The 56,236-nt window shown below is 63.3% G+C and carries 57 protein-coding genes and 7 tRNA genes (2 of these 64 running past the window's edge); 13 read left to right on the forward strand and 51 right to left on the reverse strand.

The features are described from left to right. The 3 genes from dnaK to hrcA all read right to left on the reverse strand — a co-directional run. Positions 1-657 carry the start of a molecular chaperone DnaK gene (gene dnaK, locus ACLF6L_RS11230; RefSeq protein WP_238615896.1) on the reverse strand. 1,278 nt of this gene lie to the left of the window's left edge, so 657 of the gene's 1,935 nt are visible here — the first part of the coding sequence; its start codon is at positions 655-657; its stop codon lies off the left edge, out of view. 114 nt (positions 658-771) lie between these two features. After that, positions 772-1,335: a nucleotide exchange factor GrpE gene (gene grpE / locus ACLF6L_RS11235; RefSeq protein ID WP_008931981.1), complete on the reverse strand. Its 564-nt coding sequence runs from the start codon at positions 1,333-1,335 to the stop codon at positions 772-774. Positions 1,336-1,432: 97 nt separating this feature from the next. Further along, the gene (gene hrcA / locus ACLF6L_RS11240; protein WP_238615895.1) at positions 1,433-2,491 is read right to left on the reverse strand and encodes a heat-inducible transcriptional repressor HrcA; all 1,059 of its coding nucleotides are present in this window, start codon (positions 2,489-2,491) and stop codon (positions 1,433-1,435) included. Between the two features lie 120 nt (positions 2,492-2,611). Here hrcA and ACLF6L_RS11245 point away from each other — a divergent pair, with 120 nt between their 5' ends. Both ACLF6L_RS11245 and recN read left to right on the forward strand, forming a co-directional pair. Then, on the forward strand, positions 2,612-3,493 hold the full coding sequence (locus tag ACLF6L_RS11245) for an NAD(+) kinase (protein WP_412851692.1): 882 nt from the start codon (positions 2,612-2,614) through the stop codon (positions 3,491-3,493). A 129-nt stretch (positions 3,494-3,622) separates the two neighbouring features. Then, positions 3,623-5,293: a DNA repair protein RecN gene (recN, locus tag ACLF6L_RS11250; RefSeq protein ID WP_412851693.1), complete on the forward strand. Its 1,671-nt coding sequence runs from the start codon at positions 3,623-3,625 to the stop codon at positions 5,291-5,293. Here the strand turns inward: recN and fur are convergent, their stop codons facing one another. Further along, positions 5,294-5,734 carry a ferric iron uptake transcriptional regulator gene (gene fur, locus ACLF6L_RS11255; protein ID WP_238615892.1) on the reverse strand — a complete coding sequence of 147 codons (441 nt, stop codon included), beginning with the start codon at positions 5,732-5,734 and terminating at the stop codon, positions 5,294-5,296. 107 nt (positions 5,735-5,841) lie between these two features. On the opposite strand from fur, the gene ACLF6L_RS11260 reads away from it, so the two are divergent. Beyond that, positions 5,842-6,183, forward strand: coding sequence for an outer membrane protein assembly factor BamE (locus ACLF6L_RS11260; RefSeq protein ID WP_238615891.1), 342 nt, complete (start codon positions 5,842-5,844; stop codon positions 6,181-6,183). Between the two features lie 26 nt (positions 6,184-6,209). On the opposite strand, the gene ACLF6L_RS11265 is transcribed toward ACLF6L_RS11260, so the two are convergent. The 3 genes from ACLF6L_RS11265 to ACLF6L_RS11275 are packed head-to-tail and all read right to left on the reverse strand — an operon-like array spanning position 6,210 to position 8,359. Then, positions 6,210-6,524 carry an RnfH family protein gene (locus ACLF6L_RS11265; RefSeq protein WP_238615890.1) on the reverse strand — a complete coding sequence of 105 codons (315 nt, stop codon included), beginning with the start codon at positions 6,522-6,524 and terminating at the stop codon, positions 6,210-6,212. Beyond that, positions 6,514-6,951, reverse strand: coding sequence for a type II toxin-antitoxin system RatA family toxin (locus tag ACLF6L_RS11270; RefSeq protein WP_008931974.1), 438 nt, complete (start codon positions 6,949-6,951; stop codon positions 6,514-6,516). The genes ACLF6L_RS11265 and ACLF6L_RS11270 overlap by 11 nt, the downstream gene beginning before the upstream one ends. Positions 6,952-6,967: 16 nt before the next feature. After that, positions 6,968-8,359 (reverse strand): sodium-dependent transporter, encoded by a 1,392-nt coding sequence (locus tag ACLF6L_RS11275; RefSeq protein ID WP_238615889.1) that lies wholly within the window; start codon positions 8,357-8,359, stop codon positions 6,968-6,970. A gap of 167 nt (positions 8,360-8,526) precedes the next feature. Between ACLF6L_RS11275 and smpB the strand changes: the two genes are divergently transcribed. Further along, positions 8,527-9,009 carry an SsrA-binding protein SmpB gene (smpB, locus tag ACLF6L_RS11280; RefSeq protein WP_238615888.1) on the forward strand — a complete coding sequence of 161 codons (483 nt, stop codon included), beginning with the start codon at positions 8,527-8,529 and terminating at the stop codon, positions 9,007-9,009. Between the two features lie 18 nt (positions 9,010-9,027). On the opposite strand, the gene dnaQ is transcribed toward smpB, so the two are convergent. From dnaQ to ACLF6L_RS11295, 3 genes are read right to left on the reverse strand one after another with little or no spacing between them, the layout of a single operon-like run. After that, positions 9,028-9,747, reverse strand: coding sequence for a DNA polymerase III subunit epsilon (gene dnaQ / locus ACLF6L_RS11285; protein WP_238615887.1), 720 nt, complete (start codon positions 9,745-9,747; stop codon positions 9,028-9,030). Positions 9,748-9,756: 9 nt separating this feature from the next. After that, on the reverse strand, positions 9,757-10,200 hold the full coding sequence (gene rnhA, locus ACLF6L_RS11290; RefSeq protein ID WP_008931970.1) for a ribonuclease HI: 444 nt from the start codon (positions 10,198-10,200) through the stop codon (positions 9,757-9,759). Further along, a complete protein-coding gene (locus ACLF6L_RS11295) occupies positions 10,193-10,957 on the reverse strand; it encodes a class I SAM-dependent methyltransferase (RefSeq protein WP_238615886.1) in 765 nt (254 codons plus the stop codon). Before ACLF6L_RS11295 ends, rnhA begins: the two co-directional genes overlap by 8 nt. A gap of 98 nt (positions 10,958-11,055) precedes the next feature. Between ACLF6L_RS11295 and ACLF6L_RS11300 the strand changes: the two genes are divergently transcribed. From ACLF6L_RS11300 to ACLF6L_RS11315, 4 genes are all read left to right on the forward strand, one after another. Next, positions 11,056-12,681, forward strand: coding sequence for a LysM peptidoglycan-binding domain-containing protein (locus ACLF6L_RS11300; RefSeq protein ID WP_238615885.1), 1,626 nt, complete (start codon positions 11,056-11,058; stop codon positions 12,679-12,681). A gap of 128 nt (positions 12,682-12,809) precedes the next feature. Continuing rightward, a complete protein-coding gene (locus tag ACLF6L_RS11305; protein ID WP_238615884.1) occupies positions 12,810-13,634 on the forward strand; it encodes a Stp1/IreP family PP2C-type Ser/Thr phosphatase in 825 nt (274 codons plus the stop codon). A 24-nt stretch (positions 13,635-13,658) separates the two neighbouring features. Beyond that, positions 13,659-14,354 (forward strand): FHA domain-containing protein, encoded by a 696-nt coding sequence (locus tag ACLF6L_RS11310; RefSeq protein WP_238615883.1) that lies wholly within the window; start codon positions 13,659-13,661, stop codon positions 14,352-14,354. A gap of 21 nt (positions 14,355-14,375) precedes the next feature. Next, entirely contained in the window at positions 14,376-15,143 is a 768-nt protein-coding gene (locus tag ACLF6L_RS11315) for an FHA domain-containing protein (protein ID WP_238615882.1), read from the forward strand. Between the two features lie 21 nt (positions 15,144-15,164). Here ACLF6L_RS11315 and ACLF6L_RS11320 read toward each other — a convergent pair whose 3' ends face one another. The 40 genes from ACLF6L_RS11320 to ACLF6L_RS11515 all read right to left on the reverse strand — a co-directional run bounded on the left by ACLF6L_RS11320 (position 15,165) and on the right by ACLF6L_RS11515 (position 50,870). Next, positions 15,165-16,835, reverse strand: a complete 1,671-nt coding sequence (locus ACLF6L_RS11320) for an ABC transporter ATP-binding protein (protein ID WP_412851694.1) — start codon at positions 16,833-16,835, stop codon at positions 15,165-15,167. Between the two features lie 2 nt (positions 16,836-16,837). After that, on the reverse strand, positions 16,838-18,037 hold the full coding sequence (locus tag ACLF6L_RS11325) for an ABC transporter permease (protein ID WP_238615880.1): 1,200 nt from the start codon (positions 18,035-18,037) through the stop codon (positions 16,838-16,840). After that, positions 18,030-19,412, reverse strand: a complete 1,383-nt coding sequence (locus tag ACLF6L_RS11330) for an ABC transporter permease (protein ID WP_238615879.1) — start codon at positions 19,410-19,412, stop codon at positions 18,030-18,032. Before ACLF6L_RS11330 ends, ACLF6L_RS11325 begins: the two co-directional genes overlap by 8 nt. A gap of 40 nt (positions 19,413-19,452) precedes the next feature. Next, on the reverse strand, positions 19,453-21,324 hold the full coding sequence (locus tag ACLF6L_RS11335; protein WP_238615878.1) for a peptide-binding protein: 1,872 nt from the start codon (positions 21,322-21,324) through the stop codon (positions 19,453-19,455). Between the two features lie 141 nt (positions 21,325-21,465). Further along, on the reverse strand, positions 21,466-23,352 hold the full coding sequence (locus ACLF6L_RS11340; protein ID WP_412851695.1) for a SurA N-terminal domain-containing protein: 1,887 nt from the start codon (positions 23,350-23,352) through the stop codon (positions 21,466-21,468). Between the two features lie 117 nt (positions 23,353-23,469). Continuing rightward, positions 23,470-23,546: transfer RNA gene (locus ACLF6L_RS11345), tRNA-Asp, on the reverse strand. A 20-nt stretch (positions 23,547-23,566) separates the two neighbouring features. Beyond that, positions 23,567-23,642, reverse strand: a tRNA-Val gene (locus ACLF6L_RS11350). Between the two features lie 12 nt (positions 23,643-23,654). Further along, positions 23,655-23,927 carry an HU family DNA-binding protein gene (locus tag ACLF6L_RS11355; protein ID WP_200172678.1) on the reverse strand — a complete coding sequence of 91 codons (273 nt, stop codon included), beginning with the start codon at positions 23,925-23,927 and terminating at the stop codon, positions 23,655-23,657. A 351-nt stretch (positions 23,928-24,278) separates the two neighbouring features. After that, the gene (gene lon / locus ACLF6L_RS11360; RefSeq protein WP_412851696.1) at positions 24,279-26,720 is read right to left on the reverse strand and encodes an endopeptidase La; all 2,442 of its coding nucleotides are present in this window, start codon (positions 26,718-26,720) and stop codon (positions 24,279-24,281) included. 260 nt (positions 26,721-26,980) lie between these two features. Beyond that, a complete protein-coding gene (clpX, locus tag ACLF6L_RS11365) occupies positions 26,981-28,255 on the reverse strand; it encodes an ATP-dependent Clp protease ATP-binding subunit ClpX (protein ID WP_412851697.1) in 1,275 nt (424 codons plus the stop codon). A gap of 105 nt (positions 28,256-28,360) precedes the next feature. After that, positions 28,361-29,011 carry an ATP-dependent Clp endopeptidase proteolytic subunit ClpP gene (gene clpP / locus ACLF6L_RS11370; protein ID WP_200172684.1) on the reverse strand — a complete coding sequence of 217 codons (651 nt, stop codon included), beginning with the start codon at positions 29,009-29,011 and terminating at the stop codon, positions 28,361-28,363. After that, positions 29,012-30,322, reverse strand: coding sequence for a trigger factor (tig, locus tag ACLF6L_RS11375; RefSeq protein WP_200172686.1), 1,311 nt, complete (start codon positions 30,320-30,322; stop codon positions 29,012-29,014). Between the two features lie 163 nt (positions 30,323-30,485). After that, positions 30,486-30,570: transfer RNA gene (locus ACLF6L_RS11380), tRNA-Leu, on the reverse strand. Positions 30,571-30,691: 121 nt separating this feature from the next. Further along, positions 30,692-30,767: transfer RNA gene (locus tag ACLF6L_RS11385), tRNA-Lys, on the reverse strand. 74 nt (positions 30,768-30,841) lie between these two features. Beyond that, positions 30,842-30,917 (reverse strand) — tRNA-His (locus ACLF6L_RS11390). 37 nt (positions 30,918-30,954) lie between these two features. Next, positions 30,955-31,031 (reverse strand) — tRNA-Arg (locus ACLF6L_RS11395). 27 nt (positions 31,032-31,058) lie between these two features. Beyond that, positions 31,059-31,135: transfer RNA gene (locus ACLF6L_RS11400), tRNA-Pro, on the reverse strand. Between the two features lie 132 nt (positions 31,136-31,267). Further along, positions 31,268-32,032, reverse strand: a complete 765-nt coding sequence (pssA, locus tag ACLF6L_RS11405; protein WP_412851698.1) for a CDP-diacylglycerol--serine O-phosphatidyltransferase — start codon at positions 32,030-32,032, stop codon at positions 31,268-31,270. Beyond that, a complete protein-coding gene (locus ACLF6L_RS11410; protein ID WP_200172690.1) occupies positions 32,032-32,667 on the reverse strand; it encodes a phosphatidylserine decarboxylase in 636 nt (211 codons plus the stop codon). The genes pssA and ACLF6L_RS11410 overlap by 1 nt, the downstream gene beginning before the upstream one ends. A 111-nt stretch (positions 32,668-32,778) precedes the next feature. Further along, on the reverse strand, positions 32,779-33,795 hold the full coding sequence (ilvC, locus tag ACLF6L_RS11415; RefSeq protein WP_200172692.1) for a ketol-acid reductoisomerase: 1,017 nt from the start codon (positions 33,793-33,795) through the stop codon (positions 32,779-32,781). Between the two features lie 57 nt (positions 33,796-33,852). Beyond that, positions 33,853-34,347: an acetolactate synthase small subunit gene (ilvN, locus tag ACLF6L_RS11420; protein ID WP_200172700.1), complete on the reverse strand. Its 495-nt coding sequence runs from the start codon at positions 34,345-34,347 to the stop codon at positions 33,853-33,855. A gap of 7 nt (positions 34,348-34,354) precedes the next feature. Next, positions 34,355-36,070 carry an acetolactate synthase 3 large subunit gene (locus ACLF6L_RS11425; RefSeq protein ID WP_412851699.1) on the reverse strand — a complete coding sequence of 572 codons (1,716 nt, stop codon included), beginning with the start codon at positions 36,068-36,070 and terminating at the stop codon, positions 34,355-34,357. Between the two features lie 152 nt (positions 36,071-36,222). Continuing rightward, positions 36,223-37,383, reverse strand: a complete 1,161-nt coding sequence (locus tag ACLF6L_RS11430) for an aldo/keto reductase (RefSeq protein ID WP_412851700.1) — start codon at positions 37,381-37,383, stop codon at positions 36,223-36,225. Positions 37,384-37,435: 52 nt separating this feature from the next. Next, complete coding sequence (locus ACLF6L_RS11435) at positions 37,436-37,825, reverse strand: hypothetical protein (protein ID WP_238615865.1); 390 nt, start codon at positions 37,823-37,825, stop codon at positions 37,436-37,438. Between the two features lie 10 nt (positions 37,826-37,835). Then, on the reverse strand, positions 37,836-38,204 hold the full coding sequence (locus ACLF6L_RS11440; RefSeq protein WP_238615864.1) for a hypothetical protein: 369 nt from the start codon (positions 38,202-38,204) through the stop codon (positions 37,836-37,838). A gap of 32 nt (positions 38,205-38,236) precedes the next feature. Beyond that, a complete protein-coding gene (locus ACLF6L_RS11445) occupies positions 38,237-39,388 on the reverse strand; it encodes a radical SAM protein (protein ID WP_412851701.1) in 1,152 nt (383 codons plus the stop codon). Next, positions 39,385-40,497, reverse strand: coding sequence for a geranylgeranyl reductase family protein (locus ACLF6L_RS11450; RefSeq protein WP_412851702.1), 1,113 nt, complete (start codon positions 40,495-40,497; stop codon positions 39,385-39,387). The genes ACLF6L_RS11445 and ACLF6L_RS11450 overlap by 4 nt, the downstream gene beginning before the upstream one ends. Next, positions 40,484-41,590 (reverse strand): biotin/lipoate A/B protein ligase family protein, encoded by a 1,107-nt coding sequence (locus ACLF6L_RS11455; protein ID WP_412851703.1) that lies wholly within the window; start codon positions 41,588-41,590, stop codon positions 40,484-40,486. The genes ACLF6L_RS11450 and ACLF6L_RS11455 overlap by 14 nt, the downstream gene beginning before the upstream one ends. 62 nt (positions 41,591-41,652) lie before the next feature. Continuing rightward, positions 41,653-42,804, reverse strand: coding sequence for a radical SAM protein (locus ACLF6L_RS11460; RefSeq protein WP_412851704.1), 1,152 nt, complete (start codon positions 42,802-42,804; stop codon positions 41,653-41,655). A 78-nt stretch (positions 42,805-42,882) separates the two neighbouring features. Further along, positions 42,883-43,323 carry a glycine cleavage system protein GcvH gene (gene gcvH, locus ACLF6L_RS11465; RefSeq protein ID WP_008932752.1) on the reverse strand — a complete coding sequence of 147 codons (441 nt, stop codon included), beginning with the start codon at positions 43,321-43,323 and terminating at the stop codon, positions 42,883-42,885. Positions 43,324-43,426: 103 nt separating this feature from the next. Further along, complete coding sequence (locus ACLF6L_RS11470) at positions 43,427-43,837, reverse strand: DsrE family protein (RefSeq protein ID WP_238615860.1); 411 nt, start codon at positions 43,835-43,837, stop codon at positions 43,427-43,429. 5 nt (positions 43,838-43,842) lie between these two features. Then, positions 43,843-44,283, reverse strand: coding sequence for a glycine cleavage system protein H (locus ACLF6L_RS11475; protein WP_008932750.1), 441 nt, complete (start codon positions 44,281-44,283; stop codon positions 43,843-43,845). A gap of 5 nt (positions 44,284-44,288) precedes the next feature. Beyond that, on the reverse strand, positions 44,289-45,200 hold the full coding sequence (locus ACLF6L_RS11480; protein ID WP_238615859.1) for a CoB--CoM heterodisulfide reductase iron-sulfur subunit B family protein: 912 nt from the start codon (positions 45,198-45,200) through the stop codon (positions 44,289-44,291). Then, positions 45,193-45,909 (reverse strand): 4Fe-4S dicluster domain-containing protein, encoded by a 717-nt coding sequence (locus tag ACLF6L_RS11485; RefSeq protein WP_238615858.1) that lies wholly within the window; start codon positions 45,907-45,909, stop codon positions 45,193-45,195. Before ACLF6L_RS11485 ends, ACLF6L_RS11480 begins: the two co-directional genes overlap by 8 nt. 46 nt (positions 45,910-45,955) lie before the next feature. After that, positions 45,956-46,756: a hypothetical protein gene (locus ACLF6L_RS11490; protein ID WP_238615857.1), complete on the reverse strand. Its 801-nt coding sequence runs from the start codon at positions 46,754-46,756 to the stop codon at positions 45,956-45,958. Between the two features lie 7 nt (positions 46,757-46,763). Further along, positions 46,764-47,813: a CoB--CoM heterodisulfide reductase iron-sulfur subunit A family protein gene (locus ACLF6L_RS11495; RefSeq protein WP_238615856.1), complete on the reverse strand. Its 1,050-nt coding sequence runs from the start codon at positions 47,811-47,813 to the stop codon at positions 46,764-46,766. Then, entirely contained in the window at positions 47,813-49,231 is a 1,419-nt protein-coding gene (locus tag ACLF6L_RS11500) for a heterodisulfide reductase-related iron-sulfur binding cluster (protein ID WP_238615855.1), read from the reverse strand. The genes ACLF6L_RS11495 and ACLF6L_RS11500 overlap by 1 nt, the downstream gene beginning before the upstream one ends. Positions 49,232-49,283: 52 nt before the next feature. Further along, entirely contained in the window at positions 49,284-49,949 is a 666-nt protein-coding gene (locus ACLF6L_RS11505; protein WP_238616139.1) for a 4Fe-4S dicluster domain-containing protein, read from the reverse strand. Between the two features lie 133 nt (positions 49,950-50,082). Continuing rightward, the gene (gene dsrE2, locus ACLF6L_RS11510) at positions 50,083-50,550 is read right to left on the reverse strand and encodes a sulfur carrier protein DsrE2 (RefSeq protein ID WP_008932743.1); all 468 of its coding nucleotides are present in this window, start codon (positions 50,548-50,550) and stop codon (positions 50,083-50,085) included. Positions 50,551-50,639: 89 nt separating this feature from the next. Further along, the gene (locus ACLF6L_RS11515) at positions 50,640-50,870 is read right to left on the reverse strand and encodes a sulfurtransferase TusA family protein (RefSeq protein ID WP_008932742.1); all 231 of its coding nucleotides are present in this window, start codon (positions 50,868-50,870) and stop codon (positions 50,640-50,642) included. 498 nt (positions 50,871-51,368) lie between these two features. Between ACLF6L_RS11515 and ACLF6L_RS11520 the strand changes: the two genes are divergently transcribed. The 5 genes from ACLF6L_RS11520 to soxB all read left to right on the forward strand — a co-directional run bounded on the left by ACLF6L_RS11520 (position 51,369) and on the right by soxB (position 56,188). Continuing rightward, positions 51,369-51,680 (forward strand): hypothetical protein, encoded by a 312-nt coding sequence (locus ACLF6L_RS11520; RefSeq protein ID WP_008932740.1) that lies wholly within the window; start codon positions 51,369-51,371, stop codon positions 51,678-51,680. Between the two features lie 92 nt (positions 51,681-51,772). Further along, positions 51,773-53,161, forward strand: a complete 1,389-nt coding sequence (locus ACLF6L_RS11525; protein WP_238615854.1) for a M48 family metalloprotease — start codon at positions 51,773-51,775, stop codon at positions 53,159-53,161. 164 nt (positions 53,162-53,325) lie between these two features. After that, positions 53,326-53,793: a thiosulfate oxidation carrier protein SoxY gene (gene soxY, locus ACLF6L_RS11530; RefSeq protein ID WP_412851705.1), complete on the forward strand. Its 468-nt coding sequence runs from the start codon at positions 53,326-53,328 to the stop codon at positions 53,791-53,793. A gap of 56 nt (positions 53,794-53,849) precedes the next feature. Then, positions 53,850-54,158, forward strand: a complete 309-nt coding sequence (gene soxZ / locus ACLF6L_RS11535) for a thiosulfate oxidation carrier complex protein SoxZ (RefSeq protein ID WP_238615852.1) — start codon at positions 53,850-53,852, stop codon at positions 54,156-54,158. Positions 54,159-54,400: 242 nt separating this feature from the next. Continuing rightward, on the forward strand, positions 54,401-56,188 hold the full coding sequence (gene soxB / locus ACLF6L_RS11540; RefSeq protein WP_412851706.1) for a thiosulfohydrolase SoxB: 1,788 nt from the start codon (positions 54,401-54,403) through the stop codon (positions 56,186-56,188). Positions 56,189-56,192: 4 nt separating this feature from the next. Here soxB and ACLF6L_RS11545 read toward each other — a convergent pair whose 3' ends face one another. Next, positions 56,193-56,236: the 3' end of a methyl-accepting chemotaxis protein gene (locus ACLF6L_RS11545; RefSeq protein WP_412851707.1), read on the reverse strand. The gene runs 1,612 nt beyond the window's last position; only the last 44 of its 1,656 coding nucleotides appear in the window; its start codon lies off the right edge, out of view; its stop codon occupies positions 56,193-56,195.

The following is a 56,236-nucleotide window of genomic DNA, read 5'->3' on the forward strand; positions in this document are numbered from 1 at the left end:
CAGCACCTCGAACTGGTGCTCGCCGTCCACTTCGGCAATCTCGATGATGGAGATGTCGAAGGTGCCGCCGCCCAGGTCATAGACCGCCACCTTGCTGTCACCGCGCTTCTTGTCCAGGCCGTAGGCCAGGGCCGCGGCGGTGGGCTCGTTGATGATGCGGCGAACTTCCAGGCCGGCGATCTTGCCGGCGTCCTTGGTGGCCTGACGCTGGGAGTCGTTGAAGTAGGCCGGCACGGTGATCACCGCCTCGGTGACCGGCTCGCCCAGGTAGTCCTCGGCGGTCTTCTTCATCTTCTGCAGCACGCGGGCGGAGATTTCCGGAGCGGCCATCTTCTTGCCGCGCACGTCCACCCAGGCGTCGCCGTTATCCGCCTTGACGATCTTGTAGGGCACCAGCTTGATGTCCTTCTGCACTTCGGGTTCTTCGAAGCGGCGCCCAATCAGGCGCTTGACCGCAAACAGGGTGTTCTGGGGATTGGTCACCGCCTGGCGCTTGGCGGACTGGCCCACCAGCACCTCGCCGTCCTCGGCGAAGGCCACGATGGAGGGGGTGGTACGACCGCCCTCGGCGTTTTCAATGACCTTGGCATTGCCGCCTTCCATGATGGCGACGCAGGAATTGGTCGTGCCCAGGTCGATACCGATGATCTTGCCCATGTGTGTCTCCAAAAGTGTTCAGGTTTCTGTCAATGCCGTGAATCCGGGATTACCCGCTTGATGGGGGTGCCGCCGGGCCTTTTCAAGCCCCGGCGAAAAATCCGTCCCTCGGGGTCATTCGCTGCCGGCCGCCGGTGCCTTGCTGACGATCACCATGGCGGGGCGCAGCAGACGATCATTGAGGGCATACCCCTTCTGCAGCACGGTCATGACGGTGTTGGGTTCCAGTTCGGCATTTTCCTGCATGGACATGGCCTGATGGCGCTCCGGATCGAAGCGCTGGCCGGCGGGGTCCACCACTTCGATGCCCTGCTTGGCCATCACCTGCTCCAGCATCTTCAGGGTCAGCTCCGTACCCTCGCGAATCTTGTTCAGGTCGGCCTCGCCGCGCGCGGCATCCAGGCCCATTTCCAGGCTGTCCTTCACCGGCAGCAGCTCACCGGCGAAACGTTCCAGGGCATACTTGTGGGCATTTTCCACATCCCGGCTCATGCGCTTGCGCAGGTTTTCCAGCTCCGCCTGGGCGCGCACCAGCTTGTCCCAGTGGTCCTGGGCCTGTTTCTGTGCGTCTTCAAGCTGCTTGAGCAGTGCCCCGGGGCTGAATTCCGGCGTCGTCTCTTCAGGGGCCGCGGGCGCCTGTTCATGCTGGGGTTTATCGACTTGTTCCTCGTTCGCCATGGAAAACTCCGATCTGCTCATGTCTTTGGTGTATTCGGCAAAAAAGCCCCTCTCACCGCTGATGACCCGGTGAGGGCATGCCTTCGTATGTGGGACTTCAGTTACGGGAATTCAAGGCCGCGCCCAGCAGCCTGGCGGTGATGTCCACCGCCGGAATGATGCGTTCGTAGGCCATGCGGGTGGGGCCGATCACCCCCAGCACGCCCACGATCCGGCCGCCCACGCTGTAGGGAGCCGTCACCACGCTGCAGTCATCGAGCACCTGATGCCCCGACTCCTGGCCGATGAAGATCTGGACCCCCTCGGCACTGATGCAACTGTCCAGCAGGGTGAGCAACTGCCTTTTTTCGTTGAAGGCCTCGAACAGGTTGCGCAATTTCTCCACGCTGGAAAGTTCCGCGTAGTCCATGAGGTGGATCTGACCGGCAAAGACCAGATCATCGCCGCCCTCGTCGTCGCAAAAGGCCTTTTCGCCCAGCTCGATGGCGGCCAGCATGAGGGTGTTCATGTGCTCGCGGACAGCCTTCATCTCCTTGAGCACCTGCTCCCGGGCCTGTCGCAGGTCGCGCCCGGCCAGATGCTGATTGAGATAATTGGCCATCTGCTGCAGCTCGGCGTGGGAATACTCCCGCTCCAGCTCCAGGATGCGGTTCTGTACTTCCCGCTTGTTCATCACCAGGATCGCCAGCACCTGGCGCCCGGACAGTTTGAGAAACTCGATCTGACTGAGGGCGGCATGATCCCGCCGCGGCACCCTGACCATCCCGGCCATCTGGGTGATGGCCGAAAGCAGGTCCGAGGCGGACTCCACCAGGGCCTTGGTGTCCATGTCGGGGGTAAGGCGCTGCTTGAGCGCGCGCACCTCGGCACTGTCCAGGGGTTTGACTTCCAGCAGGCAATCCACGAACAGGCGATAACCCAGGGAGGTGGGAATCCGTCCCGCCGAGGTATGAGGAGAGCTGACCAGCCCGAGGTCTTCCAGATCCGCCATGACATTGCGGATGGAGGCGGGACTGAGATCCAGACCGGCGGTACGAGCCAGGGTACGGGAGCCCACCGGCTGTCCGTCGCGCACATAGCTCTCCACCAGCGCCCGCAGCAGCAGCCGGGCACGTTCGGAAAGAGCCTGAGATTGTGTTGTCGGGGATGTCTTCATGGTCCACCCTGGCACTCGTTGAGTGTGAGTGCCAGACACCGCATGTTACTCAAGGAAACGGCGGGTGGCTAGCCTGCCGGCACTCGCCACCCGCCACGCATTTCCACCATAATCCCCTGCATGAATCCTTCTTTCCACACCATCGGCATCATTGCCAAGACCCAGGAACAGCGCCTGGGACACATCCTGGAGGCCCTGATCGGGCATCTGCAGCACCATCAGCGCCGCATCCTCCTGGATGACAGCGTGCTGCCCTGGCTGGATGACACCTCCGCCGGTGAGCCGGTGACACGGGCACACATGGCCGCCGAAGCGGACCTGGCCATCGTGGTGGGTGGTGACGGCACCTTCCTGGGCGCGGCCCGTACCCTGGTGGATGCCGAGGTACCGCTGCTGGGTGTCAATGCGGGTCGCCTGGGCTTCCTGGTGGACGTCTCCCCCCACGAGATGCTGGGGCGGCTGGACGAGATCCTGTCCGGCCTTTATGTGGAGGACCGACGCAGCATGCTGCATGCCCGCCTGATGCGGGGGGATGACGTGGTGGCGGCCCAGGATGCCCTGAACGATGTGGTCATGCACATTCGTGACGCCGTGCGCATGATCGAGTTCGACACCTGGATCAACGGCCGTTTCGTCAACACCCAGCGGGCCGACGGCATGGTGGTGGCCACCCCCACCGGCTCCACCGCCTATGCCCTGTCGGGCGGCGGCCCCATTCTCTCTCCCTGCCTGGAGGCCGTGGTCATGGTGCCGATCTGCCCCCATGGACTGAGCAATCGCCCCCTGGTGGTCCCCGCCGGCAACCGCATCGAGATCGCCGTCAACGAGCATAGCCGCACCCTGGCCCAGGTGGCCTTCGATGGCCAGGACACCTTTGACATGGAGCCTCTGGACCGGATCGTGATCGAGCCCAAACCCCGCAAACTGCGTCTGATCCACCCCACCGGCTATGACTACCTGCAGATCCTGAGGGTGAAACTGGGCTGGGGGGAACAACCCTGAGCACTGTTCAAACATACAATAAAATCCCTGCTCCCCCCTTCCTTCGGGGAGATTTACTCTTTACCCTCTCACGGTGACCCGGGCCGTCACCCTCGACATGCCCATAACCCCCAACCGCGAATCCCGACCGTGCTGACCCACATCCAGATCCGAGATTTCGCCATCGTCGATGAACTGACCCTGGACCTGTCCACGGGCATGACCGCGCTGACCGGGGAAACCGGGGCGGGCAAATCCATCCTGGTGGATGCCCTGGGCCTGGTACTGGGCGACCGGGCCGACAGCACCACCGTGCGCCACGGCGCGGAACGGGCCGAGATCAGCGCCCGCTTCGACATCAGCCGGGAGGCGGAGGCCCGTGCCTGGCTGGAGTCACAGGACCTGGACACGGAAGAATGCCTGATCCGGCGGGTCATCGCCCGGGACGGCAAGAGCCGAGCCTGGATCAACGGTTCGGCGGTGACCCTCCAATCCCTCAAGTCCCTGGGCGAGATGCTGGTGGACATCCATGGGCAGCATGCCCATCAGTCCCTGCTGCGACGGGAAGTCCAGCGCCGCATCCTGGACGACTACGCCGACCACCCGGAGCGACTCGCCGCCATGGCCCGTGATCACGGCACCTGGCAGAAGGCCGCCCGACGCCTGGCGGAACTGAGCGAGGACGGCGAAGCCAGGGCGGCCCGCCGGGACCTGTTGCGATTCCAGACCGACGAACTCAGGGCCCTGGACCTGGCGGAGGGGGAACTGGAACGGATCGAGGAAGAACACGGCCGCCTGGCCCATGCCGGGCGCCTGCTGGAGATGGCCGAAACCGCCTACCAGGGCCTCTATGAAGCCGACGGCAGCGCCGAATCCGTGGTGGGACGGTTCTGCACCGACATCGAACATCTACAGTCCCTGGACAGCCGCCTGGCGGAACCCAGGGAACTGTTGGCGGCCGCCCAGATACAGATCCGCGAGGCCGCCGACTGGCTGCGCCGCTATGCCGACGGCATGGACATGGATCCGGCACGGCTGAATTTCCTCGAATCCCGCCTGGCCGCCGTCCAGGATCTGGCCCGCAAGCACCGGGTGGACCCCACGGCCCTGCCCCGCCTGCTGGAAACACTGGAAACGGAACTGGGCCGACTGGAGGAAGGCGGTGAAAACCTGGAGGCGCTCACCCGGGCGGTGGAACAGGCGCTGCAAACCTGCCTGCGTCAGGCAGCCGAACTCTCGGACGCCCGCCGCCGGGCGGCGGAAAGACTCTCGGAGGCCGTCACCCAGGCCATGCAGGCGCTGGGCATGGAAGGCGGACGGTTTGCCTGCAGCGTGGAGGATGACGGCAGGGGACAGCCATCGGCCCACGGCATGGATCGGGTGGAATTTCTGGTCAGCGCCAACCCGGGGCAACCCCTCCAACCCCTGGCCAAGGTGGCCTCCGGCGGTGAACTCTCCCGCATCAGCCTGGCCATCCAGATGATCGCGGCCCACGCCCTGCCCATCGCCACCCTGGTCTTCGACGAAGTGGATACGGGGATCGGCGGCGGCGTGGCCGAAGTGGTGGGACGTCAGCTGCGCAGCCTGGGCGGGCATCGGCAGGTGCTGTGCGTGACCCATCTGCCTCAGGTGGCGGCCCAGGCCCACCGGCACCTGCAGGTGAAGAAGCACAAAGGCAAGGATCATACCACCACGCGCATCCGCTCACTGGTGGACGAGCACCGGGTACAGGAGCTGGCCAGGATGCTCGGTGGCGTCGAGATCACCGAACAGAGCCTGGCCCATGCCCGGGAAATGATCACCCGGGCAGCAACCAGTTGATCAATCCGCGCCGTCGGCCGCCTGCTTTTTGGGGCAACCGCCCTGACTGCACTCACCGTAGATGATCAGGGCATGGTCCTGGATGGTGTACCCCAGCTTGTCGGCAATCGCCCTCTGGCGTTCTTCTATGATCGGGTCCACGAACTCATCCACGCGCCCGCATTTCACGCAGACGATGTGATCATGATGACGCCCGCGCTCCAGCTCGAACACGGCCTGATTGCCCTCGAAATGATGACGACTGACCAGGCCGGCCGCCTCGAACTGGGTCAGCACCCGGTAGACCGTTGCCAGACCGATCTCCTCGCCCGCCGACAACAGCTGGCGATAAATGGTCTCGGCGCTCATATGGTGGTCTTCCGCAGTCTCCAGGATCTGCAGGATCTTCACGCGGGGAAGCGTTACCTTGAGTCCGGCCTTCTTGAGCTCTTGGGTTTCCATGGGAGTTGATCTCCATGCGAGATGATCCGACACCTGGTGTAGAATCCCGCGCTATTGGTTTTCGGAACGTGGCCCATCTTGCAACTCACGGCCTACAGGACGCAATTATGGCAAGACTGATTCTTTATTCTATCCTCATTGGCGGATTACTGCAGGGTTGCGGCAGCGGACTGCTGTCCGTGCACCGGCCGGACGTGCAACAGGGCAATGCCATCGAGGAGAGCCGACTGGAACAGGTTCAGATCGGCATGACCCAACGACAGGTCCGATTTCTGCTGGGAGAGCCGCTGTTGAGGGACCCCTTCCAGGGCGATGGCCGATGGGATTACGTGTACTACCATCGTCCAGGGAACGGCACGGCGGTGCATCGACGGGTCATCATCTTCTTCGAGGACGGCCTGGTGTCGAGGATTGAGGACAGCGGCTTGCGGGAAGTGGCGCAAACATAGTCGATCCCGGCATGCCGGGGAGGCGATCAGGCCTCCCCGGCGCCCTTCTTCATGACCTTCCCTTCGGCGGCGCGCTTCTTGCGCACCTGCTTGGGATCCGCGATCAACGGCCGGTAGATCTCCACCCGGTCGCGATGATGGAGCGCGGCATTGAGCTTGGCGAGTTTGCCATAGACACCGACCTTGTTCACCGCCAGGTCGATCTCCGGCACCTTGTCCAGGATACCGGACTGACGGATGGCATCTTCCACCGTCGCCCCCTGGGGCAGGGACACTTCCAGCACCCACTGCTGGTCGGAGCGGGCGTAGGCCACCTCCACCCGGAGACGTTCATCGGACACCGTAGACCTCCCTCGCCCGCTTGACGAAGGAATCCACCAGGGTGTTGGCGATCTGGTGAAACACCGGGCCAAAGGCCATGCTCATGATCCGGTTGGAGAACTCGAATTCCAGGTCCAGGGAGACCCGGCTGGCGGTATCGCTCATGGCATCGAAGCGCCAGAAGCCTTCCAGATGCCGGAACGGCCCCTCCACCAGGCGCATCTCGATCATCTTGTTGCGCTGCAGGCGGTTGCGGGTGGTGAACGACTTGCGCACGGCACCCTTGGCCAGCTCGATGCTGGCCTTCACCTCATCCTCATTGGCGAACAGCACCGCGGAGCTGCGGCAACCCGGCAGAAAGCGCGGATAGGCCGCCACGTCGTTCACCAGATCAAACATCTCCTTGGGCGTGTAGGGCACCAGCGCATGACGACTTATGGAAGGCATGAAGCTCCCCTGGTTATCAGATGAGATTGACCGCCTTGAGGAAGACCAGCAGGATGCCGATCGGGGCGGCGAAGCGCAGCACATAATACCATGCCTTGAAAAGTACCCGGCTGTGCAGGCCCAGCTCATCCTCCACGGAACGCTGGGTCATCCGCCAGCCCACGAACAGGGCAATCAGCAGCCCCCCCAGGGGCAGCATGATGTTGGAAGTCAGGTAATCGGCCATCTCGAACAGAGTGCCGCCGATGAAGGTGGCCTCGCCGCCGATGGTCAGGCTGAAGCCGATGGGATTGGACCAGAGGCTGAATGACAGGATGGTCCCCAACCCCAGGAACCAGGCAATGCCGCCCACGATCACCGCTGCCATGGGCCGGTCAAAGCCCCGGTTCTCCACCAACCAGGCCACCGCCGGCTCCATCAGGGAAATGGACGAGGTCCAGGCCGCGGTGACCAGCAACAGGAAGAACAGGGTGCCGAAGATCAGCCCACCCGGCATCTCCGCAAAGGCCATGGGCAGGGTGATGAAGATCAGACCGGGACCTTCACCGGGCGCCAGACCGCTGGCAAAGACGATGGGGAAGATGGCCAGACCGGCCAGCAGGGCCACGGCGGTATCCGCCGACACCACCGTGGCGGACGTCTTGAGGATGGAAGCCTTGGAACTCAGATAGGAGCCGTAGATCATGATGGCGCCCATGCCCAGGCTCAGGGTGAAGAAGGCCTGCCCCATGGCCAGCAGGATGGTGTCACCGCTCACCTCACTCCAGTCCGGCTTGAACAGGAAACTGACCCCCTCCATGAAGTGACCCTGGCTCATGGAATAGCCCACCAGCAACAGCAGCAAGCCGAACAGTGCGGGCATGAGGAACTTGACCGCCTTCTCAAGCCCCGAACGCACCCCTCGGGCCACCACCAGGACATTCATGATCATGAACAGGGTATGCCAGGCCAGCAGCCGCTCCGGATCGCTCACCAGGGCGTTGAACATGCCCCTGACCCCGTCGGCATCCAGACCGGTGAAAGCGCCGCCCGCGGCCCTGAAGACGTAGGACAGGGACCAGCCCGCGATCACGCTGTAGTAGGAGAGGATGATGAAGCCCGCCGCCACGCCGAGCCAGCCGACGAACCCCCAGGCCCGATGCAGTCCTTCCTCCCGGGACAAGGTGGCCATGGTGTTGATGGGACTCTGCCGGCCCCGTCTGCCCAACGCGATCTCCGCCATCATGATGGGCAGGCCGATCAGCAGGATGCAGGCCAGATAGATGAGCACGAAGGCGCCGCCGCCGTTCTCTCCGGCGATGTAGGGAAAACGCCAGATGTTGCCCAGGCCGACGGCCGAACCGGTGGCCGCCAGGATGAAGACCAGCTTCGAGGACCACTGGCCATGAATCGAGCTTTCTCTTCTCATTGATGGTTTCCCCCACGCGATCGGCGCATTTTGCGGAATTTACCGCCACGGCTCAACGTCCGGCGGTTTCCGGTCGCACATCCCCGGGTATCGCACACGGCAAAAGGGCCACTGGAAAACGAATGTCGGCAGTCCATTGGATCAGACAGCTCGTTTATAATCGCCCGATGAGCAAAAAATCAAAAAATGCCCCGGGCGGCAGCACCATCGCCCTGAACAAGAAGGCCAAGCACGAATACTTCATCGAGGAGCGTTTCGAGGCCGGCCTGGCCCTGGAGGGCTGGGAAGCCAAGAGCCTTCGGGCCGGACGGGTGCAGCTCAGTGAGAGCTATGTCCTGATCAAGGCCGGAGAGGCCTGGCTGTTCGGTGCCCATCTCACCCCGCTGGCCACCGCCTCCACCCACATTCACCCGGACCCCATGCGCAGCCGCAAGCTGCTGCTGCACCGGGCCGAGCTCAACAAGCTCATCGGGCAGGTGGAGCGCAAGGGGTACACCCTGGTGCCGCTGGCCCTGTACTGGAAGCGGGGCCGCGCCAAGCTGGAAATCGGCCTGGCCAAGGGCAAGAAGGAACACGACAAGCGGGCGGTCTCGAAGGAGCGGGACTGGCAACGGGAGAAAGCCCGAGTGGTCAAGACCGTGACCCGCTAACCGCCGGCGCCAGGCCTGTTACCAGGCCTGAATCTCACCCGCCTTGGCCAGCACCTTGAGATAGGCCTCATGGGCCTCCTGCTCCGCCTCGGTGGGGCGGATGACCGCCAGCGGGGGTCGGTCGACCGGTAGCCGGCGGATGCGGGTATCCGCCGAGGCGCCCCCCTGCCCTTCCGACTCCATGCCCAGGGACAGGCTTTTCTGGCCGCCGGTCATGGCCAGGTAGACCTCCGCCAGGATGCGGGCGTCCAGCAATGCGCCGTGGAGCTCCCGGCCCGAATTGTCGATCTGGTAGCGCTTGCACAGAGCATCCAGGCTGTTGCGCTGCCCCGGGTGCATCTTGCGCGCCATCGCCAGGGAGTCGGTGATGGTGCAGTAATCCTCCAGCCGGCCCCAGTCCCCGTCCAACCGGGACAGCTCGTGGTTGATGAACCCCACGTCAAAGGGGGCGTTGTGGATGATCAGCTCCGAGCCGCGGACAAACTCGATGAAATCCTCCACCACATCGGCAAAGCGCGGCTTGTCGGCGAGGAATTCGTTGGTGATGCCGTGGACTTCCACCGCCCCGGCATCCACTTCCCGGTCCGGCTGCAGATACTGGTGGTAATGACGCGAGGTATGGCGACGTCGCACCATCTCCACGCAGCCGATTTCGATGATGCGGTGGCCGTCGGACGGCTCCAGGCCGGTGGTTTCCGTATCCAGGATCACGATCCGGTCATTGGCTTGCAGAGTCACGGTCGTTCCTCACTTCACTCGCAGGGCATCGATGGCTTCGTTGGCCAGACGATCGGCCAGTTCATTTTCGGGATGTCCGTTATGTCCCCGTACCCAGTGCCAGCGCACCTGATGCCGTGAAGCCGCCTCATCCAGGCGCTGCCACAGATCCTGGTTCTTCACCGGCTCACCCGCCGCGGTACGCCAGCCGCGACGCTTCCAGTTGGGTAACCATTGATTGATCCCGTTCTTGACGTACTGGGAATCGGTGGTCAGATCCACCACACAAGGGCGCTTGAGCAGTTCCAGCGCCGCAATGGCCGCCATCAGCTCCATCCGGTTGTTGGTGGTCTGGGACTCGCCCCCCTTGAGCTGTTTTTCATGGGGGCCGAAGCGCAGCAACGCCCCCCAGCCACCGGGCCCCGGGTTGCCCCGGCAGGCGCCATCGGTAAAGATTTCCACCACGTCAGTCACGATCCGTTCTCCGGCAAAAGGGGCTGGCCAGGCCGCCGGGCACCATGTTCCGGGACGGTCGCCAGCGTGTTCGCAGAGGCAGTACATTGGCCACGCGCTTGCGGGCCAGAATCACGTAGCCGGCCCCCAGATAGGGCAGATGACGCCCCCCCAGACACTCCACCACCCGCAGGCGGGCCTTGAATCCGGAACGGCCCTCCGGCGGGCGAAAGCCCGCGTAGGCACGCGCCAGGACCTCGAACCCCAGCAAGGCCAGCCAGTCCCGGACCCGACCCGTGGCGTGGCACTGACCGGACCAGGGCGCCCCCTTGCCGCCGAGGCGCCCGGGCAACATCCCCCGGAGTCCCGGCAGACTGAGGGGGTTGAAACCGATGATCAGGACATGGCCCTCGGGCACCAGGATGCGATCCGTCTCGCGCAGGACCTGGTAAGGATCTTCCACCTGTTCCAGACAATGTACCAGCGCCACCAGATCCATGCTGTCGGTGAGGATGGGGAGGGCATCGGCCAAGGCACTGACATCCCCGCGGCCGGGGTCGCATTCCAGGCGTACCCGATGGTTGATCCGGCTGGCGGCCAGCAGGTCATGGTTCGGATCCAGATGCCCGATCTGCAGGGCATGATAGCCGAACAGTTGCGGTACGAAACGGTCCAGATGGGACTGCAGGGCCGCCTGCATGGCTCGCCCCGGCGCAGACCCATACCAGGCTTGCAGGCATTCCCGGTGCCGGGCACATGAGGTTCTGGGTGACGACATCAGGTGAGCATAGAATCTTCCGGGGGGGCATGGCCAGCGATAATAAGTCTCCCGCCGGGGTTGAGGGCACGGGGATGCCCCGCTATCCTAGCGTCCCTATGAAAAAGAACAAGCCGAAAGGTCTTGGGGGCGTCCTGCTGGGGGCAACGTTGCTGCTATCCGCCTGCGCCAGCCTGGATGGAGGACACGCCGTTCAGGAGGCCCCGCTTCTTGCCGGAGCGGACCCTGTCGCCAAGAGCACCCGGCTCGCCTCTCAAGGGGAGACGGCGGCCAAGCCCAGGCCCCGGATCAACGTGGCAAAGCCACTGGCCGATACCTCGCCCTCGCCCACCACGGATGAAACCATCTGGGGACGGGTCCGCGAAGGGTTCGGCCTGCCGGATGAGCGGGATCACGAACGGGTCCAGCATTACATTCAGTGGCACCAGGCCAACTCCGATTATCTGGGCCAGGTCCTGGCCAGGGCGGAACCCTACCTGCACTATATCCTGGAAGAAATCGAAGCCCGGGACCTTCCCGCCGAACTGCTGCTGCTGCCGGTGGTGGAAAGCGCCTACCGTGCCGATGTCTATTCCTCGGGACAGGCGGCGGGCATCTGGCAGTTCATCCCTTCCACGGGCCGTCATTTCGGCCTCCATCAGAACTGGTGGTACGACGGCCGCAAGGACATTCACACCTCCACTCATGCGGCCCTGGACTACCTCACCCAACTGAATGAACGCTTCGACGGCGACTGGCTGCTGGCCCTGGCAGCCTACAATGCCGGACAAGGCACCGTCAGCCGGGCCATCGCCCGCAACGAATCACTGGGACAGCCCACCGACTACTGGAACCTGGACCTGCCCCGGGAAACCCAGCACTACGTCCCCAGGCTGCTGGCCCTGCAGGCCATCGTGGCCGATCCGGAGCACTACCAGGTCGGACTCTGGCCGGTGGCGGACGAGCCGCGCCTGGCCCTGGTGGATCTGGGCGGACAACTGGAACTGAGCGTCGCCGCGGAGCTGGCGGACCTGTCCCTGGACGAGATCATGCAACTCAATCCGGCCTTCCACCGCTGGGCCACGGACCCGGACGGCCCCCATCACCTGCTCCTGCCGCTGGACCGGGTGGAATCCTTCCAGATTGCCCTCGCCGCCCTGCCCCGCGAACAGCGGGTGTCCTGGCTGCGTCACCAGGTTCGGCCCGGCGAGACGCTGGGGCATATCGCGACCCGCTACAATACCAGTGTCGCACTCCTGCAACGGACCAATGAACTGAAAAGTCACCTGATCCGGGTTGGAGATCACCTTCTCATCCCCACCGCCGAGCCCTCCACCCAGGAGGTTGCCGCGGGGCGGCAGGACGAAAACCGGCAGGCGTCACGAAGCCGCACGCTCCATCACCGGGTACAACCGGGTGATACCCTCTGGGGCCTTGCCAGGACCTACGGCGTCACCCTTCAGGAACTGGCGGCCTGGAACCGCATCTCCAGCGATGCCACCCTGCGGCCGGGCCAGACCCTGCTGATACGCCAGGCGGAAACCGCCATGGCGGCAGCGGCCGGCAGTACCCGGGGGAATGTCCTGACCTATGCCGTTCGTCCCGGTGATTCCCTGTCCTCCATTTCCCGACGCTTCGGCGTGCGTATCAGCGACATACAGGACTGGAATCAGCTGGATGGCCATCTGATCCGCCCTGGCCAGCAGCTCAATCTCTACGTGGACGCCAACCCGCGGGAAAGCTGACCCCGATGTCGGCGCTTCGGCGGCATGGTGATACCTTTTGGACCAAGATCCATGGCGTCCCGGGTCGCTCCAGCCTATGATTCGTGGATACCGACTTCCACCGCTGCCCGATGGTCAAAGCCGCCTCCATGTCTTCTTCCGAAACGCTGCAGATATTCGGCCGCACCCATCCCGGCAAAATCCGCCCTCACAACGAGGACTGCATCGGCGAAGACCCTGAACTGGGCATCGTCGTGGTTGCCGACGGCATGGGAGGCCACTTGGCCGGCGAGGTCGCCAGCCGGCTGGCGGTGGATACCGTGTTGCAGAACCTCAGGCAGTGTCTCGCCGGCCACGGCATCCACCGCCGGAACGGAGGCACCGAGCCTCGGGATGACAGCCTCGCCGTGCGACGGGCCATCATCGACGCCAACACGGCCATCCAGCAGGCGGGCAGGAACAATGCCGGTCATGCCGGCATGGGCACCACCCTGGTGATGGCCCTGTTCAATCACCACCATGTGATCCTGGCCCACGTGGGCGATTCAAGAATCTATCGCTTTCGAGAGGATCATCTGGAACAGATGACCACGGATCACACCCTGATCCAGGAAATGGTGGATCGCGGCTTTTACTCCCATCAGGAAGCACTGGCATCGGTCAACCGCAATCTGGTCACCCGCGCATTGGGTATCGACACCACGGTGGCCGTGGATATCCGGAATGAAATGCTGCTCCCCGGAGACCTTTACCTGCTCTGCTCCGACGGTCTCAACGACATGCTCGACGATGCCCTCATCGAGGATATCCTGCGCAATCATCCCGGTGATCTGGAACAGGCAACCCATCTGCTGATCGACAAGGCCAACGAATACGGCGGCCGGGACAACATTTCCGTAGTCCTGGCAAGGCCGGCGCTGCCGCTGCCCCGCCGGATGCCCTGGTACCGACGCATGATCGATTTCTGGCGTTGATTTGCAGGAGGCGAACCGTCAACCATGCCCAGACTCTGCATTTCCTGTGGTGACACCTTCATCGCCGACTATCCCCTGGGGCACAAAACCATCACCCTCGGTCGTCGGCCGGACAACGACATACGGCTCAACAATCTGGCCGTCAGCGGCTACCATGCCCAGGTGATCAGCCTGCTGAACGCCGCCTTGGTGGAGGATCTGGGCAGCACCAACGGCACCGTGGTCAACGGTGCCCGGATTCGCAAGCGGGTGCTGCGGGAGGGAGACGTCATCGTCATCGGCAACTATCAGATCCGCTTCACCGAACTCGGCACCACCAGGGAGGACGGCCGACACGGTGTCGACGAAACCCTGATTCTTCCCGCGGGCGCCCCCCTCGTCCCGCCCCCCGTCGGCGGTGCCGTGCCCGAGGACCCGATGAGGGGGCAAAGGTCATCCACCGCCCTCGCCAGGGCCAGGGTGCAGATACTCAGCGGCGCCAACGCAGGCCGTGAACTTCCCATCACCAAGGCCGTGACCACACTCGGTCATCCGGGGGTGCAGGTGGCAGCGATCCTGCGGCGCGGCCCGGACTACTACATCACCCATGTGGAGGGTGGCTCCAGGGCCAGCCCGCCGCGGCTCAATGGCGAGGAACTCACCACCCAGGCCCGTCCGCTCAGAAACCATGACATCATCGATGTTGCCGGGGTACGGATGGAGTTCATGATGGTGCAATAGGCGATCCACGAGGAGCGTTCCATGGCATACCTACAGGCCTACCTCAACCGCCGGCCCGCCGGTGAATACCCGCTGCAGGAAGGCACCACGACCATCGGTCGCCGACGGGGCAACCTGATCCGTCTGGATGATCGCTCGGTCAGCGGACACCACGCCCGTCTACGCTTTTACCGGGGTACCGCCACCCTGCACGACCTCGACAGCACCAACGGAACCTTCATCAACGGCGAAAGGATCCAGGAAGCCACGCTCCATGACGGAGACTTCATCGTCATCGGGAAATTCCGGCTTCGTTTCTGGCTTGATCAACAGGTCTCACCGCCGCCCCCCGAACCGGACACCCCGGATGATGCAGGCACTTACATCCTGCGCTTGGCTACCCCCGGGATGCCGCCCATCCGGGCAAACCCGGAACTCACTCACCGGATTCGAGATACCCGGGCACAGGCGGAGGCCGCCCCGGTGCCCGACGCCGGCCACGGGGACAGGCCAGCGGCCCGTATCTCGCTGCGCATCCTCAGCGGACGCAACCAGGGCAGACACCTGGACCTGCTGTCTGCGGTGAACGCTCTGGGGGAGCCGGGACGGCAGGTGGTGGCCCTGATCCGGGATGAAGACAAGCTGTTCCTTCAGCCCCTGCAGTCCGAACTGGGCCCGCCCCTGATCAACCACCGGCCGATCGAGGACCACGACCGGCATCCACTGCAACAGGACGACCTGCTGGAGGTGGCCGGCGTACAGATGGTGGTCACCATCGACGCACCCATCCGGGAAGCGCCCGCCCCCTGAGAACGGGCGACACGGAACCCGTCAGTCCAGCACCACCCGCGGCACCGCCGACAGCAGTTTTCGGGTGTATTCATGCTCGGGCGCCCGACAGATCCGGCGTGCATCCCCCTGTTCAACCACCCGCCCCTGATACATCACCGCCATGGTGTCGGCCAGGTATTCCACCACCCCGATGTTATGGGTGATGAACAACAGGGTCAGCCCCCGCTCCCGGGTCAGGCGGCCGAGAATCTGCAGCACCTCCGCCTGCACCGAGACGTCCAGGGCGCTGGTTACCTCGTCACAGACAATGAAGGCCGGGTCCAGCACCAGCGCCCGGGCAATGCCGATACGCTGGCGCTGCCCCCCGGAGAACTCATGGGGATAACGCCACAGGCTTTCCGCCGGCAATTGCACCTGCTCCAGCACCCGGGCCGCCAGGGCCAACCGCTCATCCCGATCCTTGCCGATCCCGTGCACGGCCATGGGCTCGGTCAGGGTGGCCGCCACGGTCAGGCGGGGGTTCAGGGATGACATGGGGTCCTGGAAAATGATCTGCATGCGCCGACGGTAGGGCTTCATGCCCTTGGCCGGCAGGCGGGTGATGTCCTCGCCGGCAAACAGGATGCGTCCGCCGGTGGGCTCCAGCAACCGGATGATGGCCCGGCCCAGGGTAGTCTTGCCGCAACCGGACTCCCCCACCAGGGCCATGACCTGCCCCTTGGGGATATCCAGGCTCACCCCGTCCACCGCCCGCACATGGTCCACCACCCGGCGCATGAGTCCCTTGCGCACCGGGAAATGGATCTGCAGGTCCCGCAGACGGACCAGAGGCACCGCCTCCGGAGCCTGTTGTCCGGCAGCCCCGTCCGCCCCCCGGGCGGCCTCCCGGCGACGGCTGAGATTCTCCGGCAGGGCATCAATGAGCTGCCGGGTATAGGGATGCTCCGGACGCCGCAGTACCTGCCGCACGGTCCCCTCCTCCACCAGTTTCCCCAGACGCATCACCCCCAGGCGGTGCCCCATCCGGGCCACCACGCCGAAATCGTGGGTGATGAAGAGGATGGCCATGCCGTTACGGTCCTGCAGTTCCCGCATCAGACGCAGGATCTCCGCCTGTACCGTCACGTCCAGGGCCGTGGTGGGCTCGTCGGCGATCAGCAGGTCCGGTTCGCAGGCCATGGCCATGGCGATCATCACCCGCTGGCGTTGCCCGCCGGAGAGACGGTGCGGAAATTCGTCCGCCTGTTCGGCGGGATGGGGAATCTGCACCTGGGCCAGGGCCTCGATGGTCCGCTCCCGGATCTCCGCCTCCGACAATTCCGGACGGTGGAGCCTGAGCACTTCGCCGATCTGCTCCCCCACCGTGAACACCGGGTTGAGGGAGGTCATGGGCTCCTGGAAGATCATGCTCATGCGGGCGCCGCGGATGCGGCGGCGTTCCGTCTCCGGCAGATCCAGCATGTCCACGGTCCGGTGACTGCCGTCGGCGAGGCGTTCCTGGAACAGGATCTGTCCCCCGGGATGATCACTGATGCCCCGGGGCAGCAACTGGATCACCGACAGGGCCGTGACCGACTTGCCGCTGCCCGACTCCCCAACCAGACAGAAGGTTTCCCCCCGCTCGATACCGAAACTGACATCATCCACGGCCTTCACGGTGGCACCGCCGGCCTGGAGATGGGTCTGCAGGTTTCTGACCTCCAGCAGCATGTTCAGGCCTTCTTTTTCAGATAAGGGTCAAGGGCATCCCGCAGGGATTCCCCCACCAGGTTGTAGGCAAACACGGTGAGGAAAATGGCGCCACCGGGGAAGGCGGCCATCCACCAGTTGAAGGAGGAAGACTGTACCGCCTGATTGAGCATCTGCCCCCAGGAGGGATCATCCACCAGCCCCAGTCCGAGAAAGCTCAGGGTGGCCTCCGCCAGGATCGCCGAGGCCACGCCGAAGCTGGCCGCCACCAGGATCGGCGCCACGCCGTTGGGCAACATGTGGCGGAACAGCACGGAACGCAACGGCAAGCCGCAGGCCACCGCCGCCTGCACATAGTCCTGCTCCCGCAGCTTGAGGAACTCGGCGCGCACGTAGCGGGCATAACCGGACCAGGAGGTGATGCCGATGATGATCATCATCATGTAGAGACTGCGGCCGAAGAAGGCGACAAAGGTGAGCAGCAGGAACAGGGTGGGAATGGCCTCGAAGATCTCCACGATGCGCATGCCGATCATGTCCACGATGCCCGAGAAATACCCCATCAGCCCGCCGACGATGACCCCGATCACCAGGGCGATGCCGGTGGCGATGAAGCCGATGGCCAGGGCGATGCGGGAGGCATGGACCATCCGCGACAACACGTCGGCGCCGTTTTCCTCCGTGCCCAGCCAGTGCCGGCGCAGGTCATCGGCCAGGGGCGGCTCCATGCCCGTGTCGCCGAAGTCCCGCAGGTAATCCTTGGGGGAATACGGGATCGGGGCACGCAGCACCCAGTCGTACTGGCCGGCCGCTTCCGCCTCCCGATACTGTTCATGAATCACCAGCTTGGGGGGAGAGACGGTGACGGCACTGATCCCGCCGGCCACCACCAGCACCCCCAGCAGGATCAGCAGTTTCCTGGGCAGGGAGAGGCGCAGGAACAACAACACCAGACCGGTACAAAAACCCGCCATCAGGGTCACATCGGTGGGCGTCAGGTGACGCAGCACCGGACTGGACCAGTTGCCCTCCTCCAGGATCAGCCACGGATGGCTGCTGGCCAGGAAGGGGGCAAACACGGCCACCGCCGCCAGAATGCCGATCCAGGCCAACCCCACCCGCGCCCCCCAGCGCAGCAGTACCTCCCGGGCCACCTGGGCCGCATAGCCGCGGGAGCGCCGGGTGGGTGGGGTCAGTGTCGGCGCCTGTACCGTGTCAGTCATAACTCACCCGCGGGTCCGCAATCGCATAGCACAGGTCCGCCAGCAGGTAGCCCACCAGCGTCAGCACACCACTGATCAGGGTGACCGACAGCACCAGCTCCCGGTCACGGGTCTGCACCGCCTCCACCGCCAGCTTGCCCATGCCATCGATGGAAAAGATGGTCTCGACGATCACCGAACCCGCCAGCAGGCTGGGCAGCAGGGTGGCGGACACGGTGATCAGGGGCAGCAGGGAGTTGCGAAACACGTGTCGCCAGAGCACGTCGCTTTCCCCTACCCCCTTGGCCCTCGCGGTGCGGGCGTAGTCGGAGAGCAGATTTTCCAGCACCGCCGAACGGGTCAGCTTGGCCAGGAAGGCAAACCCGCCGTAGGACAGACACAACACCGGCAGGATCAGGTGCCAGGCCCGGTCCAGCACAAACCCCCGAATGAATTCACCCTGGGCCAGCCCCGCCGCCAGGGCGATGCCCACTCCCATGCCCAGCAGCCCGAGGATGCCGACCCGCAGGCCGGTGAACGTGGAGGCCGCCACCAGACCCACCACCCCGGCCACCAGCAGCATCAGGACCACGTGCAACGGACCGAAGGTGACCACCGACACCCCGTTGGCCATCAGCACCCCCAGCCCGCCGCCCAGGACCGCCCCAAGCAGGATGCGCCAGTGACGGGCCAGTTTCAGCGCGCCCCAGATCATCAACGCGGCACACAGCCCGGCCAGCAGGAACAGCAAAAGCAGGTCGGTGGCCACGGTCCAGTGGGGCAGGAACGGCATGTCCAGGGCCTCGCGCCGGTTAATGCCGCCGGTGGGGAACCAACGCCAGAACTGCTCCGAGGCAAAGAACCCGATCAGCAGCACACCGGCCAGCATGGTGGGCACGGACCACAACCCCAGCAGGACCATCCCCGAACCGGTATCGAAGCGGCTGCCGCGCCGGGTGGCCGCCTGCACCCCCACGGCAATGGCGATGACGTAGATGAGGGGAATGGACAGGATGTTGAGCAACAGGGTGATGGGCAGGCGCTCGGCGATCAGGTCCCCCACCGGTCGGCCGTAGCGGAAACTGGTGCCCAGTTCGGAGCCCTTGAACAGGGAAAAGCCGCTGATCGCACCGTCCTGGTCGAAGGTGAAACCCGCCGGGGAGACATTGTTGAGCCAGCGCAGATACTGCACCGGCGCCGGCTGATCCAGGCCGTACATGCGGTTGTAATACTCCTCCAGCGCCTTCTTGGCCTGGGGCTCCAGATTCATGCCGTCCACCAGGGACTGGGCACTGATGCCACCGGGGGCGGCGGCCATGACCACGAACACCACCACGGTGATCCCGATCAGGGTGGGAAACATGAGCAGCAGGCGACGGACGATATAGGTCAGCATGGCCGGGTCCCGGGGTCTGCGTGGATGCCGCCGGGCATGGTCAGCGCGCGTATTTCTGCTGGATCGCCGGCACGTAGACCTCCACCGGGATGCTGGTCAGGTTCAGGCCCAGCCGGGTCTCCTGCAGGTTGGTGATGCGCTCGTCGATGAAGGCCAGGGTCATGCGCCGCATGAGGAAGGTGTAGGGCTGGTCCTCGTGCAGGATACGCTCCGCCTCGTGCCAGATGGCCATCCGCTGCTCGTCGTCCACCGTGGCCCTGGCCCGCTCGATCACCGCATCCAGTTCCGGGTTGCGGTAGTTGATGAAATTGTCGCCCCCGGATACGGTCTGGCTGGAATGGAACATCTGGTAGATGTCCGTTTCCACCCCGCTGGTCCAACCCAGGGTGATGGCATCGAAGTCCTTGCGGTTGAGCAGGTCCAGCATCACCGACCATTCGGTGGGGCGGGGACGCATCAGGATACCGGCACGGGCATAGAGATCCCGCAGGAACAGCACCATTCGGCGGGTGTCCTCGTTGTCCTGGAAGAACACCAGGTCGAACTCGAAGGCGCGGCCTTCCGGATCCTGGAGGATGCCGTCGCCGTTGCGATCCTCGAAGCCCGCCTCCCGCAGCAGGGCGCGGGCCCGTTCCAGGTTGAAGTCATAGGGTTCAAGCGTGCTGTCATGCTGGGGACTACGGGGATTGAAGGGGCTCACCGCCGGCTCGGCATAACCCAGCATGATTTCGTCGATGACCCGCTGGATGTCCGTCAGATGACTCATGGCCTGGCGTACCCTGCGATCGGCGAACCGGGTGGGCCGGCCGTCCCGTTCCTGGTTCCAGCCGATATAGGAATACCCGGCGGTCGGGCTCATGTACTCGAAGTGATGGGTACGCTGGCGCAGGCGGGCATCATCAAGGAGCTGCCCGTATTCCCGCGGCCGGGCGCCATAGACGTCCAGTTCCTGGTTGCGGAAGGTGGTCAGGCGGGCGCTGTCGTTCTCGATCACCCGCCACAGCAGACGGTTGAAGGGGGGATCCACCGGCCCCCAGTAACGGGGATTGCGCTCCAGTTCCACCAGACCCTGGTCCGGGGTCCAGCCCCTGGGGTCCGCCAGACGATAGGGGCCGGACCCCATCAACAGGCCACGGGACTGGTTGAACTGCTGGGGATTCTCCAGGAAGGGCGCGTAGAAATGGCGGGGCATGATCTGCATGCCACCTGCCAGGGAGAGGCTGTTGAAGTAGGGCTCGGAAAAGGTGAAGGCCACCTCGTGGGTCCCCAGGGCTTCCACCTTCTCCAGTTTCTCCAGGAAGGCCCGCGCCCGGGGGGCGGCGATGGCATCGGTCATGATGAAGTCGTAGGTGAACACCACGTCCGCGGCGGTCAGCGGCTCACCATCGGAGAACTCGACCCCTTCCCGGAGCTGGAACGTGATGGTCAGGCCGTCCTCGCTGAAGGACCAGTCCCGGGCCAGCAGACCCTGCCACTCCAGGGTGTCCGGGTCACGGATCAGCAGGGACTCCAGCACATAGCTCTGCACCTCCGAGGAATAGGCGTCGGAAGACACCAGCGGTGTCAGCGTCGCCAGGCCGGTGCCGAAGGCCCTGACCAACCAGTCTCCCTGGGCATAGTCCGGCTGCCGGGTGGCGGCCCAGGCCCGCGCGAAGGCGGGCGGCACTTCCGCGTGGGCATCCGGACCGCCGTCCTGGGCGGCAATGGCCCCGGCCCTGAGCCGTGCATCCAGGGACTGCATCACCGCCCGCATGCGCCGCATGTCATCGGCCTGCTCCTGCATGGCCCGCTGCATCTCGGACAGCCGGTTCCATTGCCGGTCCACCTGGTACATGAGCAGTACCACCAGCAGGGCGATCCCCAGCAGGAAGACCATCAGGACGGCATCTTTGGACGTGAAGCGCTTTTCCATGGATCGCGGATTCTTCTCGGGGTGCGTGACGGGTCCAGAGTATAGAGATTGCACCGGGGCCCACAAGTTTCCCGAGCAGAACCGACGCGGGCGGGTCCGCTCCCACGAGGTCCCTTCCACAGGGACCTCGTCATTGAGGCATTACAGGTTGTCGCGATAAATCTTGATCTTGGCCGCGGCCTCCATGGCATTGAGCACGGCCTCGAAATCCAGCGCTCCATAGAGCCCTTCCAGGTGACTCCGGGCACGGGCCAGCTCGACACGGCTCGGCTCCACATCCCTCACCCCGTGCAGCTTCACCAGGGCATAATCCCCACTGTCCAGCGCCACACCCGCCGAGCCCGAGGCCGACAGGCCAAAGGCCGCCGTGATGACCCCGCCCGGCACCTCGGTGCTGTCCCGGGTAATGGTCCGCTGCTGCTCCAGACTGCCCGGCAACCCTGCCACCGCCGCGGCCAATGCCTCGCCGCCACGCAAGGCCTCCAGCACCGCCTCGCCGGCCTCCCGGGCCAGACGGCCGGACTGCTCTCGCCGGATCAGCGCGCGGATGTCATCCGCGACCTCGGCCAGGGCACGCGGGGCCGCCGGTTCATGCTCCAGGACCCGTACCACGGCGGAACGGCCATCGGGCAGATCGATCACATCACTGTTACGGCCTTCCTGCAGCACCTCCTGGCTGAAGGCGGCCCGACGCACCATGGGGAAGCTGCCCAGTCCCGGCCCCTGATCACGGGTGATCCAGTCGGAGCGGCGGATTTCAAGGCCCGTGGCATCAGCCGCGGCATCCAGACTACGGGGGTGCTCATAGCTTTCGGTCAGCAGGCGTTCCATCAACTCGATCTGACGGGATTCCACCTGACGGGCACGCAACTCCTCCGCCACCTGCTCCCGCACATTCTCGAACGGCTCCGCATAAGCCCGCTCGATATCGGTCAGCAGAATCAGATGAAAGCCTTCGCTGGTTCGCACGGGCTGACTCAGATCGCCGACGGACTGGGTGAACAGCACCCCGTCCAGGGCCGGCCCCAGGTCACCCCGCTGCACATACCCCAGATCCCCTCCCCGTTCCGCGGTCAGACGGTCCTCGGAGGCATCCGCCGCCACCTGGGCAAATTCCTCGCCACCGGTCACCCGGGCACGCAGGGCCTGGGCGCGAGCCCGGGCATCGGCCACCACATCGGCATCGGCGTCAGCGTCGACCCGGACCAGAATATGGGCGGCACGCCGCTCTTCCGGGGTGGTGAAACGGTCGATCTGCTGCTGATAGTGGCGACGCAGCTCAGACTCGGTGGGAGTGATACGGGACTCCAGCTGCTCCAGATCCAGCACCAGATACTCCAGGCGCACCCGCTCCGGCGTCCGGAAACGGTCACCATGGGCAGTGTAGTAGTCCTGGATGTCTGCGTCACCGATCTCCACACCCGCAGCATATTCCGCCGCAGGGATGACAAAATAGCTCAGTTCACGCTCCTGATCCCGCAGGCGCAGATACTCGCGCACCTCGGCGTCGGTCACAAAGGACGAGATCCTGACACCGCCCTCGAACTGTTCCATCACCAGCCCCATGGCCACATCCTGCTCAAAGGCACTGCGGCTGATGCGCTGGGCCTCCAGCAGCTGGGTATACCGGACCGGGTCAAAGACCCCATCCCGCTGAAAGGCCTCGAAGCTGGCCAGCTCACGGGCGACGGCCTGCTGACTGACCCGGAACCCCTGGGCATTCACCGCCTGCTGCATGAGTTCCCGGCGAATCAGGGTCTGCAGGGCATTTTCCCTGAAACGCTCGTCATCCACCAACTCCGGTGGCAGACGTCCGCCGAAGAACTGGGCCACCTGCTGTCTTTGCTGCTGGACCTCCCGCTGGAAGGCCCGGGTGGTGATCTCAACCCCATTCACTTCCACGGCCACCAGGCGGGCGCCGCCGCCAAAGTACTCATGCACACCCCAAAGGGCAAAGGGAATGGCGATCATGATGATGATCGCGTAGGCCAACCAGCCACTGGCTTTATCTCGAATTTTCAGGAGCATGGGAAGAAGCCATCAATCTGTCATTGGGAAAATGACCGACATCATACCGGATAAGCGGTGCGGACAGGCAAAGACGGGGAAATAAAAAAGGGTGCCCTGAGGCACCCTTTCGATGATTGGCGGAGCGGACGGGACTCGAACCCGCGACCCCCGGCGTGACAGGCCGGTATTCTAACCAACTGAACTACCGCTCCAGATACTGACTTTAAAACCTTGGTGGGTGCTGAGGGGATCGAACCCCCGACATTCGCCTTGTAAGGGCGACGCTCTACCAGCTGAGCTAAGCACCCATCTAAAGCACGCTAGTTTACAGCATCCTTCAGCGCTTTACCAGCCTTAAAACTGGGAACATTGGAAGCTGCGATCTCGATGGTCTCGCCGGTACGGGGATTACGACCGCTGCGGGCTTCGCGCTTGCGCACCAGGAAGGTCCCGAATCCGACGATCGTCACCTGATCACCCTGGCGGAGCGCACCAGAAATCACGTCGATCATGGAGTCCACCGCACGGGCAGCCGCTGCCTTCGGAAGATCGGCGGAGCTGGCTACGGCGTCAATCAGTTCGGATTTATTCATTCAATTTTCCTTCGCTTGGGCAGATTGGGTAAACGGGTGGTGTGAGGGTCGCACGAGTCGCGGAAAAAACGCATGTGAGTGCGCCTGACTCTCGCGGTCGGCGCCATGACTCGTGCCAATGAAGATTCTAGGTATCGTTATGGGTGCTGCGACAAGAACGCGGACTTTATACCAAGCGGATTTCAGGCCTGTCAACAAGCCTTCATGCTACGGCAAAAGGGCCGACGGAAGGCCTTCACTGCCCCATGACGGGACCAAGACGACCCATCGGAAGGGTGAATTCTCCGATGGGTCGTCCCTGCGGGTCAATACCCGCCAACGTCCGTGTCATCTTGTCTGCATCCAGCAGGCTCAGTGATGAGGTACGCTTCTTGGGGAAACCTCATCCCCGCCTTTTGCGGAGACCACCTCCGGCTTTTCCGGCTTCTCGCCTTTCACAGAGGCCGGACACTGATTGAGTGCGATGGCCAGCACCTCATCAATCCAGCGCACGGAGCGAATATTCAGCTTGCTCTTGATATTCTTTGGAATGTCCACAAGGTCCTTTTCGTTTTCCCTGGGGATGATGACCGTCTCGATCCCCCCCCGATGGGCCGCCAGCAACTTTTCCTTCAGTCCGCCGATGGGCAGAACCTCACCGCGCAGGGTGATCTCACCCGTCATCGCCACATCGGAGCGCACCGGACTACCCGACAGCGCCGAGACAATGGCCGTGCACATGCCGATGCCGGCACTGGGACCATCCTTGGGTGTCGCACCTTCCGGCACATGGATATGGATATCCTTCTTCTCGTAGAAATCCTCGGCAATACCCAGCGTGCTGCAGCGACTTCGCACCACGGTCATGGCGGCCTGAATGGACTCCTGCATCACATCCCCGAGCTTGCCCGTATGCAGACACTTGCCCTTGCCGGGAACCACGGCGGCCTCGATGGTCAGCAATTCGCCACCCACCTCGGTCCAGGCCAGTCCGGTCACCTGCCCCACCTGATCGTGCTCCTCCGCCAGACCGTAGCGGAAACGACGCACGCCCAGGTACTTGTCCAGATTCTTCGGCGTGACCTGGGTCTTGCGCTCGGTGCCCTTAAGCAGGTGCTCCTTGACCACCTTACGGCAGATCTTGGAGATCTCCCGCTCCAGATTACGCACCCCCGCCTCCCGGGTATAGAAGCGGATGATGTCCCGAATGCTGGCTTCGGTGACCACCAACTCGCCATCCTTGAGACCATTGTTCTGCATCTGCTTGGGCAGCAGGTAGCTCTGGGCAATGCTGGTCTTCTCGTCCTCGGTATATCCGGGCAACCGGATAACCTCCATTCGATCCAGCAGGGGGCCGGGGATATTCAGGCTGTTGGCCGTGGCCACGAACATGGTGTCCGACAGATCGAAGTCCACCTCCAGATAGTGATCGGCGAAGGTGCTGTTCTGCTCCGGGTCCAGCACCTCCAGCAGGGCCGAAGCCGGGTCACCCCGGAAATCCATGGCCATCTTGTCGATCTCGTCCAGCAGGAACAGGGGATTGCGCGCCCCCACCTTGGAAAGGTTCTGCACGATCTTGCCGGGCAGTGCCCCGATATAGGTGCGGCGATGGCCGCGGATCTCGGCCTCGTCACGCACCCCCCCCAGGGACATGCGGGTGAACTTGCGGTTGGTGGCGCGGGCTATGGAGCGCCCCAGCGAGGTTTTGCCCACGCCGGGAGGCCCCACCAGGCACAGGATCGGGCCCTTGAGCTTGCGTACCCGCTGCTGCACGGCAAGGTATTCCAGAATACGTTCCTTGACCTTTTCCAGGCCGTAATGGTCTTCGTCCAGCACCCGCTGGGCCTCGGCCAGGTCGTTGCGCACCTTGCTGCGCTTCTTCCAGGGCATGTTGGCCAGCCACTCCACGTAGTTGCGCACCACAGTGGCCTCGGCGGACATGGGAGACATCATCTTGAGCTTGTTGAGCTCGTTCTGCGCCTTCTGCCTGGCCTCCTTGGGCATGCCGGCATTGTCGATGCGCCGCTGCAGGTCTTCCAGTTCCGAGGGGGCATCCTCCATGTCGCCCAACTCTTTCTGGATCGCCTTCATCTGCTCATTGAGATAGTACTCCCGCTGGCTCTTCTCCATCTGTTGCTTCACGCGGCCGCGGATACGCTTCTCGATCTGCAGGATGTCGATTTCACCCTCGATCATGGACATGAGGTGTTCCAGCCGGGCACGCACGTCAACAATTTCGAGGATCTTCTGCTTCTCCTCGATTTTCAGTGACATGTGAGCGGCGATGGTATCCGCCAGCCGGGCGGCGTCATCAATGCCCGCCAGCGAGGTCAGGATTTCAGGCGGAATCTTCTTGTTGAGCTTCACGTACTGGTCAAACAGGTTCAGCACCGAGCGGGTCAGCACTTCCATCTCCCGCTCGTCCCCGCTCGGCGACTGCGCCACGCGGGTGACCTGGGCAGTGAAATGCTCCTCGGCGTCCACCAGTTCGATCACGCGGGCCCGTTCGGAACCCTCCACGAGCACCTTGATGGTGCCGTCAGGCAGCTTGAGCAGTTGCAGGATGGATGAAAGGGTGCCGACACGGTGAATCTCGTCAGCCGAAGGCTCATCCACTTCGGCACTGCGCTGGGCAACCAGAAGGATCTGCTTGTTGCCGGTCATCGCCGCATCAAGCGCCCGGATGGACTTCTCCCTACCGACGAACAGAGGGATGACCATGTGGGGATAAACCACCACATCACGCAGGGGCAGCACCGGGACGGTCTGAATCGGGTCATCCATGGCCGCCTGGGGTTTCTGATCATTATCCATGGTGTTCGTCTCTCATTTGGGATTTGGTGATAGATTTCACCAAAGCCGGGACCAGCCCGGGATTGGCAATCCGCCATGAACTATTTGATGGGTATGATCCCCGGGAAATCAAGGCGCCCTGAGGGAAAAAGAGTACAAATCGGACAAAGGGAGGGAGAAACAATCACGATTGGTCATGGCGGTTGCCGTCGTGACATGACGGCAACCGCCGGAAAACAGGAGATCCCGGCAATACGCCAGGATCCCGCTCACTGACTGTCTCAGTCAGAAGCCGCCTTCTGATAGTCAGAGTTCTCATAAATCAGGTAAAGGTTGGCATCACCCATGATCACCGCATCATCAATCACTACCTTCGAGACACCTTCCGCCGAAGGAATCTCGTACATGGTATCCAGCAACACCTGCTCCAGGATGGTCCGCAGACCACGGGCACCGGTCTTGCGCTCCATTGCCTTGCGGGCCACGGCGCGCAGGGAATCCTCGCGGAACTCGATCTCCACCCCTTCCATATCGAACAGCTTGCGATACTGCTTGGTCAGGGCATTCTTGGGCTCGGTGAGGATGCGCACCAGGGCGTCTTCATCCAGTTCCTCCAGGGTCGCAACCAGAGGCAGACGCCCCACGAACTCAGGAATCAGACCGAACTTGATCAGATCCTCAGGCTCCACCCCGAACAGCAGTTGAGTGGAGGACTGGGCATCGCTACGGCTCTTGACCTCGGCGGAGAAGCCGATGCCACCCTTTTCGGTACGATCGCGGATGACCTTTTCCAGCCCGGCAAAAGCACCACCCACGATGAAAAGGATATTGCGGGTGTCCACCTGCAGGAATTCCTGCTGGGGATGCTTGCGGCCACCCTGGGGCGGAACCGAAGCGACCGTACCCTCGATCAGCTTGAGCAGGGCCTGCTGCACGCCCTCACCGGAAACATCACGGGTGATGGACGGATTGTCGGACTTGCGGGAGATCTTGTCGATCTCGTCGATGTAGACGATACCGGTCTGGGCCTTTTCCACGTCATAGTCGCATTTCTGCAACAGCTTCTGAATGATGTTCTCCACATCCTCGCCCACGTAACCCGCCTCGGTGAGGGTGGTGGCGTCGGCGATGGTGAAGGGCACGTTCAGCAGGCGGGCAAGCGTTTCCGCCAACAGGGTCTTGCCGGAACCGGTGGGGCCGATGAGCAGGATGTTGCTCTTGGCCAGTTCCACGTCGTCCTTGCCCCCGCGGGCTTCCAGACGCTTGTAGTGGTTGTACACCGCCACGGAGAGGATCTTCTTGGCGCGCTCCTGCCCGATGACGTATTCATCCAGGATCTGCTTGATCTCATGAGGGCGAGGCAACTTGCTGCCCGCCACGGCGCCCTGTTCCTGCATCTCCTCGCGGATGATGTCGTTGCACAGTTCCACGCATTCATCACAGATGAACACCGACGGACCGGCGATCAGCTTGCGCACCTCATGCTGGCTCTTGCCGCAGAAGGAACAGTAAAGCAGTTTGCCGCTGTCCGAATCCTTGCCTTTCTTGTCGCTCATGAGCGGACCTCAAATAATACCATTCGGTTACACCTTGCCCCTTTTCGGGACAAGATGCAAGCCGCAGCCGGACGCGGTTTTTCCCGTCGTCCGGAACCTTCCGGATCAGGCCCCCTGGAGCAAACTCCGGCTCTCAAGGACCTTGTCGATGATGCCGTATTCCTGGGCGTCAGCGGCACTCAGGAAGCGGTCGCGCTCGGTATCCTGTTCAATGCGCTCCACCGGCTGGCCGGTGTGCGTGGAAAGGATGCCGTTGAGCTGGTCGCGGACCTTGAGGATCTCCCGGGCGTGGATGTCGATATCCGTTGCCTGGCCCTGGAAACCACCCAGGGGCTGGTGGATCATCACCCGGGAATGGGGCAGGCAGTAGCGCTTGCCCGCGGCACCGCCGGCCAGCAGCACGGCGCCCATGCTGGCGGCCTGACCGATGCACAGGGTGCTCACGTCGGGTTTGATGAACTGCATGGTATCGTAGATGGCCAGCCCGGCGGTGACCACACCGCCGGGGGAATTGATGTAGAGGCTGATGTCCTTGTCGGGGTTTTCAGACTCCAGGAACAGAAGCTGCGCCACAATCACGTTCGCCATGTAGTCCTCCACCGGACCCACGACGAAAATCACCCGTTCCTTGAGGAGCCGGGAATAGATGTCGTATGCACGCTCCCCCCGGGCGGTCTGCTCGACCACCATGGGGACCAGATTCAGTGCCCGGGTATCCAGGGCACCGCCCGCTGCTGCAAACCCACGATCGCTCATTTAGGCCTCGGTCTCCTGAGATGGGTTCATGAGACTATCGAAGCTGATGGACTCGTCCTTGACCTGGCACTGTTCCAGCACCCGGTCCACCACCTGCTGCTCAAGAACCATGGCTTCCAGGCCGCTCATGGCCTGCTTGTTATTACGATAGTACTTCATCACCTGTTCCGGGTCTTCATAACCGGCGGACATGGCTTCCAGCTCTGCCGTGACGCGGGCCTGATCCACGCGGATCTCATCGCGACGGATGATCTCGCGAATCACCAGTCCCAGGGCCACCCGGCGACGGGCCTCTTCCTCGAACAGTTCATCCGCCAGATCCGGCACACCCTGGGCGCTGCGACCGAAACGGGAGATGGCCTGTTCCCGCAGGCGGTCGATCTCGTCCTTGACCACGGCCTTGGGCAGATCCACCGCATTGCGATCGAACAGTGCCTGCATCACCTGGTCTTTGACCTTGGCCTTGACGGCCTGTTCCATCTCGCGCCCCATGTTCTTGCGCACTTCTTCGCGCAGCTTTTCAACGCCGCCTTCCTCGACGCCGAAGTCCTTGGCAAATTCGTCATTGACCTCGGGCAGCACGGATTCCTGCACGGCCTTGACCGTGACGGCGAACTCGGCCGGACGACCGGCCAGATGCTCGGCCGGATAATCTTCAGGGAAGGTCACGGAAATGGTCTTCTGGTCACCGGCCTTGAGCCCTTCCAGCTGCTCTTCGAAGCCGGGGATCATGCGGCCTTCGCCCAGCTCCAGGTTGGCCCCCTCGGCACTGCCGCCCTCAAAGACCTCCCCGTCCAGGGTGCCGGTGAAGTCGATGACGATACGGTCACCCTTGGCCGACTCGCGTTCCACGTCGGACCACTGGCGGCGCTGCTTGCGCAGGGACTCAACGACCTTGTCCACGTCAGCATCGGTGATGTCCACCTGGGGACGGGTGATCTCCACGCCGCCCATGTCGGCGGGCACCACCTCGGGGAAGACTTCGAAAACGGCCACATATTCCAGCGCCTGACCGGCTTCGACGGACTTGGGCTCGATATCGGGAGGACCGGCGGGAATCAGGTTTTCCTGAGTCAGGGCATCCTGATAGGAAGACTGCATCAGTTCACCCAGCACTTCCTGGTAGACCCCGTCGCCATAGCGCTGCTGGACCACCTTGAGCGGCACCTTGCCGGGGCGGAAGCCATCAATCTTCACCCGCTTCACCAGGGATTTGAGACGACGATCCACTTCTTCCTGAATCCGCTCGGCAGGCACCTGAACCGTCATACGCCGTTCCAGGCTGCTCAAGGACTCCACTGATACTTGCATGGACTGAAAACCTCTTCGCGTCGTTCGCGTCTATTTCAGAATTCTTGGACTTGGCAAGACCCGGGACCCGAGGGCACCGTGCGTGCGCCCTTCATGCCACCCGGCCAATCGCCGAATCCCTGAGGGTGTGTCTGCCGGACACGCATTGCCGATGGCTTGAACATGGTGCGAAAGGAGAGACTCGAACTCTCACGGGTTACCCCACTGGAACCTAAATCCAGCGCGTCTACCAGTTCCGCCACTTTCGCCAAACACCGTCACTACCGTGACGTAGCAGGGCATTATACAGGCACGCCCGCAGCTTCATAACCCTGCCCCACAATGCAAAAAGGCCCGACAATCGTCGGGCCTCCTGCATATCCGGACAAGTGGTGGGCCGTGTAGGAATCGAACCTACAACCAATGGATTAAGAGTCCACTGCTCTACCAATTGAGCTAACGGCCCAGGAACACGACTTTTCGTTTCACGCTTCCATGGTGCGGCATCCTGAGAATGCCTGCATGATCATCCCTGTCAAATGGGGTGGCCGACGGGGCTCGAACCCGCGACAACCGGAATCACAATCCGGGACTCTACCATCTGAGCTACGGCCACCATAAAACAGCACTGCTATCACATCAAACCAGACAATTGGCGCGCCCGGCAGGACTCGAACCTGCAACCCTCGGCTTAGAAGGCCGATGCTCTATCCGGTTGAGCTACAGGCGCCTGAACTGTACCGCCCGGCGGTTCAAATGGTCGGGGTAGAGGGATTCGAACCCCCGACATCCTGCTCCCAAAGCAGGCGCGCTACCAGACTGCGCTATACCCCGGATTTCCCGAGCACCGCAAGCAGTCAAGGGCGATGCCGAAGGCGCGTATAATACGCAGAACCCGGGACATCGTCAATCCCATCATGCATTCCGAAACACCCCCGGCCATCATGGACGCCCCACCGGGCGATATCAGCCCTCCCCGCCCTCGGACGACACGCGCTGCAGACGCCGGCGCCGCCAGCGAAACAGCATCAGCGCCGGCCCCGAGAGGGCATAAACCACAAATCCGAGCCAAAGCACCTTCGGCGGATCAATGGCCGTGAGCATCACCGCCAGCAGCACCGCGATGACCACGAAAAAGGGGACCCGGTGACGAAAGTCCACATCCTTGAAACTGAAATAGGTGAGACTGCTCACCATGGCCGCCCCGCACAGGACGGTGATCAACAGCGCGGGCAACATCATGCCGGCACCGGAAAACTCCAGGTCGTTCCAGACCCAGACCAGCCCCATCATGACGGCGGCGGAGGCCGGGCTGGGCAAACCCTGGAAAAACCGCTTGTCCGCCACCCCCAGCTTGGTGTTGAAACGGGCCAGGCGCAGGGCCGCGGCAGCGGTATAGAAGAAGGCGGCCACCAATCCCAGCTGGCCAAGCCCGTTCAGCACCCACAGGTACATGATCACCGCCGGCGCCACCCCGAAGGACACCATGTCTGCCAGGGAATCGTACTCGGCCCCGAAGGCACTCTGGGTGTGGGTCAGCCGCGCCACCCGCCCATCCACGCCATCCAGCACCATGGCGACGAAGACCGATATGGCCGCGGCGATGAAATCCCCGTTGATGGCCGCCATGATGGCAAAAAACCCGGCGAACAGCGCCGCCGTGGTGAACAGATTGGGCAGAAGGTAGATCCCCTTGCGCCCCTTGGGATGTTCGGGTTGCGACTCCATCATCACGCCCCTCCCGCCGATTCTTTTTTGTGCAACAAGGTGGCAATCACGTTGACCCCCGCCAGAACCGTCTGACCGGGCTTCACGTCCACTCTGGCATTATCGGGCAGATAGAGTTCCACCGGGCGCCAGAAACCCAGAAACCCGCAGCGCCTGCCCTGCCCCAGCCGCTCGCCGGCATGCGCCAGGATGCTCAGGCGATGGGGCCAGCGCCGACGATCCGTGGCCATGACCACGTCCTCCTTCTCGTCGGTCTGCAGCCAGATGGCAAAACGACCCTCGGCCTCCGCCACTTCCTGACCCTCGCCACCCGCCCAGTACTGCTGGAACTTGCCTTCTATCGGACTGTGGACATTGAACTCGCCGAAACGGCGCTGCTGCAGGGTGACACGGGTGGTCCGGCGATTCAGGAACGGGTCATGACATTCGCACACCTCGGCCACCACCGCATCCACGGGACTGACCACCGCCAGCGGATTGGGCGGGGTCTTGCGCGGCATGTCACGGAACATCACCAGCGCGGCGATCAGCAAAAACCAGGTCGGGAATGCCCACAGGCCCAGAAAAAAATGCGCCAGGGCCACCAGAACGGCGACCTGGGCCAGATAGGGGCGTCCTTCCGGAGCAATGGGAAGCATGGATGTACCCCGCACGAAAGGCCCGAAGGGCATGATCGCCTTCGAGCTGGATGACAGACATGACAGGGGCTGCGCCTGGCGCAGCCCCTGTCATCACAACACCACGAAAGATCAGTTCTTGGACTTGTCCACGATCTTGTTAGCCTTGATCCAGGGCATCATGTCACGCAGGCGGGAACCCACCACCTCGATGGGATGCTCGCGGGCGATGCGACGGCTGGCCTTGAGCTTGGCATTGCCGGAAGCACTTTCCAGGATGAATTCGCGGGCGAAGTCACCGGTCTGGATCTCGCGCAGGATCTTGCGCATCTCTTCCTTGGTCTGTTCGTTGACCACGCGGGGGCCGCGGGTGATGTCGCCGTACTCCGCCGTATTGGAGATGGAGTAGCGCATGTCGGCGATGCCGCCCTCGTACATCAGATCGACGATCAGCTTGAGTTCATGCAGACACTCGAAATAGGCCATTTCCGGCGGATAGCCGGCTTCCACCAGGGTTTCGAAACCGGCCTGGACCAAGGCGGAGGCACCACCGCAGAGCACGGCCTGCTCACCGAACAGGTCGGTTTCGGTCTCGTCCTTGAAGGTGGTCTCGATCACACCGGCGCGGCCACCGCCATTGGCGGAGGCATAGGACAGGGCGATGTCACGGGCACGACCGCTGGCGTCCTGATAGACAGCGATCAGGCTGGGCACGCCGCCGCCCTGCTTGTAGGTGGAGCGCACCAGATGGCCGGGGCCCTTGGGCGCGATCATGATCACATCCAGATCCTCACGGGGCTGGATCTGCTCGAAATGGACGTTGAAACCATGGGCGAAGGCCAGGGCACCGCCTTCCTTCAGGTTGGGTTCCACCAGATCCCGGTAGAGGGCGGCCTGATGCTCGTCAGGGGCCAGGATCATCACCAGGTCGGCATTCTTGACCGCCACTTCGATGTTCTTGACGTTCAGACCGGCATCTTCGGCCTTCTTGGCGGAGACCGAGCCGGGGCGCAAGCCCACGGTCACGTCGACACCGGAGTCCTTCAGGTTGTTGGCGTGGGCGTGGCCCTGGGAGCCGTAGCCGATGATGGCCACCTTCATCCCCTGGATGATGGAGAGATCGGCGTCTTTGTCGTAATAGACCTGCATGGTAGGTATCCCCGAAATACGGATAAGGAGTAAAGGTTCAGATGAAGAAAAATGGGATCAAAGCCTGAGGGCCACGTCGCCGCGGGCAATGCCCATGACGCCGGAGCGTACCACTTCAACCACCTCGAAACCGCGTACCGCGTCGATGAAGGCATCCAGCTTGGGGCTGTCGCCGGTCAGCTCCACCACATAGGCGGTGGCGCTTACATCGATGATGTGGCCGCGAAAGATCTCGGTCATGCGCACGACCTCGGCCCGCTGCTCACCGTCCTGGACCTTGAGCTTCACCATCATCATCTCGCGTTCGATGTGGCGATGCTCGGTCAGGTCCAGCAACTTGACCACGTCCACCAGCTTGTTGAGCTGCTTGGTGATCTGCTCGATCACCTCATCGGACCCCCGGGTCACCAGGGTCAGGCGGGACAGGGTCGGGTCCTCGGTGGGGGCCACGGTGAGAGACTCGATATTGTAGCCACGGGCCGAGAACAGTCCGGCCACCCGGGACAGGGCGCCGGACTCGTTTTCCATCAGGATTGAGATTATGTGTCTCATGGTCGCATCACAGGAGGATCATTTCGTTCTGGCCCGCACCGGCCGGAACCATGGGATAGACGTTCTCGCTCTGGTCGGTGACGAAGTCCATGAACACCAGGCGATCCTTCATCTTCAGGGCCTCCTGGATGGCGCCTTCCACGTCACCCGGCTGTTCGATGCGCATGCCCACGTGGCCGTAGGCCTCCGCCAGCTGCACGAAATCGGGCAACGCATCCATGTAGGACATGGCATAGCGCCCCTGATAGAAGAATTCCTGCCACTGGCGCACCATGCCCATGTAGCGGTTGTTCAGCGCCACCACCTTGATGGGCAGATGGTACTGCAGGGCGGTGGACAGTTCCTGGATGCACATCTGGATGCTGGCCTCGCCGGTGACGCAGACCACGGTCTCGTCCGGATGGGCGATCTGGGTGCCGATGGCCGCCGGCAGACCGAAGCCCATGGTGCCAAGGCCGCCGGAGTTGATCCAGCGATTGGGCTTGTCAAAGCCGTAGAACTGGGCCGTCCACATCTGGTGCTGACCCACGTCGGAACAGACGAAGGCATCACCCTTGGTCAGGCGCCAGAGGGTCTCCAGCACATGCTGGGGCTTGATCAGCTCACTGGTCTTGTCGTACTTGAGACAGTCCATGGCCCGCCATTCGTCGATCTGCTTCCACCACTTGGCCAGGGCCTCCTGATCGGGCCGGGCCTCGCCGGCCTTGATCTCCTTGATCATGGCCTTGAGCACCGGGTCCACCTGCCCCACGATGGGCACATCCACCTTCACGTTCTTGGAAATGGAGGCCGGGTCCACGTCCACATGGACGATGCGGGCATGGGGACAGAATTTCTCGATGTTGCCGGTGACCCGGTCATCGAAGCGGGCGCCGATGGCGATGAGCACGTCGGCATGGTGCATGGCCATGTTGGCCTCGTAGGTGCCGTGCATGCCCAACATGCCCAGGAACTGCCGGTCGGAGGCCGGATAGCCGCCCAGACCCATGAGGGTGTTGGTGATGGGGTAGTTCAACAGCCGGGTCAGCTCGGTCAGGGACTTGGCCGCATTGCCCAGGATCACGCCGCCGCCGGTATAGAGCATGGGCTGTTTTGCCGACAGGATCAGGTCCACCGCCTTGCGGATCTGCCCGGGATGCCCCTTCACCGTGGGGTTGTAGGAGCGCATCTTGATGGTCTTGGGATAGCTGAACTCGAAACGGGCGGCGGTGATGTCCTTGGGGATGTCCACCACCACGGGCCCCGGACGGCCGGTAGTGGCCACATAGAAGGCCTTCTTGATGGTGGTGGCCAGATCCTTGACATCCTTGACCAGGAAATTGTGCTTCACGCAGGGACGGGTGATGCCCACGGTATCCACTTCCTGGAAGGCATCGTTGCCGATCAGGCTGGTGGGCACCTGGCCGGTGAAGACCACCATGGGCACGGAATCCATGTAGGCATCGGCAATGCCGGTGACGGCATTGGTGGCGCCGGGACCGGAAGTCACCAGAACCACGCCGGGCTTGCCGGTGGACTTGGCGAAACCTTCGGCGGCATGCACCGCCCCTTGTTCATGTCGCACGAGGATGTGCTTGACCTTATCCTGCCGGTACAGGGCGTCGTAGATGTGAAGTACGGAGCCGCCGGGGTACCCGAATATCAGATCAGCACCTTCCTCCTGCAGACAGCGGACGAAAATTTCGGCACCGGTCAATTCCACGGTCTTGGTCTCCTGCTGCATAAGAAGCTTGCCTGCTATGGGCTGACTCCGTCCCGGAACAGCCCAAGGTGGGGTTTGCCCGCGGAACGAAGGGGAAAAGGCTCGATCATAATATGTCGGGGCATGAATTTCATCTATTCGGCGGCAGGCCGGCCCCCATGATTACCCGGACCTCATACATCGGCACGCTGGTACATCCCCAGATAGGCCTGCCGGGGCATCACCGGCCGGCACGCCACGGCCAGCACATCCTCCAGATGCCCGGGCGAACTGATCCCCACCAGGGTGGTGCCGATCCCCGGGGTGGAACGACAGAACTGCAGCGCCCGCTGGGCCGGATTGGGCAAATCCCCGAAGCGCTCCGCCACCACCGCCACCGACTGTCCCGCCAGATGCCCCTTGAGCAGGGCATGAGAGGCCAGCATGTAAACCTTGAGCTGATGGGCCGCCTGCACCGGTGACGCCACGTTGCCCTGCCCCGTGGCCGTATTGAAACGGGTGAAGCCCTCCGGCATCACCTGATTGAAGGGCATGGACACCACCTGGAAATGATGGCCGGCCCCGGCATCTCCGGTGACCGTGGACGCAGCCCGCTGCGCCAGCCCCACCAGCGCCGTCATGGACTGAAACAGCGGCGCATCCGTCTCCACCCGCAAGGCCTCGAAGGTACTGATGCCGTAACAGCGGATACGCCCTTCGGCCACCGCCCGCTCCAGCATGACAAAGACCGCCTCCAGTCGCCGGTGGGTTTCCTCCTTGCCGCACTCGGGGATGTGCACTTCCGGCTGATCCACCAAAAAGGCATCCAGGGTTGCCACCCCCATGAGATGACGGGACAGCTCCAGCTGATAATTCAGGTATTCGGGCGTGAGCAAGTGCCCGCCCTTGGCCAGCAGCGCCCGGGTACCCAGCCCCTGTGCCTCGATCTCCGCCGCAAACCAGGCATCCCGGTCCCGGGGCGGCCCACCCCGCCAGGTCAGAAAACCGCCCTTGGAGATCAGGAACAGAGCCTCCCGGGGCACGCCGGCGGCCAGGGCCGTGCGCACCCCGGCACCGACGGCGGCCAGGGAACGGCCGTAACGGTAATGGGCCGCCGTGTCGATCACGTTGACGCCACGGGTCAGGGCCCGGGCCACCACCGCGGCAATGGCCGCATCTCCCAGCGGATCGGGCGCTCCGCCGAACGTACCGACACCCAGACTGGAAAGCCTCAGGCGCTCATGGGGAAACTCGCTGAAATGCCCCTCCGCCGTGTCGGCGGGGGCGTGAAGCCGGGCATACGCAACCGTGCCTGGCTGGGTGGCATGCCCCGGGATCAATGGCGTCTGGTTCATGGACCTCCGTCTGGGGATGTACGGGAGCACACCTGAGTGGGGTGATTGACCCCTACCCGCCCCAGCCGTATTGCTCGAAGAACCTGGGCAGCATGTCCAGCATCTCGTCCCGGGTAAAGAAACGGTCTGCCCGTGCCAGGCGCATCTGATCCTGCAGGTCCTCGTTCCCGCCGAAGCAGAATACCGGGATGTTGATCTGATACTCCATCCGCAGGGTCCGGATCACGTCCAGGGGATCGAACGTACCGTCCTCATCCAGGTCCAGCAGCACAAAGCGGTGCAGCAGGATGTCGTTCCAGTCGCCCAGTTCCGCCAGATCCGTGGCCACCACACGGGTCCAGCCGATGGGGGCCACCATGTCCAGGTCGGACAGCAGTGACTCCCGGGATGTCATGACGATGAACCTGCGATCCAGACGGGATTGAATGGTGGGTCGGTTCATGCCTGACTGTTCACGAAAAGTGCCTGAAGTAGAAATCACTGTGCGCCAGCTCCTCGTATAGCCTGACCCGTTCCTCCATCCCCAGTTTGAGGATCTGGACCAGGGCCAGGGCCTGTTGACCATCGACGATGTGCATCCGCCCCACCAGATCCTCATCCGGCTCAAGGCAGTGTGCCGTCAGAGGGTCGGGCGCTTCCACATAGAGCAGGAAGGATTCGCAATCCTTGTCGTCCGGGTCCAGGGGTTGCATCACCACCTTGCCCAACCAGGCCAGGCGTGCCACCTGATTGAACTGGCGGATATCGAACTTCTTGCCCTTCCGGTAACGGTTGAGCTCGTTGCGGATATCACTGACCCGGTCAATCCTGACTTCTTTCATAAGCTTTAACTCTAGACTTATTCCAGAAAAGGTCAAGCCTCGCCGTCGTGGTCAAAGGTACCGATGTCCTCGCCGGCCATCTGGCGGCGCACGAATGCCACATCCCGATCCGACAGGGCAAACGGGAAGGACATGATGTCCGTGGGACTCGAATCCCCGTAGGGACGGTTGCAGGCCGAGATCTCGTCGTCGGAATGCCCGGGGCAACCGGAGGTCTGGAACGGGCGTCCGGAAGCAATCAGGGCCTCCAGTTCCTGCCGATCCAGGCCGAAATCGGTCACCTGCCCCTGCCCATTGAAGCGCATGTCCTGCACCCGCACCCCGCGGTAGTCGATCAGGAAACGGGCCAGCTGCACCCGCCGCCACTGGTCCCGGGGCACCGGCGACCAGTCCTCCATCAGGGAACCCTGTTCCGGGAAGAAGGCAAACAGATGATTGTGTCCACCCATGTCACGGATGCGCTGACAGACCGCCAGCATCTCCTGCTCCGTCTCCCCCATGCCGCAGATGAGATGGGCACCGAAACGCTCGGGGCCGTAGATCTCGGCGGCCCACTCCAGGGCCCGCCAGTAGGTGTCCCAGCGATGGGGGCTGTCCACCGCGGCGCCCCGGGTGCGCTCGAAGACCCCGGGCGTGACGGCGTCCAGGGCCACGGTGAAGATCTGGGCACCGATGTCCCGCAACCGCACCAGATCGGCACGGTCCATGGTGGTGGGATTGGACAGGATGGAGGCCGGGATGTGGGGCACCGCCTTCACCCATTTTTCCAGCAGGATCGCGGTGTCCTCGTCCGAATCCGGGTGGGTGATCATGGAAATGCACATGCGTTCGAAGCGTCCCTGATCGGCTCCGTTGCGGATGCGCTCGATCACGTCATCGTAACGGGCCGTGGGCCAGTCCACCCGGATGAAGTTGCGGTCGGCATAGTCGCGGGACTCCTCCCGATGCCGGGCAAGGCCGCAATAACTGCAATTGGCCCGGCAGCCTTCCGGATAGGTCACCAGCAGATTGAGACAATGGGTACAGCCGGTACGGTGCATCCAGCCCTTGACCAGCCCCAGGGTGATGGCGGCGGCGGTGGACATCTGCACGTATTCCGGGGAACGCATCCTGGGCGTCCGGAGGTAGGGATCGGGACGATAGAAGTTGACCGGGATGTCCCGGGTATCGGCGAGAGTGCTCATGTGAGTGTCCGCTCCTCGGAGGTCTGTGCGTGTATGTGTGCCTGATTCGCGGCCTGCAAATATTCCGGAAAGGCGATCCAGCCACGACGGTGGGGGGCGTCCTGATCCAGTGCCGATGCCCGCCAGGCGGCGATCAGTTCCCGCCGCCGGATCACGGCCCGGTCCAGGCCGGGCTGATAGAGGTCGCGGATCTCCTCGTCATACTCGGACAGGGCCCCGTCCTCGCCCCGCAGGCAGGCCAACGCCGCCGCCCCGGCCCGCTCGCCGGAGATCACCGCCGGGGCGATGCCGCCGCCGGTGATCGGATGGGTCAGGCCCGCCGCATCGCCCACGAACAGCACCGCCCCATGGACCAGGGCCTCGCGCATGCCGCCCACGGGAATGGCCCCACCGGTACGACGCAGTATCTCCGGCCCGACCCGCCCTTCCCGCACCAGCGTCCGATGCAGGGCATCCAGGGGCGCCTTGAGATCCGGAGCCAGGCGCTTGTCGATCCCCAGGCCCAGATTGGCTTCCGTCCCCTTGGGAAAGAGCCAGGCATAACCCCCGGGATAGTCCCTGGACAGCCAGATGTCCGTCTCCTGATGGGCCTTGAGCAGCGGCACGGTGTACTGCCGGGTCTGTACCGTGGCCAGGGCCGGCAGCCCCAGATGGGCCGCCACCGGAGAATGGGGGCCATCCGCCGCCACCAGCACCCGGTAAGTGACGCCATGGGTTTCCTTCCCGCGCCGGATCCGGGCCACCCGCGCCGCCGGGTCCAGCCCCACCAGGGTCGCGCCGGTCCAGAGTCCGGCGCCGGCCTGTTCGGCCCGCCGGGCGATGGCCCGGTCAAAGGCCGCGCGGTGAATCATGATCCCGGGAAAGTCACTGTCGTGACGCATGCCCGAGGGCAGATAGGTGGTCATGCCGGTGATGGGCTGGCAGTACACCGACGCATCCCGGGCATGACGCCCCATGGGCAGGGGGATGAACTCGGCACACTGCACCGGCTCCCCCACCACGGCCCGACGGTCCACCGCCAGTACCCGGACACCGCCCTCGGCCGCGATCCGGGCGGCGCTGCCGCCACCGGGCCCCAGCCCCACCACCAGCACGTCAACCGGCGGCATGGGTCCCCGCCCTTGTCGATGCCGGGTCACGGGAGTCCAGGGCCTTGCGCAGGACCTGCAGGAAGTCCTCCCGGGAGAGCATCAGCATCTCCACCCGGTAGGCGTCGAAGAAACGATGAATGTTCGCCTCCAGCTCCGCCACCGGCGTCTCCTTGAGGGACGCCTCCAGATCCACCAGCATGCGGCGGGGATTCATGAAGAAGTCACCGGTGATCCAGACCTGGCGGATGATGTCCCTGGCCTCGTCCAGCATCACCCCGGCCCGCATGAGACCGCCCGGACAGCGATGCACCGCCTCCAGCAGGGGCATGCCCCCCACCGGGCGATGACGCTGGTAGACCCAGTCTTCGCTGTCGATCTCCGCCAGGGCCTGGGCAAAATGGGTCTGCTCCCGCGGGTTCAGGTCATCCGCCGGTACCAGATCCACCGGGAAGGCCTCGGCAAAGGCTTCGGCCAAGGCGGACTGGACCCGCGCCAGGGGCGGCGGCTCGCCCAGCAGCTCCCGCAGGTTCGTCACCCGCTCCCGGGCCGAGGCAATGGCCTTGTCGGAGAGTTTTTCCGCCGGGATGCGCAACACCCTCAGCATGCGTTCCACGTCGAAGTCGATGAGCAGGGTGCCCTGATACATGATGGAGTTGCCGTCGAAGGCCCCGCCGGTGCCGGAGATCTTGCGGCCGTCCACCTCGATGTCGTTGCGGGGACGGTAGCGGGCATCCACGCCCAGACGACGGATGCCGTCCGCCGCGGCCTCGCAGATGTGGCGGGCTATCTCCCCCATGTCGGCGGTGCCCAGAAAACGACGATCCAGGTACAGTTCCCAGCCGATCTGACCCGGATCGAAATAGATGGCACCACCGCCGGTGATGCGCCGCTGGATGTCGATGCCCTCGGCCCGGCAGTGATCGACCCGCAACTCCTGCTCCACGTTCTGATGGAACCCCACCAGGGCGCAGGGCGTAAAGCGCAGAAAGCGCAGGGTATGGGGACTGTCTCCCGCCTGATGACATTCCAGCAGGGTCCGGTTCAAGGCCATGTTCTCGGCCGCCCGGCGCAGACCGGTGTCCAGGACTCTGAGATTGATCTTTTCCGACATCACTCCAACTCCCATTGCATGACCTTGATGTCCCCCCTCACCCCGGGGAGAGTGGCTTGGGATCATGAGCGCGCCATGGCGGCCGGTGCCTGGGCGACGACGGGGATGCCGGCCAGCCCGCGGGGCATCCGGCGCCGACGCTCATCCTCAAGGATGGCCTCCAGGTCCAATTCCAGACCGGCCCGTTCATCCCCCAGCACCTCCTCGCCCACGGCCATGGAACAGCAGGAGGGGATGACGCGGACCCGGTATCCCAGGCGGGCCGCCAGCTCCACGGTGCCTTCGGCCGGATGGGCCAGCCCGTTGATGCCCGCCATCACCGCATAACTGTCGATCATGGCCTTCACCTCGCCCGGGGGACGGGCACACCCCAGCAGCAGCGGTGTCCCCGGCAGGGCCTGACGGGCATCCAGGAAAAATCGACCCACCGCATCCGGATCCGGCGTCTCGAAAGGCCGTTTCGGATTGGCATGAAACGGCATCACCACCACCAGCACCACCGCATCGGGGGTATGACGCCGGAGCATGTCCAGGGCATTCCACTCCCCCAGAAAGCGTCCGTAATGCAGCCCCATGACGATATGAGGCACCACCTTCATGGGGGTCTTCACCAAGTGCTCCAGGGTGGCCTCGAAATCCTCCACCCTGCGTCGCAGGTGGTAGACCTGGGTGATGGTTTCCTGGGCACCGATCACATCCATCATGGCGGCATCGATGCCCGACTCGGCCATGCAGCGGGCGGCATCCTCGTCCACCAGGGCCGTGTGCAGCGCGATGCGAAATTGGGGAAATTCATCCTTGATGCGGCGAATGGTGTCGTAATAGGGGCCGTACTCCACCTCGTTGCGGTGGTTGGAGCCGCCGGTCAGCAGCATGCCCTGCCCTCCCGCCTCCACCAGCCGGTTCACCAGTGCCCACAGGGCGTCGGGAGAACGGGCGGGGATCATGGGTTCCAGCAACTTGGCCTTGCAGTGATCGCACTGCAGCTTGCAGTCGGCACCGGTGATGGACACCGCGGGCCAGGCATGGCCGGCGCAGCGGCTGATCTCGGTGGTCTGGTAGGACTTGAAGCTGGGGGTGTAGAAATCGATCCGGGCATCCGAGGCCAACCCATTGGCCGGATGCCGGGCCTGGAAACGACGCACCAGATCGGGATTCAGGGGCAGATCTTCCAGGGCCTCGATACGGGCGGCCAGCGGGTACCAGTCGGTCATGGGAATCCTTGCTTGACGGTGGTTCTGTCCAACCCCTCTCCCAGGGAGAGAGGGGCTTGGGTCGGCCGTCGCCGACGATCAGGCACAGCCCTTGAAGCCGTCCGCATCCATCTTGGCCTGGAAGGCCGCCAGGGCATCGGCGCCGGTCTTGAGGTCGACGGCGTCGGCATCCCAGTCGGCGGGCTTGATCTTCACCAGCCAGCCCTGACCGTAGGGGTCCTGATTGATCAGACCCGGACTGGCGGAAACGGCGTCATTGACGGCCACCACCTCGCCGCTGATCGGGGTCTTGGCGGGGCCCACCCACTTGCCGGACTCCACGGTGGCGCAGGACTTGTCCTTCTTCACGTCCTTGCCGGCCTTCTTCGGGGTGTAGGACACCACCTGACCCGCCAGGGAACAGGCATAGGCGGTCATGCCCACGGTCACGTTGCCGTCATCCTCCCTGCGTACCCAGACGTTGTTGTCGATGCTGTAGTGAAGTTCTTCCGGCAGATCACAGCCCTTGACTGCGCCCATGATGGTCTCCTTTTTCGATTATTTGAATATTACCTGTTTTAGTATATCCAGTATCCCGGCACCGGCGACGGCCTTGGGTGATGCAGGTCAAGGCCTGCCACGGTCAGAAGGTGATCAGCTTGTCGCAGCCCAGGATCAGGTCCGCCAGATCGCTGGCACGGGCCACATGGTCCACCTCGGGGATCAGGTCGGTATCCGGATTCATGTCGTAACCGGGCATGGCCGGCTCACAGACATGCAACACCACCCCGGCCCGTTTTGCGTCGCGGATGAAATCGATGATGAGGCGTCCGCCCTCCATGGCGCGCAGTGACTCCGCCACCCCCGACTGCATCAGCCTGACCCCCTCCATGGTGAAGAAGACATGCACCCGGGCATCCATGGAGGCCAGTACCGCCCCCAGATAGAAGGGGGTGGCACAGCGCGCAGGCGTGGATGGGCCGCTGGTCATGATGAAGACCACGGTCTGATCCGCCTCCACGTCCTCCAGGGTTGCCGACGGCGCCTGCCCCATGACACTCACCCCCGTCCGCAGTGGATGTCGTCCCGCTCGGCGCGGGCACGGTAACCTGCCCGCGCCGCCTCCCCGGTCACGAATCGCTCCAGGGCCTGGTCCAGGGGTTCATGCACCTCCACCTTGGCGATCCAGGCACCGAAAGGGTCCTGGTTCAGCAAGGCCGGGGTCGTCATCACCGCTTCGTTCACCGCCACGATGGTGCAGTCCACGAAATTGGGGATGGGTCCGGCCCACTTGCCGCTCTCGATGGTGGCCACCGGCTTGCCGGCGGGGCGACGGCTGCCCGGCCGGCGCACGCGCACATGCAGGATCTTGCCGGCGATGGCCTGGGACAGGTCGGTCATCCCGATGGTCAGGATGTTTCCGGACTCCCGACGCAGCCACACCTGATACTCGTCGTCGTAGTAAAGATCCGGATGAAATTCGCAGCCGTTGCACTCCATGAACCTTAAATGACCCCCTTGTCCTTCAGAAAACCGATGGAATCACTGACATTCTCGTGCACTCCCAGCTTGCGCGGCGACAACCCCAGGGACAGGCCCAGCAACTGGGTGAAGTAGACGATCTTCACATGGGTCTTGATACCAAACTCCGTCTCCGCGCGCACCTGATGCATCTCCAATCCCGAGTGACAGGTGGGGCATTCAGTGGCGATCACCTGGGCACCGGAATCCTCCGCCGCCTGCAACAGGTTCAGCACCAGCTGGGTGGAGGTATCGGAATCCGACAGGGTATGGGCACCGCCGCAACAGGCCGTCTTCAGCGGGAAATCCATGTTCTCGGCGCCGGCGGCCTCCAGCAGATCATCCATGAAGTGGGGCTTGTAGGTGGACTCGGAGCCGGGGCCCTGATCCTTCTCCGGAAAGATCTGCCGGGGCCGGGTGTACATGCAGCCGTAGTAGTTGGCGATGCGGATGCCGTTCAGGCTCTTCTTCATCCGCGCCTTGATGCCCTCCGGTCCCTTCTCCTCCATCAGCCACTCCAGCAGATGCACCGTGCGCACGTTCCCCTTGTACACCGGGTCACCCGCCTTGCGGGCCAGGTCCTGCACCGTTTCCATGGTCTTTTCGGAGGTGGTGGTTTCGTATTCGGCCTTCTTCAGGTTGTGGTAACAGCCATTGCAGGGGGCCATCACCGTGTCCAGCCCCATCTGTTCGGCGGCGATGGCCAGGTTACGGGCGGACAGATAGGTCTGCAGCATGGGATGGATGTTCTTCACTTCCATGGCGCCGCAACAGTTGTAGTCCTTGAGGTTGACCATCTCCATGTCCAGGGCCTTCACCAGCACCCGGGTGGACTTGTCGTAGGGGCCGGCGGAACCTTCCAGGGCACAGCCAGGATAGTATGCAACCTTAGCCATGGGTGGCCTCCTTCTGTTCACGCACATACTGCCGGAGCACCTCGCCGGTGCGTCCCCAGGAGCGGGTTCTGGGGGCAATGAGGACATTGCGCGCAAAGCGCATCCCCAGGCCTACCGGCAGATGCTGCATCAGACGCACGCCGAACACCCGCAGCCACTGGGGCACCAGGGGCTGACCGGTCTTCCTGAAGAAATTGAGCAGCACCAGGCTGTCCTCGATGCGGCCACGGGCATAGATCTGCTCGGTGAACTCCTCGTCAAAGACCCGGGACGGCGACTTGGGCATGTGACCCTCGTCCTCCAGCCAGTGGGCCAGGGCCTTCATCACCCCTTCCGGACGCACGTCCTTGGGGCAGATGCTGGTGCACTTGTTGCACGAGACGCACTGCCAGATGATGTCCTTGTCCTTGATGATTTCCTCCTTGAGCCCGGTGCGTACCGCATAGATCCAGTAACGGGGATTGAACTGCACGTTCTGGGCATACATGGTGCAGGAATTGGTACAGGAACCGCACTGCCAGCAGCGGTGCACGTTCTCCGCGCCGGGATAGCGCTGGATGACGGCCTCGAAGTCATCATCGTAATCGGTGATGGTCCGGGGCGTGATCATGGTGTTCCAGTGGCCGGACACATCCACGCCGTCCACCACCAGGGTTTCGTGGCGGAGCAGGCGCTCCGGTTCGATCAGGGATTTTTCATGTATCGCCATGCTTTTCTCCGCAACTCATCGCGCATCAGGGTCAGGCCGGGCCTGCCTAATGCCAAGTCTCTTGACCCGCGGCGGCCATTGCACCACGCCGCTCGTCGATACCCAGCAGTTTGACCACCAGCTCCATCGGATCCTGTCGGGCGCCGAAATCCCCCTGCAGGATGCCCAATCCCCCGGAGACGGAACGCACATAGTCCGCATAGGCCCGGGCCAGGATCAGATCCGTGATAAAAGGCAGATCCCGGTAGAAGCCGCTGGCGGTCAGATGTTCGGCAAACCACTGTCGCACCCCTTCCAGGGCCTCCGGTGTCAGCGCCAGGGGCAGGCTCTGCAGACTGTCACTGCCCGGCACGAACTCCCGCACGGCACCGCTCATGGTCCCGGTATCCCAGACCCAACGGGTCATCAGGGGGATTGTCTCCGGTGACCGAAAATGCAGCAGTTCCGCCGCCAGATCCCAGGCCGCCCGCCGCAACTTGCGCTCCGGCACCGGCAGACGGTCACAAAAGGCCTCCATGCGCCCGAGCAGGCGGCCCGGGCCGTAGACCAGTTCCAGCACGGCCTCGGCCAGGGCCGCCGGCGGCATCTCCCGCAGCACCGGCCCCAGTCGTCGCCGGGCGGGAAACACGCATTCCAGCAACAACAGGGGCACTTCCGCGGACAGGGATGCCGGACGGGCCTCGGGCAGGACACGGGCAAACAAGGCGTGCTTGCCGCCCAGGGCAGTGAGATAGCGCTCCACTCCCCCCCGCTCGCTCATGTCCTCCAACAGGGCCGCCAGCTTGCCGGCGACCACCTTCTCATCCAGGCGGATGGCCAGGGGCGCCGGGGTGATGGGCTGGGTCATGGGCATCTCAGCTCGCCTTGCGTGTCATGCCATGCAGGTCGGCAATGGCGCGGGCGCCGGCGGCCATGCCCTGAGAGATGGAGTCATCAATGGTCTCCGGCCCATAGGCGGCCCCGCAGGAATAGATGCCGGGACGGGTGGTGCCGCAGGTATTGGTGTAATGCTCGCCCCGTTCGATAAAGCCGTGCTGCTCCAGACCCACGCCGAACACCTTCGAGATCTCCGGATTGTCCATGTTGGGGTCCATGCCCACCGCATGCACCACCATGTCGAAGGGAATGACGATGGGCCGCTTCACCAGGGTGTCCTCCCCCTTGAGCAACAGGCGGCCGTCGGGCGCGGCGGTAACCTCGGCGATACGGGCCTTGACGAACTTGGTGCGGAATTCCTCCTGGGACTTCCAGTAGAAACGGTCCTCATAAAGACCGAAGGTGCGGATGTCCATGTAATAGATGAACACCTGGGTCTTGGGCGACAGCTCCTTGATCTCCATGGCCAGATTGGCCGAGACCGTACAGCAGATCTTGGAACACCACTCACGGCCGATCTGCCGGTCGCGGGAGCCCACGCACAGCAGGATGGCCACCCGCTCCGGTGTCCGCCCGTCGGAGGGACAGGCGATCTTGCCGGCGGTCACCATCTGCTCCACCTGGGTGGTGGTGACCACGTCCGGGAAGGTGCCGAACCCCCACTCGGGCTTGTTGACGGAATCAAAGTGGGTGAAGCCGGTGGCCAGCACCACGGCACCGGCCTTGACGCTCTTGCCGTTGCTCAGCTTGGCGGTGAACTTGCCCGCCTCCCCGTTGAGCTGCGTCACCTTGGTACCCTTGTGGATGGTGACATTGCCGTCTTCCTCCACCCGCTTGACCATGCGCCCGATGGCGTCCTTGGCCCATTCGCCGGAGGGCACCAGACGGGCATAGCCGGAGATGATCGGGGCACCGCCCAGCACGTCTTCCTTTTCCACCAGCACGGCCTTGTAACCGGCACTGGCCACCTGGGCCGCCGCCGACAGGCCGGCGGGTCCCGCACCGACGATCAGAACGGTATCCTGCATCACGCATTCCCCCCATAAGCGAGTTCGGGTTTGTAGAGATATTCGATGTTGCCCTGCTCGACTTCCTTCAGATAGGCCTGGAAGTTCTTCTTGGCCTCGGACCAGGAGATCCCCATCTTCTCCACCAACTCCTCGCAGGGCGAGGCATGCCACTGGAGCTGCACGATCTTCAGGGGGTCCGCCCCGCAGGCCAGGGCGGCGAACTGCACCTCGGCCATGATGGGGATCTGGAAGTTCTGGTCATGGGCCTTGCCGATCCACTGGTTCTTGTCCATGGTGGTGACGCAGCCGGTGTCGTTGGCCAGCATGACATCGGCATTGGCCTCTTCCCGGGCCACCCGGATCTTGCGGTTCATGGTGAAGGAACGGGTGAACTCCCGCTCGGAGATGATGTGCCTGAAGCCGAAGCCGCAGCAGTCATACCAGGTGGAATAATCGATCACCTGGGCGCCCAGGGCCTGGGCCATGGAAGTGATGATGGCGGTGCGATTGCCGCCCAGAACATCGGCGTCGTAGACGGCATCCTCGTGGATCATCTTGTAGTAATGGCAGGCCACGTGGGCAGTGGTGCGGATGTGGGAGACATCGATCTTCTGCAGCTCCGAGGCGATGCGATGGCGCATCACGTGCACCCATTCCGAGTAATGGATGATCTCCTCGGGGATCACCAGCTTGCCGTCCACCAGTCGACCCAGCTTGTCCAGAATCTTCGTGACCTTCTCCCGCAGCTGGGGGGATTCGATCAGGTACTTGCGGATCTCCTTGTAATTGCCGAAGGAGGTGCCGCAGTGAACCAGGGGATAGAAGTGGCCCAGCCCGTGGCCGTGCTGCTTGCCGGACACATAGGACTGGTGGAAATTCCTCAGGAACACCGCCGCCAGGGACTCCACGTTGCCAATGCCGGAACCGTGATAGTTCCAGGCGGTACAGGAGGTCTGATCGGTCTCGTCCAGGTAATCCTTGCCGGGCACGAAGCCGAACTCGTTCATGAACCACAGCAGGGAGGTGGGATAGCCGGGGATGTTGCCGCACTGACCACAGGACTTGTGATGCCAGAGCTGTCGGGTGGGGATCTTCTTGTCCCAGCCGAACAGGGTCTTCACCCTCTTGGGCTCATGCTGGTCCTCCACCCGATGAATGATGATGTGACCTTCCTTTTCCAGTTCGTACATGTGTTCGCGCACGTCATCCATGCGGTCGCCCAGATCGACGGTGCGGCGATCCACATGCTTGCGCACCCAGTCGGTGGCCTTGACGGCCTCGTCCCGGGAGAGCTGGGTCTGCTGGAAGAAGGAGCCGTGGCCGGCCACGCCCTGGCCATCGGTATTGTGGAATCCGGGCTTCATGGCCCCGGGGCCGGCCCCTTCGGCGGTGGCATTGTGCCCGCCGGGGGTATGATCTTTCTTCTTGGAACTCATGTGTGCCACTCCTCTACTACGCTCGGCTTTGGTGCTCAGGCAAGGATCCGGCTCAGTCTTCTTCTTGTTCTTCGAGCCATTCCTCGTATTCCTCCCGCTTCTCGTCGATGAAGTCCTCGATCACGTCAAACAGGTTCTCGTCCATCAGTTCCAGGGATTTGAGTACCCCGGTCATCTCCCAGATGGTGTACATCTCCACCGAGGTCTTCAGGGAGATTTCCCAGGCGGTATCGGTGGTTTGCAGGGTCTTCATGGGGATGGCCTTGCGCAGGATGCGCAGGTCGCCGTCCACCTTCTGGATGTTCGGTCCCCAGTCGGGGAAGTGATCCGGCTGGATCATGTCCGGAGAGAGCTGGTTGCCGGTGGTGATGAGCTTGAGCATCACCCGACCGAAGGGCCGCAGCACGTCCTTGGCGGATTGCATCTCATGCTTGATGGCCACCTCCCGCATGATGGCCACCAGGCCACCGGGGGAGTTCTTGAAGGGACAGCGCGCGGCGCAGGTCATGCACTGGGCACAGGCCCAGATCTTCTCCTGCATGGCGTCGTACACCTGCTCCACGTTCTCGGTCCACAGGAGTTGGACGATCTCCCGGGGGCTGTAGTCGTAGAACTGGGCCGATGGACAGGTGGCGGTGCAGATCCCGCAGTTCAGACACCCGTTGAGCTCGTGGTCATAGCGAAAGTCGCTGCGGATATCATCGTATATCTGCTGCATTTCGGCGTAAGTTGCCATGGCGTACCTCGTCTTTCATTGCCCGGGGAGATATCCTTACACCCAAGCAAATTTGTCAACTATTAGCGTTCAGCGAGTGTAGTTCATTTTCCGGGTACGGAGAGGCCGGCAGCCGCTAGATGAAAAGGCAGATGTCGGACTCGCCCGCAAACTCGAAGAAAGTGGCGGCACCGCCGTATTCCACGCCGTCGATGAAGTCGTCCCGCGACATGTCGAACAGATCCACCGTCATCTGACAGGCGATCATCTTCACCTCCGCCTCCTGGCACATCTCGCGCAGTTCTTCCACGCTGGCCACACCCTTGGACTTCATCTTCTGCTTCATCATGTGGGTCATCATGCCCTGCATGCCGGGCAGGGCCTGCAGCAGGACCGGCATGGGCATCGGCATGGGCATGCCGGGATTGCCCAGGGAGGTCACTTTCAGATCGGGTTTCTTCTTGAGCAGTTGCAGGCCGTAAAAGGTGAAGAACACCTGCACCTGGTAGCCCAGGGCGGCCGCGGTGGAAGCCAGGATGAAAGGCGGATAGGCCCAGTCCAGGGTTCCCTTGGTGGCAATGATGGCCAGCTTCTTCTCGGACACGTGGCATCCCCTCCGTTATGCCTTTGACGATGATCTGCCCGGGGTGTGCGTCCTGCCGCGGCCATGGCGCGGCAGGACGGCTCCCCGGATCAGGATTTGCGCATCAAGAAGAGGAACTTGCCGCCCTCTTCCCGGTGTTCCAGCAGTTCATTACCGGTCTGTTTGGCAAAGGCCTCGAAGTCCTTCACGGAGCCCGGGTCGGTGGCGATGATCCGCAACACCTGACCGCTGTCCATGGAGGCCAGGGATTTCTTGGCACGCAGGATGGGCAGGGGGCAGTTCAGCCCGGAGGCATCCAGTTCCTGGTCAAAATCGGACATCTCGATTTTCTCCTCGTCTATCAAGTGGTCTGGGGCATCTTCGCCGGCAACCCGCGAGGTCCCGCCGGCGCCCACCCCGATCATCTCACGAAATTTCCCGTCATCGGACAGGGGAAACTTCAGTATTTTTTATCCGCCTACCAGAACAACTTGGGGAAGCCGCCATTCCCACCCAACCTCGTCACTCCTCCCAACCTCGTCACTCCCGCGAAAGCGGGAGTCCAGCACCTATGCTCCGTCACTGGATTCCCGTTTTCACGGGAATGACCGGCCCAGGCGGTCCCTTGACATGACATCCGGCACCAGGCTTCCTTATTTGCTTATTCTCAATAACAATATAGCGATATTCTTCTGAACGTCCAGCTTATGCGGAAAGAAGGATATGAGAACGATTCCCACAGCCAATGAACGAAGAATCAGGGCCGCTGTCTCACCGGGAACACGCATGATACTGTTCCCATTACCGGCCCGGCCGTCCCAAGCGGAGGAACCCTCATCGTGGACAAGAAGCATTTTGCCGCCGATACCCAGTATGCTGTCACGCTGCGTGACGAACATCGGCGCTTGCGCCCCGCCAACCTTTACGTGCATCGGCTCTTCGATGACAGCATGATCGTGCGTCGGACCGACGGCCCCCAATCAGGGCAGTTGTTCAAGATCCGCTACGAGGATGTGGTTCGGATTGCGCGAACCATCCCGGTGGACCAGTCCAGGCGCTTCATGCTGCCGGAGGCCATGCTTATGCCGAAACTATGGGAAAACCGCACCACCATGAATGCCTACGCCTCGGCCCCCGGCCTGGGCAAGTAGCCGGCGCAAGCCCCGCATCCAACCGACCGGTACCCGGCCGTCAGCCGGGTACCGGTGTCCTGCGCGGATTCCTGACCCTTGGGCTCTGCCTGTTGCTGGCCGTCGCCAGCCCGCTCCAGGCAGGCATCAACCTGCCGGAAATCGGAGATCCCTCCTCCGCCCTGCTGTCCCCCTCCCAGGAACAGCAACTGGGCCGCACCCTGCTGCGGGAGGTGCGCCGCACCCTGCCCCTGAGCAAGGACCCGGTCCTTCTGGGCTATGTGGAAGCCCTGGGACAGCGACTGGTCTCCAGCGCCCCGGACGCCCACCCCAACTTCACCTTCCTGGTGGTGGAAGACCCCCGCATCAATGCCTTCGCCATGCCCGGGGGCATCATCGGCATCAACACCGGGCTGATCGACGCCGCCCGCAATGAAGGCGAGCTGGCCGCGGTCATCGCCCACGAAATCGCCCACGTCACCCAGCGTCACATCGCCCGTGCCTATGCAGGCAGCACCCGTATCGACCTGGCCACGGGGCTGGCCATCCTGGCCGGCATCATCGCCAGCGCCTACGCCCCGGAAGTGGGCCAGGCGGCCATCATCGGCGGCATGGCCGGCGGTGCCCAGGCCCGGATCAACTTCACCCGGGCCAACGAACAGGAGGCGGACCGGATCGGCATCGGCATTCTGGCCGCGGCCGACTACGACCCCCAGGCCATGCCCGGCTTCTTCGAACGCATGCTCCAGCTCAGCGGCGGTGCCGGCGAGGCAGTGCCCGAGTACCTGCGCACCCACCCGGTGACCAGCAACCGCATCACCGACAGCCGCCTGCGGGCCGATCAATACAGCGGGGACTTTCGCACCGACTCCCAGGCCTTTCGCATGATCCTTGCCCGGGTCCAGGCCCTGCAGGACCCGGCCCGGGTCATCGACCTCCATACCCGTGACCGGAGCGGCGACCCGCAGGATGCCGCCAGGCGCTACGGCTACGCCATCGCGCTCATCCAGCGCGGCCAGACCGAACAGGCCCTGCAGGCGCTCCAGGGTATTTCAGGACAGGACGGCGCGGACCTGTATCTGGAACTGGCCCGGGCCGAGGCCCACATGGCGGCCAGGCCCACCAACCACCAGGCGGCCCTTCAGATTCTGGAAAGACTGAACGATATCTACCCCAGACACCTGCCGGTCACCCAGACCTACGTGCAGGCCCTGATCGGCGCCGGAGACCACACCCGGGCCATGCAAGTGGCCGACGGCCTGCTGTCGGCCGATGCCAAGGCGCCCGAGTTGCTGCGTCTCAAGGCCGATGCCGCCTCGCGCCTGGGCCGGCAGGCGGTCAGTCATGAAAGCATGGCGGAATATTATTTCCATCACGGCCAGTATCGTGAGACCGTCAGGCAACTGGACATGGCCCTGACCGCCCAGGATCTAACCCCCCATGTGGAGGAGCGGGTCAGGAGCAAACGTGCCATCGCGTTGCGGTTTTTGGACGATCGCTGAGCCGGAGCCAGGTATTGACCGACATCAACCCGCCTATATAACTAAAAATTACTTGTAAAAAAGATTTAGTTAGGTAGGCTGTAACCCCAGAGAGCCCGCGGCCATACCCCGAGCCGAAACCGGGCATCTCCAACCATGAGACGTGAGAGAGTGGAGGAGACCGCATGAACAGCAAGCGTCGAGTGTTTCTCAAGGGCACCCTCGCGGCAGGCACCGTGGGTGTCGCCGTGGGTGCCGGCCTGCTGACCCCCAGTACCGTCCTCGCCGACTGGCCCAAGGCCGCTTTCCAAGCCAATTCCCTGAGTGATGCGCTCAAGTCCGCCCTGGGTTCGGACAGCCACAGCAGCGGCGACATCACCATCCGGGCACCGGATATCGCCGAAAACGGCGCCGTGGTCCCGATCACCGTGGAATCCACGCTGTCCGGCGTTACTGACATTGCCATCCTGGCGGTTGCCAACAACGCGCCCCTGACCTCCAGTTACAAGCTGGGCGAAGGCACCAAGGCCTTCGTTGCCACCCGCATCAAGATGGGTGAAACCTCCGATATCGTCGCGGTACTCAAGGCCAACGGCCAGCTCTACAGCGGCACCAAGGAGGTCAAGGTCACCATCGGCGGCTGCGGCGGCTAAGCAAGGCAAGCCCCCGGCAACCGAGGCATCAAGGCGAATTCGCAGGAGAAAGCACCATGTCCAGCATCCGAGTCCGAGCCCAGATCGAAGGCGGCGTCACCAATGTGCGTGCCCTCATCAGTCACCCCATGGAAACCGGCCAGCGCCGGGACCAGGGCGGCAACACCATTCCCGCCCATTTCATCACCGAGGTCAAGGCCGAGTGCAACGGCAAGCATGTACTGACCGCCAACTGGGGTCCGGCCATTTCCCGTAACCCTTATCTGTCCTTCCAGTTCGAAGGGGCCGCCGCCGGCGACACCCTGAAGCTTTCCTGGGTGGACAACAAGGGTGATTCGGACACCACCGAAGTCCGCATCAGCTGATCCACAGAAGATCAGTCATCAGTAGAACGGAAGTACGCAGGAGGTTTGTCGCGCCAAGGGTCCCGGTTAGACCGTGACCACCACCAAAGAGGAATACAGAGACCAGACCCGGGTGACCGGCACAGGTCCAGGCAGGAACACATAAAACGACACCTGCCAGATTCAGCAAGCCCGGTAAAAGCCGGGCTTTCTTTTGGCCGGGATCCGCCGGCCCGCGTTCAATCATCGTGTGAGGAGAAGGCATGAACCTGACCCGCAGAGAATTTCTCCAGGTACTGAGTGCCGCCGGCATGGCCGGATTCGCCCTGTCCGCCTGCGGTCGTGGCAACGGCAACGGCGCTACCCTGCCCCGCCCGGATGCCACCGGCAGTCCCTATGAGCTGCGCCCCTACGGCAATGTCTCGCTGCTGCACTACACCGACTGCCACGGCCAGTTGCTGCCCGTGTACTTTCGCGAGCCCCACGTCAACCTGGGCCTCGGCGAAATGCAGGGCCGCCCCCCTCACCTGGTGGGCCGGCATCTGCTGAACCACTACGGCCTGGAACACCCCAACCTCTGGTCCCATGCCTATACTCACCTGGATTTTGTCCACCTGGCGGAGCAGTACGGCCGCGTGGGCGGATTTGCCCACCTGGCCACCCTGGTCAAGCACATCCGCGCCCAGCGCCCCGGTGCCCTGCTCCTGGACGGCGGTGACACCTGGGGTGGCGGTTCCGGCACCGGCGTCTGGACCCATGCCCAGGACATGGTGGACGCCCAACTACTGCTGGGCGTGGACATCATGACCGGTCACTGGGAATACACCTTCGGCGCCGACCGGGTACAGGAAATCCTGCGGAACGACTTTGCCGGACGCATCGACTTCGTGGCCCAGAACGTGGTGGACGTGGACTGGGAGGAGCGAGTCTTCAAGCCCTATGTGATCCGCGAGATCAACGGCGTCAACGTGGCGGTGATCGGCCAGGCCTTCCCCTACACCCCCATCGCCAATCCCAGGCACTTGATGCCGGAGTGGTCCTTCGGCATCCGGCATCGGGAGATGCAGGAAAGTGTCGATCAGGCCCGTGCCGAAGGCGCCGAGGTGGTGGTGGTGCTGTCCCACAACGGCATGGACGTGGACATCAAGATGGCCGGACTGGTCAACGGCATCGATGCCATCATGGGCGGTCACACCCATGATGCGGTCCCGGCCCCCCTGGAAGTCAGAACCCCCGCCGGCGGCACCTGCCTGGTCACCAATGGCGGCTCCAACGGCAAATTCCTCGCCGTCCTGGACCTGAATTTCGCCAACGGCCGGATCGAGGGATACCGTTACCATCTGCTGCCGGTGTTCGCCAACCTGATCGACCCCGACCCGGAGATGAGCCGATACATCGAAGACCTGCGCCATCGCACCGTCACCTTCGACGGCGAGACCTTCCGCATGGCGGACAAGCTGGGCGAGGCGCTGGCGGTCAGCGACGACCTGCTCTACCGCCGCGGCAACTTCAACGGCACCTTCGACCAACTCATCTGCGATGCCCTGATGGAACAGGTGGACGCCCAGATCTCGTTTTCTCCCGGCTTCCGCTGGGGCACCACCGTCCTGCCGGGCATGCCCATCACCTTCGAGCATGTGATGGACCAGACCGGCCTCACCTACCCGGCGGTGACCCGCAATGAAATGCGCGGCGAGATGATCAAGACCATCCTTGAAGACGTAGCCGACAACCTGTTCAACAAGGATCCGTTCTACCAGCAGGGCGGCGACATGGTGCGCGTGGGCGGACTGCGCTATGCCATCGACCCCACCCGGGACATCGGCGAACGCATCACGGCCATGGAACTGGACGGCAAGCCCATCGACCCGAACGGCACCTATGTGGTGGCGGGCTGGGCCAGCGTGCAGGAACAGCCGATGGGAGACACCGGCCGCAAGATCTGGGACGTGGTAGCCGATTATCTGCGGGACCACCAAACCGTACGCATCACCGACCTCAACGAGCCGGTGCTCAAGGGCGTGGACGGCAATCCCGGCATTGCCGCGTAAAACATCAAACCTTGAATCGCCCCACCAGGTTCTGCAAATCCGCCGCCA

This window comes from Ectothiorhodospira shaposhnikovii (assembly GCF_047222355.1).
Lineage (GTDB): Bacteria > Pseudomonadota > Gammaproteobacteria > Ectothiorhodospirales > Ectothiorhodospiraceae > Ectothiorhodospira.

Excerpts from the sequence above, each read along its gene's own strand:
- grpE (WP_008931981.1), bottom strand. The coding sequence starts at position 1,335 with ATGGCGAACGAGGAACAAGTCGATAAACCCCAGCATGAACAGGCGCCC.
- hrcA (WP_238615895.1), bottom strand. The coding sequence starts at position 2,491 with ATGAAGACATCCCCGACAACACAATCTCAGGCTCTTTCCGAACGTGCC.
- ACLF6L_RS11245 (WP_412851692.1), top strand. The coding sequence starts at position 2,612 with ATGAATCCTTCTTTCCACACCATCGGCATCATTGCCAAGACCCAGGAA.
- fur (WP_238615892.1), bottom strand. The coding sequence starts at position 5,734 with ATGGAAACCCAAGAGCTCAAGAAGGCCGGACTCAAGGTAACGCTTCCC.
- ACLF6L_RS11260 (WP_238615891.1), top strand. The coding sequence starts at position 5,842 with ATGGCAAGACTGATTCTTTATTCTATCCTCATTGGCGGATTACTGCAG.
- ACLF6L_RS11270 (WP_008931974.1), bottom strand. The coding sequence starts at position 6,951 with ATGCCTTCCATAAGTCGTCATGCGCTGGTGCCCTACACGCCCAAGGAG.
- ACLF6L_RS11275 (WP_238615889.1), bottom strand. The coding sequence starts at position 8,359 with ATGAGAAGAGAAAGCTCGATTCATGGCCAGTGGTCCTCGAAGCTGGTC.
- smpB (WP_238615888.1), top strand. The coding sequence starts at position 8,527 with ATGAGCAAAAAATCAAAAAATGCCCCGGGCGGCAGCACCATCGCCCTG.
- ACLF6L_RS11295 (WP_238615886.1), bottom strand. The coding sequence starts at position 10,957 with ATGTCGTCACCCAGAACCTCATGTGCCCGGCACCGGGAATGCCTGCAA.
- ACLF6L_RS11300 (WP_238615885.1), top strand. The coding sequence starts at position 11,056 with ATGAAAAAGAACAAGCCGAAAGGTCTTGGGGGCGTCCTGCTGGGGGCA.
- ACLF6L_RS11305 (WP_238615884.1), top strand. The coding sequence starts at position 12,810 with ATGTCTTCTTCCGAAACGCTGCAGATATTCGGCCGCACCCATCCCGGC.
- ACLF6L_RS11310 (WP_238615883.1), top strand. The coding sequence starts at position 13,659 with ATGCCCAGACTCTGCATTTCCTGTGGTGACACCTTCATCGCCGACTAT.
- ACLF6L_RS11315 (WP_238615882.1), top strand. The coding sequence starts at position 14,376 with ATGGCATACCTACAGGCCTACCTCAACCGCCGGCCCGCCGGTGAATAC.
- ACLF6L_RS11320 (WP_412851694.1), bottom strand. The coding sequence starts at position 16,835 with ATGCTGCTGGAGGTCAGAAACCTGCAGACCCATCTCCAGGCCGGCGGT.
- ACLF6L_RS11325 (WP_238615880.1), bottom strand. The coding sequence starts at position 18,037 with ATGACTGACACGGTACAGGCGCCGACACTGACCCCACCCACCCGGCGC.
- ACLF6L_RS11330 (WP_238615879.1), bottom strand. The coding sequence starts at position 19,412 with ATGCTGACCTATATCGTCCGTCGCCTGCTGCTCATGTTTCCCACCCTG.
- ACLF6L_RS11335 (WP_238615878.1), bottom strand. The coding sequence starts at position 21,324 with ATGGAAAAGCGCTTCACGTCCAAAGATGCCGTCCTGATGGTCTTCCTG.
- ACLF6L_RS11340 (WP_412851695.1), bottom strand. The coding sequence starts at position 23,352 with ATGCTCCTGAAAATTCGAGATAAAGCCAGTGGCTGGTTGGCCTACGCG.
- ACLF6L_RS11355 (WP_200172678.1), bottom strand. The coding sequence starts at position 23,927 with ATGAATAAATCCGAACTGATTGACGCCGTAGCCAGCTCCGCCGATCTT.
- lon (WP_412851696.1), bottom strand. The coding sequence starts at position 26,720 with ATGGATAATGATCAGAAACCCCAGGCGGCCATGGATGACCCGATTCAG.
- clpX (WP_412851697.1), bottom strand. The coding sequence starts at position 28,255 with ATGAGCGACAAGAAAGGCAAGGATTCGGACAGCGGCAAACTGCTTTAC.
- clpP (WP_200172684.1), bottom strand. The coding sequence starts at position 29,011 with ATGAGCGATCGTGGGTTTGCAGCAGCGGGCGGTGCCCTGGATACCCGG.
- tig (WP_200172686.1), bottom strand. The coding sequence starts at position 30,322 with ATGCAAGTATCAGTGGAGTCCTTGAGCAGCCTGGAACGGCGTATGACG.
- pssA (WP_412851698.1), bottom strand. The coding sequence starts at position 32,032 with ATGATGGAGTCGCAACCCGAACATCCCAAGGGGCGCAAGGGGATCTAC.
- ACLF6L_RS11410 (WP_200172690.1), bottom strand. The coding sequence starts at position 32,667 with ATGCTTCCCATTGCTCCGGAAGGACGCCCCTATCTGGCCCAGGTCGCC.
- ilvC (WP_200172692.1), bottom strand. The coding sequence starts at position 33,795 with ATGCAGGTCTATTACGACAAAGACGCCGATCTCTCCATCATCCAGGGG.
- ilvN (WP_200172700.1), bottom strand. The coding sequence starts at position 34,347 with ATGAGACACATAATCTCAATCCTGATGGAAAACGAGTCCGGCGCCCTG.
- ACLF6L_RS11425 (WP_412851699.1), bottom strand. The coding sequence starts at position 36,070 with ATGCAGCAGGAGACCAAGACCGTGGAATTGACCGGTGCCGAAATTTTC.
- ACLF6L_RS11430 (WP_412851700.1), bottom strand. The coding sequence starts at position 37,383 with ATGAACCAGACGCCATTGATCCCGGGGCATGCCACCCAGCCAGGCACG.
- ACLF6L_RS11435 (WP_238615865.1), bottom strand. The coding sequence starts at position 37,825 with ATGAACCGACCCACCATTCAATCCCGTCTGGATCGCAGGTTCATCGTC.
- ACLF6L_RS11440 (WP_238615864.1), bottom strand. The coding sequence starts at position 38,204 with ATGAAAGAAGTCAGGATTGACCGGGTCAGTGATATCCGCAACGAGCTC.
- ACLF6L_RS11445 (WP_412851701.1), bottom strand. The coding sequence starts at position 39,388 with ATGAGCACTCTCGCCGATACCCGGGACATCCCGGTCAACTTCTATCGT.
- ACLF6L_RS11450 (WP_412851702.1), bottom strand. The coding sequence starts at position 40,497 with ATGCCGCCGGTTGACGTGCTGGTGGTGGGGCTGGGGCCCGGTGGCGGC.
- ACLF6L_RS11455 (WP_412851703.1), bottom strand. The coding sequence starts at position 41,590 with ATGTCGGAAAAGATCAATCTCAGAGTCCTGGACACCGGTCTGCGCCGG.
- ACLF6L_RS11460 (WP_412851704.1), bottom strand. The coding sequence starts at position 42,804 with ATGACCGACTGGTACCCGCTGGCCGCCCGTATCGAGGCCCTGGAAGAT.
- gcvH (WP_008932752.1), bottom strand. The coding sequence starts at position 43,323 with ATGGGCGCAGTCAAGGGCTGTGATCTGCCGGAAGAACTTCACTACAGC.
- ACLF6L_RS11470 (WP_238615860.1), bottom strand. The coding sequence starts at position 43,837 with ATGGGGCAGGCGCCGTCGGCAACCCTGGAGGACGTGGAGGCGGATCAG.
- ACLF6L_RS11475 (WP_008932750.1), bottom strand. The coding sequence starts at position 44,283 with ATGGAGTGCAACGGCTGCGAATTTCATCCGGATCTTTACTACGACGAC.
- ACLF6L_RS11480 (WP_238615859.1), bottom strand. The coding sequence starts at position 45,200 with ATGGCTAAGGTTGCATACTATCCTGGCTGTGCCCTGGAAGGTTCCGCC.
- ACLF6L_RS11485 (WP_238615858.1), bottom strand. The coding sequence starts at position 45,909 with ATGGCGATACATGAAAAATCCCTGATCGAACCGGAGCGCCTGCTCCGC.
- ACLF6L_RS11490 (WP_238615857.1), bottom strand. The coding sequence starts at position 46,756 with ATGACCCAGCCCATCACCCCGGCGCCCCTGGCCATCCGCCTGGATGAG.
- ACLF6L_RS11495 (WP_238615856.1), bottom strand. The coding sequence starts at position 47,813 with ATGCAGGATACCGTTCTGATCGTCGGTGCGGGACCCGCCGGCCTGTCG.
- ACLF6L_RS11500 (WP_238615855.1), bottom strand. The coding sequence starts at position 49,231 with ATGAGTTCCAAGAAGAAAGATCATACCCCCGGCGGGCACAATGCCACC.
- ACLF6L_RS11505 (WP_238616139.1), bottom strand. The coding sequence starts at position 49,949 with ATGCAGCAGATATACGATGATATCCGCAGCGACTTTCGCTATGACCAC.
- ACLF6L_RS11515 (WP_008932742.1), bottom strand. The coding sequence starts at position 50,870 with ATGTCCGATTTTGACCAGGAACTGGATGCCTCCGGGCTGAACTGCCCC.
- soxY (WP_412851705.1), top strand. The coding sequence starts at position 53,326 with ATGAACAGCAAGCGTCGAGTGTTTCTCAAGGGCACCCTCGCGGCAGGC.
- soxZ (WP_238615852.1), top strand. The coding sequence starts at position 53,850 with ATGTCCAGCATCCGAGTCCGAGCCCAGATCGAAGGCGGCGTCACCAAT.
- soxB (WP_412851706.1), top strand. The coding sequence starts at position 54,401 with ATGAACCTGACCCGCAGAGAATTTCTCCAGGTACTGAGTGCCGCCGGC.